The organism is Enterococcus sp. LJL98, assembly GCF_054871745.1.
This window is the reverse complement of record NZ_JBTXLU010000006.1, coordinates 57,672-114,928: the sequence shown is the minus strand read 5'-3', so window position 1 is coordinate 114,928 and position 57,257 is coordinate 57,672. Positions and strand designations below refer to the sequence as shown.

Sequence of the window (57,257 nt, the reverse complement as noted above, 5' to 3'; positions counted from 1 at the left end):
AAAATCTTTACTGGGACGTTGCCGAGAAACACAGTGGAACATTTGATGACAATCAAATAAAAAATATTCTATCAGATTATATAGAGTTGTATCAAAGTAAACCAGTTAGCACGAGACCCTTTGATTTATTTTCATCAAATATTGCTGATATATTCTTCCCTAGTAATGAAGATACGTATATAAGAATGAATGAAGCTGTAGAAGACGGAAATAAAATTACAATTGATCAGGTTGATATACCTTCAATAAAAGAAATTGGTTTCTCAGAATTTAAACAGCCTCTTAAAATAGGTAATTATGTTCCTTGGAGTGATTTATATAAAGTCTCTAGTTATATTTTTCTTCTGTCTATAATTATTAGTATTTTAATTTGCTCTTTGATTTTTTCAAGTGAAACTTCAAGAAACATTAACCAATTGTTAATTTCTACTCAATTTGGACGTACTAAGTTAACAGTTTCTAAAATATTATCTGCTACAATAACTGGCTTATTAATATTCATTTTTCTTCAAGGAATAACTTTAGGTGTATTTTCAATTTATAATCATGGATTTTCAGGTTGGGATGCAAGTATTCAAACAAATTTTTCATTACATTTATTTGATTTTTCTATAGAAATGAATAATTTGAATATTTGGTTTGCAATGCTTCTATTTTATGTATTTGGGTTATTGTCTGTTATTGGAATCACACTTTTAATTTCTTCTTTAACTACGACTCCTTTTAGTTCATTAATTGTTTCACTAAGTCTATTTATGTTACCTTTAGCCTTAACCTATATTTTTAAAGAAGGGATAATTAATAAGTTACTTTATTTATTTCCTATTAATAATTTTAATACGGAAAGTTTATTAACTCTACTGAGTTCAGGTACACAATTTTTCCTTTCTTCTTTCTGGCAAAATTTTATACTAGTAGCAATGATTTTACTACTAGTAACTATAGCTTCGTTTATGATTATCTACTGGAATTTAAAAAATAAAAAAAATGTCATTTAATCTTTTCAGCTTGATTTATTAAATTAAAGTTTGTTATTATTAAGTTGATTTCTATAGTAACAGTATTAGTAACAATCTATACTAAAATTAGCTACTTAAACAAATTCATCTGAGTTATAGATACTTTTAAACCAGTGAATACAATCTAAATCAACTTATCAATTTATAGAGCGGGAATAAGAGAAAAGAGCTGAAGACCCTTTGTTTACAAGGGCCTCGGCTCTTTTTTTAATTTTAAACTAATTTCGTTGCTTCCTATCTATTTCACCCAATGAAAGACACTTCATCCATTGATTCAGCGAGAGCTCCTCTCCCCATCATTTTTTACTCACTTTTTATGGCAAGTTTGATACTGTAGAGATCAACTGTTAGCAATACAAAAACAGAAAATACGAGTGATGTTTTCCCCCCTCATCTTGTTTATCTGGAAAAAAACATGCTTACAGGGAAATGGTGGAAGCATGACCTTTATCCAGGCCTAAATTTGACGTCATGAGAATCACTCTTTCAAAAAGGAAGACGGAGGAACCTACCGTATTTTCCCCATCTGTTCAAACAAGAAAAAACTCAAGAATATTAATTACTTAACATTCTTAAGCTCCTCCTTTACCGATACACATCAAATAATTTTTCATTATACTCATCGCCCTCATCGATATTACTACTTCGAAAAACGGGCGCCTCTATTCCCCGATCTATTTCCAGTTGAACAAAGGCACTAACGAGTAATTGAACAAGAAAGACACTCAAGATTGTCGAAGTGGGGCCGGTCTTGATTTCTTTTGTATGGGAAATACTCGCATCTCCATATGGTGAGCGATTGTCTAACACGATGTCTGCGAGTTCGAATAAACGTCGTCCACTCTTATGACGGCTGCGACTGTTTTTTGAAGCTTCGAGGGCAGTCAGTGCGATGATGTGAACGCCGCGTTCTTTTAAACGTAGCGCCATTTCAATGAGCAGTGGATTTCTGCCTGAATTTGAAGACATGACGATGACATCCTCTGTTTGAAAAGGATAAAGTTCCATTAGAACATCGGCATATTCCACGGTTCGCTCGATGAAAGTACTCTTAATGGCGTGGTTCATCCCTAATTCATTTTCCAAGATTGGGATAAAACCAGCATAACCGCCTGCTCGGGCAAAGACTTCTTGTCCAATGATATAGGAATGACCCGTGCCAAAAAAATAAATTTTATGTTCTTTTTGGATACAGGTACTCATCATTTGTGCTGCTTTTTCAATAGCTACCTGTTCTTCCTTAACGATGTATTCCATGTTTGTACAAAGTATGGCTTGATATTCTTGCATGCGATTCATAAATTCCTTGCTCCTTTCACTTTTAAAACGACCAGTAAAAACCCCTGACATTTTGTGATTCGATGCTGCCACAACCCTTCCTGGCATTTGACTTTCTCTCTTTATTATACAGGTTTTGACTTTTCTCTCCCACTATTCAAAGGAAAAAACTTCCCGTCATATACGGTCATTTTTTTAAGTATAGAAAAAAAACAAGCAATATATTTTCGCATTCTGATATAATGAAAGGGATTGCACGAAAAAGATAAAACAAAGGAGACGAATGGATGAAAAATTATACCACCATCATTTACGATATTGATGGAACGATTTTAAACACATTGGACATGAATATGTATCCACTAATCAGGATTATTGAGGAAGAAACAGGAGAACAATGGACTTTTGATCAAGTCCTTCGATTTGCAGCATACCCTGGTCGCAAAGTAATCGAAGAACTTAAGATTCAAAATGTGGACGCTGTTTACCAAAGATGGGTCTCTTATGTGAATGCGTATGAAGACGGAGCTCGTCTTTATGAGGGCTTCCCTTTTCTCTTCGATCGTTTTCAAGCGCATGGCATCCAACAAGCGGTCGTTTCTTCCAAAACCAAAAAACAATATGCACTTGATTTTGTCGCAAAAGGACTTGACTCTTATATGAGTGTTGCAATTTTAGCGGAAGATACCAAAAACCACAAGCCGCACCCTGATCCCTTGCTAGCATGCTTGAAGGCGCTGAATCTGAAGCCCGAAGAAACAATCTATATTGGAGATGCCCAATCCGATTATGAAGCAGCCATGCATGCGGGAATCGATTTTGGTTATGCCAAATGGGGCAGCGTCTCCGATCATGGCATTCTTTTCCCTACTTTTACGTTCGAACAACCGCATGATTTGCTCGAATTATTGTCTGATTCGATTCATTCTACTCAAGAGGACTGTATGCGATGAAAAAACAGAGGGGAATTGCCTTGGTTGGTCTAAACGGCGCCGGAAAATCCACGCTCGGAAAGTATATAGCTCAACAACTTGATTTTCATTTTTTTGAAGTGGAAGATTTTTGGTTCGCCAAAAAACACGACTATCAAAATCCGCGAAGTGCTTCTGAAGCCAGTCAACTATTATTGGCCGCCATTCAAAAGACAGAGAGACACTTTATTATTGGTGGGAATCTTACTTCCTTGTCACCGGAACTCTTACAATCACTGGCGCTGATTGTTTTTGTCGATGTTGAGAAGTCCATTAGAGTAGCACGTGTCCTTCAAAGAGAACGGACAATTTTCGGCGAGTTACCTTTGACTGACCCTCGATATCCAGAACGACAAGCTTTTTTAGAATTTGTGAAAAATAGAACGGCCGATACATTGAATAAATGGATAAAAAATACTACCTTACCAGTTCTTATAATTGATGGAACACAACCCTTCAAAGCGAATTTAGAAGCAATTCAAACAACTTTCACGCGTCTTTTATCCCCTTAAAGGCTTTTTCCTTCTTTGATGGACGGGGAAACCATCAATTTCTACTCTTTTATTTGTGAATTTCCCATCATTTTTAAATTTATTCAAATATAAGGCACTTTTCTTGACAATTTGAGGTATACTAAGGCGGTTGAATGAAATAATTTAATTAATAAAGGAGAGAATTTTTATGGAACACGCTTCAGCGAAAAGTGTGAAACTAAAAAATAGATGGCTGATTGCCCTTTCAGGGATTTGCATTCATCTATCGATTGGTTCAGCGTATGCTTGGAGTATTTTCACCAACCCGATTCAAAAACAAATCCCCCATTGGTCAGCTAGTCAAATTTCATTTGCCTTTAGCTTGGCTATTTTCGGCTTAGGATTTTCCGCAGCCTTTATGGGACACTTAACTGACAAGCACGGACCACGATTAACGGGAACGATTTCGTCTATTTTCTTTGGTTTGGGGATTGCCTTAACTGGGTTCGCACTAAGTATCGAATCGTTGCCGATGCTCTATCTTAGTTATGGTGTCATTGGCGGTATCGGACTGGGAACGGGTTATGTGACACCTGTCTCAACCATGATGGCATGGTTTCCAGATCGACCAGGTCTTGCAACTGGAATGGCGATTATGGGCTTTGGTTTTGCCACGCTCATTACGACCCCGATTGCAAAAGCTCTAATGCTGACTGTTGGATTGAGTCAAACTTTTTACCTTTTAGGTGCAGCCTACTTTGTAATCATTTTTTGCGCTTCACAATATATGGAAAAGCCGCCTGTTGGTTGGTTACCTGACGGTTATACACCAAAAAAAGAAGAAAAAGCAACGAAAGCATTTGCCGGTTCCCAGCTTACAGCCAACGAAGCCTTAAAAACGAAACGATTTTGGATGCTTTGGTTCATGTTATTTATTAACATCACATGTGGAATCGCTTTAATTTCTGCTGCTGCACCTTTAGCGGAGATTTCAACGGGGATGTCTGCCACTGCAGCAGCTACCATGGTTGCCATTATGGGGATCTTTAATGGGGGTGGCCGTTTCTTTTGGGCAACGATTTCTGATTATATCGGTCGTCCAAATGCCTTTACCGCCTTCTTTGTACTAGATGTCATTGCACTCGTCATCTTATACTTTACGAGTTCGCCCATCGCATTTGTGGTTTTAATTTGTTTGTTGATGACATGTTATGGTGGTGGTTTCTCAACGATGCCAATTTACATTGCCGATATCTTTGGAGATAAAGTCGTTGCATCCATTCATGGTTACGTGCTAACTGCCTGGGCGTTAGCAGGATTAGCCGGTCCGGTTTTACTGTCAACGATTACGAAAATTTCAGGAAACTATGCGACAGCTATGCTTGTTTTCGCTGGAATATCAACACTTGCTTTGTTTCTTTCTTTTGCTATCCGGCGAGAGATTGCAAAACAAGCAGCCTAACAAATTTTGAAGCTTCAAAAAAGCATGCCTACTTTTCTTTTAAAAGAAAAGCGGACATGCTTTTTATTTTTAATAGCTTAAAATCATAATGTACTGGTTATCTTCTTGGGGCCCAATGGTAATTTGGAGTGTCATGCCACCGTCGTAGGTCCCAATGAGTGACCATGATTCTTCTGAGTCGTTGCCGATTTCGGTTATTCCTTCCACTGCTAACGCTTTGACTAATTCTTGGTAATAACTTTTTGCCTCTTCATACGTCGCGTCCGTCACAAAGCCAATCGTAAATTCATTGCTCTCTGCGCCACCAGTTGTTTGTTCCGTAAGATCCCAAACATTGTCTAACAAAAACTGCTCTTGGTCAATGGCTGATTGTTTTTTTTCTAAAGCGGGCATTTCTTCTGATTCTTCGGGTTCACTAACCATCGCTTCACTGATTTGCGTTGATGCCTGGCTTTGCTCAACCGGTGCTTCGGATGGATTCTTAGTACAGGCACCTAATAAAATCAGTGATAATGCCAACATGCCTACAAACGATTTCTTTTTCAAGTCATAACCTCCCAAAATAAGTAATGGCAAATAATAGGCTTTTATTTTACCATATGTTTGAATTTGCATGATTGATTTTGACTTGAAAAGACTAAGGCTAAATGGCCTGATATTCGATAGTTAATGCACGTTGGACTGCAGGTCTTGCAGCAATCCGTTTCGCCCAAGCAATGACATTAGGATAAGATGCCACCTCTAAAAAAGTGGCCGCATCGCCATACAACTCTCCTTGGACTAAGCGACCATACCACGGCCAAATCACCATATCCGCAATCGTATAATCATCACCTAAAATATAGGTCTGATCCGCCAAGTGTCGATTGAGTAAATCGAGTTGACGCTTTGTTTCCATTGTGTAACGATCAATTGGATATTCTTGTGCAAAAGGAGCATAGTGATAAAAATGTCCAAAACCACCACCCACAAAAGGTGCTGCACCCGTTTGCCAAAAAAGCCAATTCATCATTTCTGTCTTTTCTGCCAAGTTCGTAGGAAGAAAACGTTGATATTTTTCAGCCAAATAGAGTAAGATCGACGCGGATTCAAACACACGGACAGGGGGTGCTACGGAGTAATCGACAAGGGCAGGAATTTTGGAATTTGGATTGATCTTAACGAAATCGCTACCAAATTGATCCCCTTTAGAAATATCAATTTTATATAAATCAAAGGCCGCTCCTGCGATTCCTTCCTCCTCTAGTTCCTCTAGTAAAATGGCTACTTTGATCCCATTCGGCGTACCTAATGAATACACTTGCAAGGGGTTCTTTCCTACAGGTAATGTTTGTTCAAAACGACTCCCAGCTATTGGTTGATTGCCAAACGCACTATTTTCCGTCGGCTCCCATTGCCAAACGTTAGGGATTTTGTAATCTGACATAAAATCGCCTCCTTCCCTTTAGTATATGGAATTTTCTTAGCTAAAACAAGAATTTCGATTGCGAAAAAACAAGAACCAACTATGAAATTTGTGTCACGTGTTCCTGTAAATAAAGTGACTGGCTTCCTAGTTGCTCATAAATCGACTGGAAATCCTCCTTGGGTACGGGTCGGTTTGTTTCACCATAGGGATCATTGACGTAGATAAACGCTTCGTCCATTCCTGTAATCACTGCGGCATGACACAAAGGAGTTACTTCGATAAACCCGTTTTGCGTTTGCCAAACCATAAAATCATCCATCGTTGGGACTTGAAAATCAACGGTCACAACTGTCCAAATCGGAATGCCCTGTTCAATGAGTGATTCAAGGTCTGAAAAGGTCTGCTCTTGACTGATGACTTGATATTGGTCCGCAACAACCGCTTCAGCGACTCGTGCAATTGGTTCCACCGCGACACCCATGGCATCAAGTCCACCTGTAATATCGCCGACAAAACCATCGTGCGGATCACCATGCGTTTTTGAATCAATAAAAACAGGCACATAGTCTAACATCTCTGCCAATTGATTCTTATTGGTTTCATAGCCATAATACCTTAATAACATGGACAGTGCTGTGACCTCACAGCCATTCCCTAAAGCGATTCCTTCATTTTGATTTTCGAGAGGCACATCAAGTAAGGCGGAGTGAATTGCCTCATCTGAGCGGATTTCGGGCTCTTTATTCAATAAAACGAGGAGAAGAATACTGAAACCTATCAAAAAAACACTTAGCCATTTTTGCCATTTTTTCATTCAACCAGACTCCAATTTCCACTTATTTTCTACTCATTTCATGATAATTCTCTTTGAAAAAAATATCAAATGATACAATTGTTTAAGGAGTAAAGCAGCAAAAAAAGGACGAAGAAATGGCATCGTCCTTTTCGAGGAAAATCATTGATTACTAACAAATGATTCTCAGCTAGATTTCATTGGTCGTTTCATAACTCGCTCTTGGTCCTCCGACATACTTTGGTCTTGAGCGTAAGGCGGTCACATGAGCAGAACCGAGCGTTTTGTTGCTTGGTCGTACCGGCACCTGTACGTGTTTGACGTGCATGCCAATGGCTGTATCACCAATATCAATACCTGCTTGGGCAACAAGATGTTCCACTTCCACGGGATCTTCAAAATACTTAAAAGCCGCCACGGAACAAGCTCCTCCTGCCGTTAAACTCGGGCGGACTTCTACAATTTCCCAATTGTTTTGACGAGCCACGGTTCTTTCAACAACTAAAGCACGGTTCAAATGCTCACAGCCTTGAACAGCTAGATGAATGCCTTTTGGATCAAGAATGCCTTTGATTGTTTGAATGACCCACTCGCCAATTTCTTGACTTGGATTCTTTCCGATTTTCCCACCACTAATTTCACTGGTGCTACAACCTAAAACAAAGGTATCTCCTTGATGCAGTTGCGCTTCTGCTAAAACCTCTTCCACCATTTGTGATAAATCAGCGATAAATTGTTCTTTTTCCATTAGCGATGTCCTTCTTTCATTATAGGTAGATTGATTTTACGAATCGACGCCATTAATAAAACCGTCAAAGCGACGCCAAAAATATTTTGTACCACATTGCCAAAAATGGAAGCAACCCCTGCTGGCCACGTATACATCAATCCTGTCGCAAGACCGTAGCCTGCAACCATTAGTAAACTACCTAGGACAAGCCCTAGACCATGGAGCACTCTCGATTTCTTTTGGAAAAAATAACCGGTAATGAAACCTTGAGCCCCATGAATAATTACCGAAGCCAAAATCCACTGAGGGTAACCAGAGAATAAGTCAATCAGCCCACCACTCAAAGCTCCGACCCAAAAACCACCAATCGGTCCTAACAAGTAAGCGGCGGAGTAAATGCCCGCTTCCGCCAACGTGACGAAACCATTTGTTCCAGGCACAGGAAAAAGAAACATGAGTGAGACAGCTACCGTTAGAGCAGTTAACATCGCGATACGTACAAGTTGTTTTTGTAATTTCATTGAATCAAACTCCCTTCTTTTTTGGGTCGCCAAACGTTACCCGAATCTCCAACGGCTACGCCATTTTCAATGGCTGCATACACATATTTTTTACTACGTTCAATACTTTCCATCATCGAAAACCCATGGGCTAAGTGTGCACAAATCGCCGATGAAAAAGAACAACCCGCTCCATGATCGGTGGTGGATTGAGACAAGGGACCTGTAAATTGATAGGTCCCTTCTCCTTTTCGATAGGTATCGACGCCACTTTTTGAACCGCCAGTAATCACCACACCGACGTCTGAATCTTTGGCAATGATTTTCGTTGCTTGATTGAGCTCTTCCGTCGTTTCAATTTCCTCCATGCCAGACAGTAATTGAGCTTCTCGTCGGTTAGGGGTAATTAAATCGACGTAGGGAAAGAACACTTTGATTTTTTGTATATAGGTTTGTTGCAGTTCTTCTTTTGTTTCTTTAAAAGCCATGACAGGGTCTAAAATAATTGGAAACTTGCCATGGTTTCTTTGACAAAAACCTAAAACGAGATCAATGATTGCAAGATCAGATAATAATCCTATTTTCACGCCATTGAGTTCAAAATTATTTTCAATCGTTTGAAGTTGTTCGGCTACTAAGTCTACGGGTAAGCTGCGAATCACAAAACTATCCCCTTCTTCTACCGCCAAACAGGTTAAAACGGTTAGTCCAAAAACATCTAAGTTTTCAAAGGTTCGAAGGTCTGTTTGAATGCCTCCACCACCCCAAGTATCGGAACCACCGATGGTTAATGTTTGAAGTACCATGCGTTCACATCCTTTTTTACACATTATACGCAGACAAAAGGAAAATGAGAACAGCCAATTGGCTAGTTTTTGACCCATCCACTTTTGAAAAAGAAGCGATTGAAGCGACAAAACTTAGAAAAATGCGCAACAAGGGAGCGGTGACAGGTGACACCGCTCCCTTTGTATTTTACGCATGTTTGATGGATAAAGAGAAAGAAAGGTCAATTCTTTCGAAAATTTCGCGAAATTCGAGCAATTAAAAAAGGCAGTTGTTCGAATTTCCTTCCAGTTTCTCAGAGTGAACCGACTTCTGTTACGCCTACTTTGTTTCGTGAGCGAATCAAAATTCTTGCTTATCAATCCGCCCTTCTTCAATCACTAGCGCTTGGTTAAAGTTTTTTTGTAAGAAGTAACGGTCATGAGAAACTGCAAGAAGGGTTCCCGTAAATTGCGCGAGCAGTTCTTCGATTTCTTCTCGAACATAAATATCCAAATGATTGGTTGGTTCATCTAAAATAAGAAAATTCATTTCTTTTTGTAAGAGTTTCATCAAATACAGACGGACCTGTTCGCCGCCAGATAAATCTTTGATACGCTTGGCTACATCTGCGCTATAAAATCCCGCTTGAGCTAAAGCTTGACGGGCTTTTTGTTCATCCGGAACAAAGCTTTTGGTATAAGCAAGAATTCGTGCATCCGGTGAGTCAAAGGTTAATTTTTGTGGTAGATAGCCAATCTTTGTGCTTGCTCCAAGCGTTAATGTCCCTTCGTCTAAGTCCGTTTCACCTAAGATAAGTTTCAATAAAGTCGTTTTCCCTGAACCGTTGTCCCCTAGAATCACCACCCGTTCTTCTCGATAGATGGCAAAAGAACTCTCGGAATACAAGATTTTATCTCCCACAATTTTGCCAATTTCTTTCGCTAAAAGGATTTCTTTTCCAGCTCGAGTTCCTTGATTGATTTTTTTCAATCGTTTTTTTGGTTCAATGGGCGGTTTCACTAAGGTAATTTTTTCTAAACGACGCTCAATTTCCTTGGCTTTTTTAAAGAACGCATCGTTGTCCCCTTCATGAGCCCATTGGCGATAACGCCGAATCATTAATTGGAGTCGCTTGATTTCCCTTTGTTGCAATTCATAATTCTTACGTAAAGACTCTTGCTGTTCTTTTTTTAAGGTCACGTAACGGCTGTAATTTCCTGGGTACTCATGGACTTGGCCGTCTTCTAACTCAACCGTTCTTTTTGTGACTTCGTCTAGAAAAGCACGATCATGGGAAATCACGACAAAGGCTTTTTTTGTCATTTTCAAATAATTTTCTAGCCACTGAATACCGGCTAAATCAAGGTGATTGGTCGGTTCATCGAGTAATAACAGATCACTGTCTTGGACTAAGACTTTGGCTAACTCGACTCGGACACGTTCGCCACCACTCAGTTGATTCAGAGATGATTGGTATTTTTCGCCAATCCCTAGTCCTTTTAAGGTACTCATGACACGGTCCTCGAGTGCATAGCCCCCTTGGTCTTCAAAGGTTTGCTGTAAGTTGCCATAAAGGGTCATGATTCGTTCCAAATCACTCTCTGGTAGAGTCATTTGTTCTTCATATTTTCTTAGTTGTTCTTTTATCTTTTGAATGTCGATAAAACTTTGACAAATATAATCAAAAACCAAAGTTTCATCATTGGATAATTTTTGAGGAACCCAACCAATCTTCAGTCCTTTTTTCTTACTGACCGTTCCGTCATCGACCCCTTCCATTCCTAATAGAATCCGAAGTAACGTCGTTTTTCCTGTCCCGTTTTGACCAATCAGGCCAATTTTATCTTGAGGATGAATGGCAAAGCTTAATTCTTCAAAAAGTGGTATCCCACCAAAATTTTTCTTTATTTTATTGATTTGAATCTGCATGATATTTCTCCTTTAATTTGGACCACGCAAAAAGGCCATGGAAAAATCCATGACCTTGTTATTTTATCTTTTTGTAAAAGTACTACAAATAAGGTTAAATGAATGGAATGGTCATTGATTTTTTTACAATTCGACTATTTTTGGACATACTTCTCCCTTGAGTAGCCATTGTAAAACCAATCGCGTGACTAAAGCTGATATGATAACGTTGGTAATCTTCAGTTGTTGTTATTTTAGTCAGGCACACCATTGAATCATTCCCCCCTTTTTCCTCTACTTGTACTTCCTTTTTAGTATAGCAAATCATTTTCCTTAACACAATAACGTTTGCACGAACTGCCTGCCTTCATTTTTCATCGTTCGCTTTTTTGCAAGGAGTAAATACTTTTCCCTTGACTCGCATAGTATGAGAAGGCATTGACGATAAAAAAGAAAGGCAAATACTGAAAGCCGAAAACTTCACAGCCAATCATAATGGGAGCGATAAAGGTACTTGTTGCACTACCAAAAACACTCGCATAACCTAAGGCCGCGACAAACGCTACTGGCAAGCCGAAAAGCGGCGCGCATACTACACCTAAAGAAGCACCGATCGCAAACAAAGGCGTGACTTCTCCCCCTAAAAAACCAACACTAATCGTTAGGATAGTCAGAAACATTTTGAGTAACCAGTCATAGGCATACATCTTGTCACCTGAAAAAGCTGAGTCAATCAAATTCGTTCCTAACCCTGCGTATCGACCTTGATAAAAGAGGGTCAAAAGAGCAACGAGTACGATCCCTCCCAAAAAAATCCGCAAAACAGGAGCACTTATTTTCTCCTTTAACCACGTTTTACTTGTTTCTAATACGTGCGCAAAGAAACCCCCGCACCAACCAAAAATCAAACCTAGAAGAACGAGTTTGATAAATAAGAGGCCATTCAAATCGATGGAAGTTGCCAATGGGAACGAAAATTTTTCTAACCCAAGAAAACTAGAAGTTTGGCTCGCAATAAACGCAGCGAGTAAGGCTGGAACGAGTGCTTCATACTTGAGTTTACCAACAACCAAAACTTCTAAGGCAAAGAAAGTAGCCGCAATCGGTGTTTGAAAAAGACCGGCGAATCCCGCAGCCATTCCGATTACAACGAACGTATTTCCCATTTCTTGTAATCGTAATAGACGTCCCATTCTATGAGCGACCGTCCCACCTAATTGCACCGCCACGCCTTCTCGTCCGGCACTCCCACCAAATAAGTGCGTCAGCCACGTGCCTATCACCACAAATGGAATCATTCGTAAAGGAATCGTCTGTTCCTCTTCTTCGCCTACTAAAAAAAACAGACCCATCCCCCCTTGGCTATTCTTTCCATATTTATCTAAAAAGTAAGTGAAAAGGGCACCGATCACTGGGAGAAACCAAATCAGCGACAAAAAGTGACTTTCTCGAAAATGACTGAACGCAAGTAACACCCTACCAAAAATCGTATCTAAACTACCAACAACACCACCAACAATCACACTTAAAAAAAGTAGTTTCCCATTCTTTCCATTCATTTTTTTCATTCCTTTCGCAATTTTCATAAAAAAATAATGACTCCTACACACGTCAATCGTGGTAGAAGTCATTAGCAATTTGCGGTTTCAGTTCAAAACTGTGGGAGACATTCATTCCCGTATCTTCTTTTTTATTATGTTCCATCTTCTTTTTCCTGTCAAGGAGCATTGCGTCGAAACAAATTTTTTTTCTATCAGGCTTAAATAAACCGAGGCTTAGATGGTAAATAGATACGCGATTGAAATAATGGTAATAACATGCATCACAGGAGCGATTTCTTTTGTACGTTTGGCAAAAATCATGCAAATTTCATAAGATAAAAATCCGAGAACTAAACCTAAGGCAATAGAACCTGTTAATGGCATCATGACAATGGTTAGGAAAGCTGGAATGATTTCTTCGAATCCCCCATCCCAATCGATTTTCGTAATGTTTTGCATCATGAAAATCCCAATAACAATCATTGCCGGTGTTGTTACTGCGGCAGTCACTAAAGATAATAATGGGTAAAAGAAAGCAGACAACAAGAATAACACCGCAACAATGACACTCATTAGGCCGGTTCGCGCACCTGCAATAATTCCTGAAACAGACTCAATATACGTAGATAAACTAGATGTACCAAAAATCGAACCAAAGAATGTACCAATCGCGTCCGCGCTATAAATCCGGGTGTTATCTTCAAATTTTTCACTCTTAATATCTGAAACTTGAGTGGCTGCTGCCGCAAGAGTTGTTGCAGTACCAAAGAAATCTAAGAATAAAAAGGTTAAAATAATGACAATCGAATCAAGTGAAAGCATTTGAGGTAAATTTTGAAAGGCAACCAAAAAGGTTTGGTCCAGCATCGCCTTCATTGGAACCGTTGGAAAGACAATTGGCGAACCTGCTGGCAGTTGAGGCAAGGAAGCGACCACGCTCTCGCTTAATGTGAACCATTCCATTGAAACGCCTAGACGAATGAACAAGCCACAAAGTGCCGCACCAATCATGCCTAAGAAAACAGCATATTGATTTTTACGTACTAAGAAAAAGGCTGCTGTCAATAATCCAAAGAATGCAATGATTACATTCGGATTATCAAAACCGCCGAAAGTAATAAACATCCCTTCATCTGGCACAATGATTCCTGAATTTTTAAAACTTACAAAAGCAATAAAAATCCCTAAACCAACTGTTCCTGCTTGTTTCACAGAAATCGGAATCGCTTGGATAATTTTTGAGCGTACACCTGAAAAAGCTAAAATTAAAAATAAAATAGACGCCACTAAAACAGCGGCTAAGGCTTCTTGCCAAGTTTTTCCCATTTGTAAAACAACAGAATAAGCAAAAAAGGCATTCATTGACATACATGGCGCTAAGCCAAGTGGAAATCTCGCCCATAGCCCCATGATTAACATCGAAATTGCCGATGATAGAATGGTTGACATAAAGACCGCATCTTGCGGCATGCCTGCTTGGCCTAAAATAATTGGATTGACGAAAATGACATAAGACATTGCGAGGAATGCCGTTAATCCTCCCGTGAATTCGCGTTTGTAGGTCGATCCTGATTTCGTAATACCAAAATACTGATCAATTTTTTCTTTCATTTCTATTTTTCCTCCTTTTGTGAGAAAAAAGCCACACAATGACAGGGGAACCAAAGTTGTCCTTGCCATAGTAAGTTACTTTATTGGGTAACTTGTAGAAACTTCTGGACCTTATTACCAGAATTATATGGTTTTCTTCCTCCGATATCATAACAGGATTTAACAAAAGAATCAATGCGAAACACGAACGAAATTGGTTACATTTTGATTAAAAGTTAATTTATTAATGGTTTTTTTCATAATATCAGGCTAAATAAGTAAATTCCCTGCTCTTCCCACCTATCAAAAAGTAACGAAGAGAAAAAATCGGATCCCTCTTTTTCCTCTTTCATGTTAAACTAGAAAGAGGATTTTTTTGATAGAAAGGATTCAAGACGCAATGAAAATGATTATTTCTCCGACAAAACAAATGAAAACCGAACTGGATCATTTTCTGCCAGAGAGTCAGCCGGTTTTTCTAACTGAAACGAAACAAATTTTAAAAGAATTAAGAAAACTACCTTTGGATGAGGCACAAAAGCTATGGAATTGTAGTGACAAACTCGCTTTAGAAAACTATGAACGCTTGCAGTCGATTGACTTTAACAAAGGGACGACTCCGAGCATCGCTAGCTACAAAGGCCTACAGTATCAGTACATGGCACCAGACCTATTTACAGAAGAAGCATTAAATTATATTCAAAAGCATTTACGAATTTTATCTGGTTTTTATGGTGTCTTACGCCCCTTTGATGGCATCGTACCTTACCGTTTAGAAATGCAAGCCCCTCTTTCTGTTGCGGATGAAAAAAACCTCTATGATTTTTGGGGACAAAAAATTTATAATGCCTTGGACTTCGATCAAGGACCGATTATCAATTTAGCTTCTAAGGAGTACACTAAAACCCTCACGCCCTATTTAAAACCAACAGACGAATTCATCGAGATTGCTTTTGTCAGTCTCGTGAATGGAAAACCAAAAGTCAAAGCGACCTTGGCTAAGATGGCCCGGGGGGAAATGGTACGTTTTATGGCAGAAAACCAAATCCAAACAATCGATGGCATTAAAGGCTTTGACCATCCGGATTATCTTTTTTCAAAAGAATTATCGACCAAGAGCAAGCTAACCTTTTTGAATATCAAAGATGGGACTTCCTAGTTTTTCTGGGAAGTTTTTTATTTCCATCACGAAACCTTAATTTACTCCATTGTTTTCCTTTCCAATGGACTCTATACTGTAAGTGATTTCAATATTAATGAAAAAAAGGGTGACGAATTTGAAATATGCATTATTAACGGACTGGCATGTCCATACAGAAGGTTTTTTAAGTAAAATTCCACAAGATCAATGTTTATACGTGTGGGACGCGATCGAAGAAAGAGGAAAAAAAGCAGCAGAAAAATATGGCGCCCCTTATGAAGCCGACTTAGAGAAAGTCTTAGCAGACCCTGCAGTCGAAGCGGTGGTCATTGAAGCACCAACGACCATGCATAAAGAATTGATTTTGGCTGCGATTGCTCACGGCAAACATATTTTTGTCGATAAACCGCTCACAACAAATGAAAAAGATGCCTTAGAAATCAAAGCAGCCCTAGATGCAAGTGATTGTCGCTTCGTCCTTTCTCTGGAATCATTGATTTCTGGTAGTTACCGTTTTGCCAAAGAACAAATTGATGCCGGTACCATTGGCGAAGTGGTTTCTGTCTATTTCCGTCGTGCGCATAGTGGGGTCTTAAATGACTGGTTACCTGCTTATTGGTATGACCAAACCCAATCTGGTGGTGGGGCAACCCTTGACTTAGGTTGTCATGGTTTAGCCATGTTACCTTACTTATGCGGCAAACCAAAGAGTGTCAAAGCTACAATGACTCAGTTCGGCGATAAAGGTATTGAAGACAACTCCACGACGGTGATTGAATTTGAAAACAAAGCCATCGGAACGGCGTATACTTCCTTCATGACGAATGTCGGAGAAAACTTTTTAGAAGTGATTGGGCAACAAGGATCGATTATCGTCTTTGGTTCGCCTGATTCGGGTGAAACAATTTGGATTCAATCCAACCTTGATGAAAAGTACAAAGAAAAAACCATTATTGATGGGAAAACATTGGCACAACACCCTTATCCAATTGAAGTGTTCTCTGACCTAGTGAAAGACCCTTCTTTACCTGCAGTCAAAGAGTATGACATCAATACAGCTGTTGAACTCAGTTGGATTATTGAGCAAGCCTACTTAAGTGGAAAGGCCTAACCAAAAACCGTCTAGCCCTTGATTTTTCAACGAGCTAGACGGTTTTTTTTACCCTTGGCGAATCCCTTCCATCACCGCAAGAATTTTTCTTGTATCCTTTAAAGAATGAGTCGCACAAGTACTTTCCTTTGCTTTGAAGTGGTCAATAAAATGCTGAATTTCCAAGGTCATTTCATCCCCAACAACGGGATAATTTTTTTGAATTTTTGCTTGTCCTAATAATTGCAGTTCGTAAGTTTCCATCCGATAAAAAAAGGGAATCGTGATTTCGCCCTTTTCTCCAATAATACGAGCCACGCGTTCTTTTTCTCGGTCAATGGCCCCTTCGACAAAAGTCTCTAGACCATTTCCAAAAGTCAGGTTGGCAGAAAAGTAACCATCCACGTCAAAAAGATATTCCTTATCTGCCTTGATTTGAATGATGGGTGCATCAATTAAAGCTAGGACAAAGCCGATCGAGTAAGTACCGACATCATTTAAAGCACCGCCTTGATCCTTTTGGACTAAATAAGAGTTCGCATCCCGAGCCTCCACATCATCAAAACAGAAACTAGCACTTATCTTTTTAAGTGCGCCTAACTGCTGAATGTCTTCTTTTAAAGCCATAAAACCGTCATTAAACTTTGTTTTAAAAGCTTCCATAAAGAGGGTCTCGTTTTTTTGAGCAGACAGAATAATTTCATCCATATCCAGTGTCGTTAATACAGCCGGCTTCTCACACAGGACCGGAATTTTTAAATCCAGAGCTTTCAAGGCCCATTCTTTATGATCCTTATGAGGCAAAGCGATATAGACGCCATCAATGTCGCCCTCTGTTAAGAGCGTCTCGTAAGATTCATACACCTGGATGTGAGGATAGGCCGATTGAAATTCCTTATTCTTGAAAAGGGATTTCGAAGCGATTGCGGTCACCTTTCCCTCATCTGTATGCTGAATACTTTGAAAGAAACGCTTTGCAATATTCCCGTAACCAATGATGCCAATCTTCATTTCATTGTCCCCCTTGATTGTTTTATCTTTAAAATATAGCATGTTTCACCTAAAAACTGTGCTTTTTCGTCAAAAAATAGTAAGCTAGACTTTCATTCATCATGAATCGGAGGTTTTATTATGCAAAAACAAACAGAAGTCTTAGACAGAGGACCTTTCTTTCACGGTACAAAAGCCCAGTTGGCCCTCGGTGATTTACTGACAACAAAACAACCATCCAATTATGAAGCTGCGCGTATTTCAAATTTTATCTATTTTACCGCTACCTTAGATGCTGCCAAATGGGGCGCAGAATTGGCACAAGGTGAAGGAAAAGAACGAATTTATTTAGTTGAACCCCTCGGCTCCTTTGAAAATGACCCAAATGTCACGGATAAACGCTTCCCGGGAAATCCTACACGTTCCTATCGTTCCCCTGAAGCGATAAAAATCGTTGGCGAACTAGCCACTTGGGAACGACATCCAGACGAGGTCATTCAACAAATGTTGGATCATTTAGCAAAAATACAGGAAGAAGGGAAAGCAGAGATTATTGATTAAGCTTTGTAAGCGAGTAATCACAAGGTATCTATCAAATGTTCAAATCTCCCCCTATACTTAAGTTCATAAAGTATACAAGGAGGTTTGATCAATGGACAATAAAATTGAGTTTGTCTCGTTACCAATTCAATCGAAAGAGGAACAACAAAAAATCAACAAAAAACGTCCTATCCTAAGAGTTAAAAATAGAGAAGTTGAAATGGAGATTTATCAAGGAATCGAACGTTAAATGTTTTTTCACCTTAATGAAGGAGTGGATTTTAGATGATCATTGATTATACAGAAATCCCACAGACCTATCTTGTTTGCGGAAAGACAGACCTTAGAAGAGGAATTGACGGCCTAGCTAGTGTTCCATCCACTTAGAAATAAAATTTGTGACATACTCTTATCAAAAAAGGATTGGATGATGAGGATGCCACGATATAAAGTCACTTTAACAGACGAAGAACAGAAAGAATTGAAAAAGCCAATCTAAAAAGGTAGCAAAGACTATCGTATTCGACATGCTCATATTTTGCTATAATTAGATAGACGAGATTCAAATAATTGGACCTATAAAGAGATTAAACAAGCTTATGGCGCCTCATCCTCCACAATCGCTAGTGTTGCAAAACGCTATATAACAGAAGGTTTAGAAGCAGCACTGGGTCGTAAAGAACAAGCTAATCGTCATCGAAAAGTTACCGGTGAAGTCGAAGCACAGCTTTGTAGAATTGTTTGTTCGGAAGTACCAGAAGCTCGTGACCATTGGACCATGCAGATGAGTTGGTTCGTTTGGAAATTGTTGAGTATATCACTGACTCCACGGTGTGCGAGGTCATGAAAAAAACGAAATTAAACCGTGGCTCGTAAGAGAATGGTGCCTTCCGAAATCAGGTGCTGAGTTTGTTGCAAAAATGGAAGACGTGCTGGACGTTTATCAGCGCCCTTACGATCCTTTGCTTCCAATAGTTTGTATCGATGAAACAAGCAAACAATTGATCAAAGAAACACGTATTCCTGTAACGGACCGCCATCTAGAACTTCTTAATTATGAATATGAACGCAACGGAACGGCTAATATCTTTATGATTTTCGAAGCATTGGCTGGTAAACGAGAAACGATTGTAACCAAGCAACGGACAGCGCTTGATTTTGCTCAAGTCCTTCGACACACATCCGATATTTTATATCCGTATGCTGAAAAAATTATACTGGTTACTGATAATTTGAATACGCACACGATTACCTCCTTGTACAAATTTTTTTCCCCAGCGGAAGCGCAACGCGACATGAAAAAAAGTAAACTGGCAATTCACAACACTAGACGGCAGAATCAAATTGAAAAAAACTATATCCCAAAATAATTTGAAACCAAGGTGGATACAACACTACTATTGTTACGAAAAAGGTAATAAATAGTGCTTGTAATAATTGATCTTTCATCATCCCATTTACTGATACCGAATGAACGATTGGTTTCTTTTTCAATTTGAACTCCTCCTTCCTAAAATAATGCCGCTCCTTCATCAAATCGACGAACAATCAAGTTCGAACCTATTACAAAAAGACAACCGACAACAGACTGATACAAGCCTGCCGCTGAAGACATTCCAATATCGCCACTATTCATTAATCCATTATAAATATATGTATCCAAGACACTTGTCACATCATATAATGTTCCTGAATTCCTAGGAACTTGATAAAACAAACCAAAATCAGCTCTGAAAATGTTTCCCACTGCTAAAATTGTTAAAGCCGACATTAAAGGAATTAATTGAGGAAGCGTAACATTTTTAATCTGTTGCCATTTTGAAGCACCCTCAACCATCGCTGCTTCATAATAGGTGGGGTCAATTCCCATAACAGAGGCAAAATAAATAATGCTATTATAACCAATTTGCTTCCAAACGCCCATAAATATTAAAATAAATGGCCAATATTTGGGTTCATTGTACCAGTTGATTCCTTCGCCACCCATGCCTGTAATAATGACATTAAAAAGTCCTTTATCTGGGCTTAGGAAAGCGTATACAAAATAACTGATAATAACCCATGATAAAAAATGTGGTAGCAACATCGCTGTTTGATATGTTTGGACCACTTTTTTCACACGTAATTCACTCATAATAATCGCAAAAACCACTGCGATAATTAAATTTAAGACAATAAATGATGCATTATACAGCAAGGTATTCCTTGTAATGATATGGGCATTTGATGATGAAAATAAAAATTTGAAGTTCTCAAACCCAACCCAGGGACTATCGATTAAACTTTGAATAAAACCTGTACCTGTATTCCGAAAATCTTTAAAGGCAACGACGTTTCCTAATACAGGTATATAAAAGAAGGTAACCAGCCAAATTGCCCCCGGTAATGCAAACAAAAGTAATGCTTTTTGTTTCCAAATTTGTTTTAACTTTTTCATACTCTCCCCCCTCATCTATGATTCTTCCTACAATCCCACTATAACAACTATCCAAAAAAATAAGAAGATACAAATTATATACTTTACAACACAGACTATAGGTAGCATCAATGTGGACAAACTTTATCGAACCTTTTCTGATTTTTACGATATACTAGAAGAAAAAAAGAAAAAGGAGGTAAGTCTCTTGAAATTTATCCATCGCGTGCTTCGATCGCTACAGCATATGCTTTTTTCTCTGGCTTTAGTTGCCTTTTCCTTGTTTATTCTCAGGAGGGTCATTGTGCTTTTTATTTATCGTATTTCTGATGAAGCGGTCTTACTTGAAATGTTACAAATTGATTTTAAAGAACTTTTTTTGTTGGGACTGTTTCTAATTGTGCTCTTTTTTGGATTGTTTTTACTAGCTGCGTTCATCTTATGGCTTATCGGTAATGTATTTAACTTAGATAAAGCACTCACACGTAAGCGAATCCTCTTTTGTGAAAAACTTTTTGTTGCCTTATTTCCAACTTTTCTACTTGCTGGTTCGCTCAATACCGATTCTTTCGTAACCGTGACGAGCATTATTTCTTTCTTTGCGATTTTTTCATTTGTTTTTAAATCAAGTATTTGGGAAAAGGGATCCAAAGAAGATGAAACATAAAAGAGGTGTGACAAAAGTCGTTTTACTCTGAGAAACCGGAAGGGAATTTGAATAATTGTTCAAGTTCCATGAAGTCTTCGAAAGAGCAGACTTTTGTTTCCCATTTATCAATCAAACGTTCGTAAACATCAAGGGGCTGCGATATCTGTCACAGCCCCTTGATGTTTATTTCCGCTTTTCAAAATCTAACAAACGATTCAGTCCTTCGGAGGTCAGATACATCAATAACCCATAACCAATAATAAAGAAGGGTAAAACTTGCATTCCAAGTTTAGGCACTAAGAAACCAAACATTGGTGGCAAGACGACGGAACCTGTATAGGCCATCGCCATTTGTACGCCCATAATTTGTTGGGCGATTTGTTGGCCAAAACGTTGCGGGGTTTCGTGTAGCATCGATGGAAAGATTGGCGCACAACCAAAACCAATTAAACAAATGCCTAGTAATAAAACACCGTAACTTGTACCTTGCCATAGAAATAAACCACCTAATACAATTAAGACTTGTCCGAAACGAATCAATTGACGATTGGTCAACATCATTGATAAAAAGCCTGATAGTAAACGACCAAACATAATAAAACCAAAAAATCCAGAAACAGCCATCGCTGCTTTTGAAGGTTCGATGCCTTTTGTTTGAATCAAATAACTACTCGACCATAAGCCCATAGTTGCTTCTACCCCAATATATAAGAAGAAGGCATAGAGGGCGTAACGGACTTTTTTCAACCCTAAGAGCTTCATAAATTTCGTCTCTTCCGCCACTACCTCAACTTCGGCTTTCAGCACCCGGGATTCCCTTGTCCGCCACATCGGTAAAGTTAAAAATAAAACCAATACTAAAGCAAATTGCACACAGGAAACGATGAAATAACCATAACGCCAAGAAGCATTTTGTGCTAAAACTTGACCCATAATTAATGGACTCGTTAAGGCACCGATTCCCCAGAAGCTATGCAGCCAGTTCATATGATGCGCTTCATAATGACGGGCCACGTAATCATTGAGCCCGGCGTCCACTGCTCCAGCACCTAACCCTAAGGGAATTGACGCTCCAAGAATCCAAATGAAACTTGGTGCAAAATAAAATCCTAATAGTGCCAAAGCCGTTCCAAGCACGCTCACTGCCGTTAATTTTCCTGTACCGTAGCGGCGGATCAATTTCCCACTAAAGAAACTGGATGCAATCGTTCCACAAGAAATCGTCATCGAGACAAATCCGGCATAACTTTGTGGTACGCCAAATTCCCCATACATCTCCGGCCAACCCACACCGAGCAATGAATCGGGTAATCCTAAACTAATAAATGTAATATAAATAATACTTAAGAATAACGTTGCCATTTCTATCCTACCCTCTGATTTTTTAATGAAAACAATTTCTTCTCATTATACGCGAACCTCGTTTAAAAAACTGGCTTTATGGTGAATTATTCCAGAATTTCTTAAATTTACCACTTCTCTATAAGTCCTTCCAGTCTTTCCCCTTTTAAATCGACTCCTTCATTGCATCTTTTGTGAAACACCGCTAAGATGAAGGGGTGAGAATCTATTTGTAAAGGAGAATTCGATGTTAGATCCAAAACAGATTGTATCAGACTTGAGAAAACTAGGTGTGAAAGAAGATGACCTGATTATTGTTCATTCTTCTTATAATGGTTTACGAGGTACCGATCAAATTGAGGGGGGGCCAGAAGCCGTCATTGAAGCCTTGAAAGAAACCGTTAAAGAAGGGACTTTAGTCATCCCGACTTTTAGCTACAAAAATGTGGATATTGATCACCGTTTTTTTGATGTGGAAGAAACACCGGTTTGTATCGGTATCTTACCCGAGACAATGCGCTTATCAAAAGATGTCTATCGAAGTGTCCATCCAACCCATAGTCTTGCTGCTTGGGGGAAAGACGCGGAAGAAATTACCCGTAACCATCACTTTGACCATACACCCGTTGGCGTCAATTCACCATTAAGTGAAGTTTATCGCCGCAATGGAAAAATCGTTTTATTAGGCTGTCCTTTTGAACGGAATACGAGCCTTCATGGCGTCGAAGAAATGATTTTACCTGACTATTTATTTACAACGAATTATGATTATGAAATTACCTTAGCCAATCAAGAAAAAATAACCATGAACGTTTTACGTCATGATTTTGAAAAACATGCCCAGCGTTATGATCGTGTCATTGGCTTGTTATCGGAAGCGGATTACAAGATTGGCGATGTCCTTAACGGTCCAACCTGCGTAATGAAGGCTCGACCAACTTGGGATAAAGCTTTACTAAAATATCGCGAAGACATCATGTACTTTGTCGATGACAAAGTCCTCGAATAAACAAGAGTCCCTTACTCGCATCACTGAGTAAGGGATTTTTTGTCGTTTTTACAAATGTCAGAAATTTGTCAGAAAAAAGAAAGTGTTTTGCAGGTTTTTCAATAGATTGTGCGAAAACTTCCTTTGTTTTTCCTTGCTAAACTAAGATTAAGTTAAATAAATGCGTAAAGGATGAAGTAAAAATGAAACAAGTAGCAATTATTTTTGGAGGAATCTCTTCTGAATATGAAATTTCTTTAGCATCAACAGCCAGTGTACTGGAAACACTAGAAACAATGGACTTTGATATTCAAAAAATCGGAATCGCCCCGACAGGTGAATGGTACTTAGTCAATTGCGTGATTCAAGAAATCCGTGAAGATTCATGGCAAAATACAACCCATATTCAAGCCCTTACTCCTCATTTCAATGGTGCTGGATTTTGGTTAGAAGAGGAACAAAGGTATTTAAAGCCAGCTATTTTATTTCCTGTTTTACATGGTGGCGATGGAGAAGATGGTTCCATTCAAGGACTGTTTGAAATGATGCAGCTCCCCTATGTCGGTTGTGGGATCGTAGCTTCTGCCCTTTGTATGAATAAATGGTTGCTTCATCAGTTGGCAGAAGGAATCGGAATTAAAAGTACACCAACTTTTTGTTTATCTAGAACAGACAAGAAAGAAGAGGCCTTAAAGCAATTCATTACTACACACACCTTTCCCTTTTTTGTGAAACCCAATGAAGCCGGATCCTCTAAAGGGATTACAAAAATTGAGACTTACGATGACCTGGCTCCCGCCTTAATTGAAGCATTTCAATATGGACCGGAAGTGATTATTCAAGAAGGAGTCAAAGGGATCGAAATCGGGTGTGGGATTTTAGGAAATACGGAGGAACTGATAATCGGAGAATGTGATGAAATTTCTCTTGAAGAAGGCTTTTTTGATTACACCGAAAAATATCAAATGGTTACTGCTAAAATTCAAGTTCCAGCAAACATTCCAGTAACCATTAGTGATGAAATCAAGCGTCAAGGAGAAGTACTGTATCGCATACTTGGTTGTCGAGGACTCTCTCGTATGGATTTTTTTTTAACAGATACAGGAGAAATTTTGCTAAATGAAGTCAATACTTTGCCTGGATTTACTTCTCACTCGCGCTACCCTGGCATGCTAGCTGCGGTTGGAGTTACTTATCCCGAATTACTCGAAAAACTAATTCTTTTAGGGGAGGAAGCCTATCATGGATAATCAATTCTTACATTTAGTCAATCGTCAATTTCCAATTAGAAAAGAGCAAGAACCTCATCATTTAGTACTTTCTCCTTATAGTGAAAAAGATATTTATTTACATCCTGAATTAGCCAAGCAATTTAAACGACTCATGCAAACCTTAAAACTAGAAGATAAAATCGTCGTCCTTGATGGCTACCGAACGCAAACAGAACAAGAAGCCTTATGGGACTTCTCTTTAGAAGAAAATGGCTTACACTATACAGAAGAATTTGTCGCATATCCTGGCTGTAGTGAACATCAAACGGGATTAGCCTTAGACATTGGAATAAAAGGTGAGGGCCATGATTTAATTGCTCCAAACTTCTTAAAAGGAGAAGTTGTTGACTTATTTTTAAAAGAGATGATCCATTTTGGCTTTATTTTACGCTATCCAAAAAATAAAAAAGAAATCACCGGAATTGGCTATGAACCTTGGCACTTTCGCTACGTTGGTTTACCTCATAGCCAAATTATTACCCAACAAAAATGGACGTTAGAGGAATACCACATTTTCCTTGCTCAAATGCAGCAGGCAATCTCATGAAGAAAAAAAATCAAGGCATCCAACAATTTCGAATGATTGCAGCAGCAATGGTCATAGCAATCCATACTTTTCCCTTTCAAAATCTGGCACCCTTTCTTGATACCTTCATTACCTTGACCTTGTTTCGAGTGGCGGTTCCTTTCTTTTTTATGATTAGTGGTTTTTATGTTTTAGGACCTTTAGCAAAACAACAAAGTTATAGTAGTCGATTGAAAGTTCACCGCTTCCTCAAAAAACAGAGCAAACTTTATGCTTGGATTATCCTAGCCTACCTCCCACTCTCTTTTTATAGTGGAATACTCTCTTTAAATATGAGTTTCATCCAATGGTTTAAACTGATTTTTTTTGAAGGCACCCTTTATCATCTCTGGTATTTTCCTGCGGTGATTCTAGGGGTCATTCTCGTAGGTTTGTTATTAAATTACTGGTCGATTCAACGTGTCCTTTTTTTGACTTTCGGACTTTACTTGATTGGACTTGGCGGGGACAGTTGGTCAGGTGTGGTGACCAACCTACCAATTTTGAAAGATTTTTATCAGTTCCTATTTGAAAGTTTCGGCGGCACCCGTAACGGTTTGTTTTTCGCTCCCTTATATCTAACCTTAGGGGCTTGGCTTGCTACAAGAAAACAGATTTCCCCAAGATATAAATTGAGTTTATTATTCGCTTTCATCGCCTTACTCTTTGAAAGTTATGCTCTTCATCAATTAACAGAGCCAAAACATGATAGTATGTATTTCTTCTTACCGCTTGTGATGGTCCTACTCTTTCAAAAGATTGTTCAATGGCAACCCAAATCGCCCTTAAAAAACACCTCCATCATCGCATTAGGGATTTATATCATTCACCCTTATGTTATTGCACTGACTCATTTTGTGGGGAAAGTTATCCCAGTCCTACAAAATAACTTGATTGATTTTCTGGTTGTCTTCTTTCTTTCTTGGGGACTGGTTCACTTCACCTCACAATGGAAGCAAAAATGTCAAAAAAAGAAACAAACACCTGTCTCACGAAGTACACGAGTGATTTCAAAACAAGCGATTCAACAGAATTTACAAGCTGTTCAAGCACATTTGTCTCCAGAAACAAAAGTCATGGCCGTCGTCAAAGCAAATGCTTATGGTTGTGATGCGAACCTTTTTTCAAAGACTCTAGAAAAAAGAGGCGTAGATTTCTTTGCCGTTGCAACGATCGATGAAGGGATTAACTTACGTAAAAATGGCATCTCCGGTTCAATTTTAGTCCTAGGTTATACTTCTCCCAGTCGTATAAAAGAATTACAGTATTATTCCTTGATTCAATCAATAGTAAGTGAAGATCACGGAAAGGCACTTAATCAACAAAAGGTGCCCATTGCTTGTCATTTGGCAGTTGATACAGGCATGCATCGTCTTGGTGTCACAGCAAATGCGCAAACCATTAAAGGACTTTATCAACTCTCTTACTTGAAAATCGAAGGGATTTACTCCCATCTTGGTTCAGCAGATTCTTTAGATCCATTAGCAATCGAACGCACAGAAAATCAAATCACAACGTATAACCAAATCATTCAACAATTAAAAGCACGAAATATTCCAGTTGGCCTGACTCATTTACAAAGCAGCTATGGTATTTTAAATTATAAAGAATTAGCCTATGATTACGTCCGACCGGGCATGCTCCTGTATGGGATGTTAAGCAGCGAACAGACAGCAACAAAAACAACACTCGATTTAAAACCCGTCCTCTCCTTACAAGCTCAATTAATTTCAAAAAAACGCGTTGCTGCTGGTGAAGCGATTGGCTATGGGACAGATACAACTTTCGATACGACCTGTGAAATTGGAGTTGTCAGTATTGGTTATGGCGATGGTTTACCGCGCAACCTTTCCCAACAAGCTTTTCACCTCACCTATCAAGATTTAGAAATCCCATTAATTGGTCGTGTCTGTATGGACATGCTACTCGTTGATTTGAGTCACTGTCCGGAAATACCCATTGAAGCAGAGTTGACTCTATTTCATAATTTGCCCAAAGTCGCAGATTCGAATCAGACAATTACCAATGAGTTACTCAGCCAATTAAGTACACGAACCATGCTACAAGTCCGATAATGCGTATTGTTTTGAAGTACGTTATAATAAATGAAAAGACTTTTTGGGAGGATTCAAATGCCAAATACAATTTTAGTTGTCGATGATGAAATTGAAATTGCCAACCTACTCACGACCTTTTTAGAAAATGAAGGGTTTCAAGTAAAAACTTTTTATGATGGTACTGAGGCACTCGCTTATATTGAGAAAGAAGCGGTGGCCTTAGCCGTCCTAGATGTGATGATGCCTAGATTAGACGGCTTTCAATTATTACAAGAAATTCGAAAAAACTATTTTTTTCCTGTTTTAATGTTAACGGCGAAAGGGGAAGATATGGATAAAATTACCGGTCTTACTTTAGGCGCAGATGATTATATTACAAAACCTTTCAATCCACTGGAAGTTGTCGCCAGAGTTAAAACACAAATCCGACGAACGCAACGTTACAATCAGGCAAATATTCAAAAAATAGAAGAAGAGGAGTTTGCCAAAGACGGATTACAAATTATTCCAGCAAGTCATAAAGTTTTTTTATATGACAAGGAAGTCCTCATTACTCCAATTGAATTCAAAATTCTACTTCATCTTTTTGAAAACCAAGGCAATGTCGTCTCATCCGAAATGTTATTCGAAGAGGTTTGGCAAGAAAAATACCTCGACAATAACAATACCGTGATGGCGCATATTGCTCGCTTGCGCGAAAAATTAGGTGAGCAACCACGTAAACCAAAATTTATCAAAACAATTTGGGGAGTTGGCTATATCATTGAAAAACAATAAATCGTGGAATCCCTTAATACGTAATTTACTGATTCAATACTTCTTAGCAATTGTCTTGTTATCTGGTTTACTAACCATAAGTGCTCTCATTCTCAGTTATTCTTTACAACAGCGAATTTGGTATGGCTCAGAATTCTGGTATCCCTTATTAGCGATTTTGAATCGCTTTTTCGTCCCTTTACTTGTTTTATGTTTTTTGATGATTTGGGTAGGTGCAACGATCTTTCTCATCAAAAAAATTACCAGTTATTTAAATGAAGTTATTCAAGGAACGAGTCAATTACTTGAGAAACCTGAAGAACGTGTCCAACTACCCGCTGCTCTTTTTGAAGTGCAAGAAGAAATGAATTTACTCAGAGAAGCGAATAATTTTAACCAACGAGCGGCAAAAGAAGCCGAACAACGTAAGAATGACTTAATCGTTTATCTCGCTCATGATTTACGAACACCTTTAACGAGCGTTATTGGTTACTTGATGTTGCTTCAAGAAGAACCTGATATTTCTCCTGAGACTCGAGCACGTTATACAGGAATCGCCCTTGATAAAGCCTATCGTTTAGAACAACTCATCGGAGAATTCTTTGAGATTACACGCTTTAACTTAACTACCCTGATTTTTGAAAAAGAATGCATTGATATCAGTATGATGTTGGAACAGATTAGTTATGAATTTTTACCTATTTTAGAAGAAAAAAATCTTCAATGGCAACTAGAAATCGAACGAGATTGCCAAGTCCTCGTCGATCCAGAAAAAATTGAACGTGTTTTCGATAATTTAATTCGTAATGCAATTAATTATAGTTATCCTGATTCTGCTATTCAGTTACGTTTAAAACAAATAGAAGATTGGATTCAAATTCAATTTATTAATCATGGAAACACCATTCATCCCGAAAAAATCCAACGTATTTTTGAACCTTTCTATCGAATGGATAGCGCTAGGGGAACAAGTACCGGGGGGACTGGACTGGGCCTTCCAATTGCCAAGGAGATTGTGGAAGCTTTCGATGGTAAAATAACGGCAGAAAGTACGGATAATCAAATTCTCTTTACACTTTTATTACCAAGCATCAAAACAAACCCGCAAGATTCTCTCTAGAATCCTGTGGGTTTGTTTTGTTGACTCTTAAAATCGAATCGTAAAGCTCGTCACTTCAGGCGGTGCCAAAAAACGTGCATGAATTTGCGTCGTTCCTAAGCCACTATTGACATAAAGCGCTGTTTCGTCATCTAATTGATACAAGCCCTTTTGATATTTCTTCGCATAAGGTGGCATGGGACCTTTAACTAACGGTAAATTAATTTGTCCACCATGACTGTGACCTGCTAAGACTAATTGCGTATCCGTCTGTAGAAATTCATCTGCAACATCCGGTTCATGAGACAAAACAATCGAATAATCCGGTGCTTGACGGTACATCAACACTTCTTCCGATGACGGATTTCCTAATAATGAATCATCCATTCCACCAATGAATAACTCGCCTCCAGTTGCCATGGTTAAGGTCACCCCCTCATTCCGTAAAATGGTAAAGCCACCTTGGTTCATTGTCGCTTCATAAATCTGTGAAGCGCCACCACCATAATCATGATTCCCCCAAACGCCGTATTTTCCAATCGTTGCCTCCATTTGTGAGAGGGCCTGACTCAGTTCCTCTGTTGGCCCGTATTTTGCATAGTTATCCAGTAAATCACCCGTAAAAACAAGAATATCTGCCTGTTCTGCATTTACTTTTTCAATAATCTTAGGTAATTTGTCCGTTGCATAAGCTTCCGATAATTGGATATCCGAAATTTGAACGACTTTTACCGTGTTTTCTTGGGTCCCTTTTTCAAAAGACAGCTGATTCACTTTCACAAAAGTCGGTTCAATTTTAAAAGCGTAATATGGGATAAAAATGACACACGCAACAAGCAGTAACGCAATCACTAATAGCATCTTTTTCATAGATCCCTCCATTTTTTTCATTTCAATCTGTTTCCTTATCATAACGAGAAGTCTTTCCTTGTGCTAGTTTAAAAAAGTTCGTTTAGAAAAAAATTAGGATTCTTTATAAAAAAACAAGTTTTTCCAATAAAGAATTGCGAAAAAGAAAAAGATTTTTTAAATCACATATTAAATACAAAAAACGAGCCTAATTCCAAGCAATCCATTAAACTAAGAAAAACAGCGAAGTTTTTTATTTTTTGCAACAAAGTGACTAAAAAATGCAACAAAGCAAATTCTTCGAGTCTTTTGGAGAATCCCTTGTTATTCTAGAGTCAGTAAAGGAGGACACAATGAAAATTACTTATCTATGGGAGACGAAACACTCCCTGAATGAAATGACCATCTTAGCTAACCCAGATAATACTTTTGATTTTTTAAAACGAATCGAACAGGATATTTTGTCTCTAAATAAAAGTGACAAAATTTTTATTTTGCTTGGTGCGAACGATTTAGCAATACATAAGCAAATTCCACTAAACCAATTTTCAATCAATCTCCAAGAGATCATTACAAAATGAACCTTTCATTATTCATTGGAAAATATTTATTTTATCTCGCCTTCACCAGTTGATGAAACCAAACAGAAATATCGAAAGAATTTCCTTGTGGCACAGTATTCACAGGAAATAAAGCGAATATGTGACGCAAATGATTGTGGTTTTATTAATCGATACCAGGCTTTCATTGAACATTCAACGCTTTCAATACCTGAACTCACAGACGGATTACAAAAAGATGGCATTCATTTCGGCTTAGCAGGTTATCAGATTCTCGCTCAACTCATTTTAAATGCACTTAACTAATCCCATTCGAGTCCGACCCCTTGCTCTTTTGCTGCTTCAAAAATGGCTTTTGCGGTCATCACATCTTGGGCTGCGATGCCGACAGATTTAAAGAAGATGATTTCCTCGTCATTTTCACGCCCGACGAGTGCTCCATTTATCACTTGACCTAAGTCTCCCATAAAATGTTTGTCAGTGAGCGTCTGATCCTCTAAAGGAATAATGAAATCTCCTGCTTCTGAGAGCACCGCTGCTTGTGAGTCAAAATAAATTTTCTCGCTACGCTGGAGTAAAGAAGCCGGGATTTCTTGCATTTGTGGTTGGTAAGAGCCCACACCACAAACAGTGGCTCCTGCTTTAATTCGTTCGCCATCAAATACTGGTTGAGTAGCAGTCGTTGCTGCGATAACGAGGTCAGCCCCGTCAACCGCCTCATTGGCTTCACGAACTGGAATTATCTTAGTACCATAATGGTTGAGTTTTTGATTCATTTCTGCCACAAATGCTTGGGTTCGCTCAAAATCAAGTCCAACCACTTGGACTTCTTCAAGTGTTCGGGCAAGTAACATGGCTTCTAACTGCGTTTCCGCCTGTGCCCCCGTTCCGATTAACGCCCCTTTTCGACAATCTTTTTTTGCTAACTGTTCAAAAGCAACTCCTGAAGCCGCCCCTGTACGTAATTGCGTCAAATAAATACCATCTAGCAGGCAATCAATGACTCCTGTCTGAGTATTTAATAGTAACACTTGTCCGTTAATCGTTGGCAAGCCTTTTTCGGCATTTCCTGGAAACATTCCTAAGATTTTAATGCTCGATGCTTCTTCCGCTTCACAATAGGCTGGCATATAGATAAAGGTGCCTTCATTCTTTTGCGCATGCATTTGGGTCCGTAAAGGCACTTCCACCTGATTTTTTGAAAACAAGGCGAATGCTTTTTCCACCGCCTTCATCGTATCTTTCAGCGTATAAAATTCTTGAATCATTGATTTTGAAAGTAATAACATATTCTTCTCCTTTTCGATACATTATTTCTATTATAACATTGGAATTCTTTTCGCCTAGCGTTCATTTACCGCCACGCTCCAACTCATTCATTGAACACAAGAATTCATTCAGAGTGATTGCTTTCTTAATTTCTCTTCGATACTATGGTTATATATGAATAAATACAACGGTGTGAAGGGAACTTCCCTTTTCTTAAAGGAGCAGAAAATGAAAAAAATTTGTTTGGTTGGACTACTTTTTGTCAGTTTAGGTTTCACTGCCTGTAAAAAAAATGAAGTGCCTACTGCTCTCAAGCAAAACGAGCAGACACAATCCTCTTTTGAGCGAGAAGAAAAAACAAAACCTTCTTCCATTCACGAAGAGGCCTCATTAGAACAAATAGACTCAGATGCGCTCATCGCTATGTTCACAGATTACCTCAGCCTCTTTACCTTTCAAGACAACATGATTGGTAATATTAGCTATAATTTTACGGAAGACATGATTGAACAAGAGTTTACTTCACTCAAAGGACTCATCGAAGACTATTTTATTCCTGAAAGAAAAAAATTACTCACCCTTTATGAGACTTCTAGCCTTGAACTTGAACGCCTTGAGTGGGATGAAAACGCGCTGCAAGACTTGATGACAAACCTAGACGCAGTCGTACAACAACAAAATGGCTGGGCGGAACAAATTCATCAAGCAACAGAGAAAAATGCCATCGCCATCCGAAAAAGCATCGACAACGAAACCGAAGCTTATATTATGGATAGCATGACCATCGGGATGAATCTATCCAACTTACTTTTAACTTCTGGATTTTCAGAAACTGAAACATCGACGATTGCCCAAACCGCACTTTATGAAGCCACTAAACGTTATGGTGACCCAACGGATCTAGAAGCATTCGATGAACCCGGTGAAGCATACGACGAAGAAGCATTAGATGAAATTCTCCAACAGCTCGAAGAAATGATGAACGAACTTGCAGAGGAAGATGAGAAGATTTAAAAAAGACTACGACTTGTTAGTCTTTTTTCTCTATCTACAGATGAATCGGATGGAAAAAGTCAAGCGTTGCCAAGAAAGGAACTTTTTGAAATGAGATACAACCATAAAAATTACGATTATTTAATTGTTGGTGCTGGCCCATATGGTGCCATTTTTGCCTATGAAGCTGCCCAACGAGGAAAAAAATGTTTAGTCATTGAAAAGCGTGACCATATTGGAGGAAATCTGTACACTTATAAAGAACACGGGGTGAACGTCCATCAATATGGCGCACATATTTTCCATACGAATAGTCAGGAAATCTGGCAATATATCACCCAATTTTCTGAATTTAACAACTACATCAATCAAGTGGTCGCAAACTATAAAGGAGAACTTTACAACCTACCCTTTAACATGAACACTTTCTATCAAATGTGGGGAGTGAAGACGCCAGCTGAAGCAAAAACCAAAATTGAAGAACAAAAAGCCGCTGCAGGTCTCACAAATAAGCCCCAAAACTTAGAAGAACAAGCAATTCAATTAATTGGCACAGATATTTATGAAAAACTCATTAAGGGCTACACCCAAAAACAATGGGGCAAAGAGCCTAAGGAATTACCTAGCTTTATCATCCGACGCTTGCCTACTCGTTTTACTTTTGATAATAATTATTTTAACCATCCTTACCAAGGGATTCCTGTTGATGGCTATACACCAATCTTCGACAAATTGTTAGCCAGTGAAAACATTGATGTCTTATTAAATCATGACTTTCTAGCAGATAAGGAAACTTATTTACAAGAGTTTCCAAAAATTGTCTATACTGGGATGATCGATGCCTTTTTCGATTATGAATATGGGCAACTCGACTACCGTTCTCTAAGCTTTGAATCGGAAGTGCTAGAAACCGATAATGCTCAGGGCAATGCGGTGATTAACTACACAGACAGTGAAACACCTTATACCCGGAGTATGGAATGGCGTCATTTTGATGGTCAAGGCGATGCAAATAAGACGATTATTACGAAGGAGTTCCCTCAAAAATGGGATCCTACCAAAGAAGCCTACTACCCACTAAATGATGAAAAAAATACGACACTGTTCAAAAAATACCGTAAAAAAGCACGAGAACAATCGAAAGTTCTCTTCGGTGGACGTCTCGGAAATTATCAATATTACGACATGGATCAAGTGATCAGTGCGGCACTCCATGCCGTTCAAACAGAATTTGGTGATACATAAAAAACAGACGCAATCCTTCTCGATTTTAGAGAGGGATTGCGCCTGTTTATTTTTAAAGTGACCAATCTAAAATCGGTCCTAAAGGTACGATTCCATTAGGATTAATCGTCGGATGGCTGCGATAGTAATGCTGTTTGATATGATAAAAATCGACCGTCTCTTTGATTCCTTGATAATGATACAGTTCTCGAGTATAGCGCCATAGATTCGGATATTCTCGCAAATCTCGTAAATTACATTTAAAATGTCCCACGTAAGCGGAGTCAAAACGAACCAGAGTCACAAACAAGCGCCAATCGGCTTCTGTTAGTACGTCTCCAACTAAGTAACGACGGGTGCTCAAACGTTCTTCGATTTCATCTAAGGCTGAAAATAAACTTTGAACCTCTTCTTCATAAACCGATTGTTCCGTCGCAAAACCTGTTTTATACACGCCGTTATTGATCTTATGATAAACAAACTCGTTGATGTCATCAATCTGATTTCGTAATGCTTCTGGATAATAGTCTCCAGGAATCGCGCCAATCGTATCAAACGCATCATTGAACATTCGCATAATGTCAGAAGACTCATTATTGACAATTTTACCTGTTTGTTTATCAAATAAAACAGGAACCGTTACACGACCACTGTAAGTGGGTTCTGAGTGGGTGTAAATTTGATAAAGATAATCCGCGTGAATCACCGGATCAGAAATGACTCCCTGGTCTGGCATAAAGGTCCAACCACTTTCTGCCATATAAGGATTTACCACGGAAAGAGAAATCATTTCTTCTAATCCTTTTAACTTCCGCATCAGCAAGGTACGACTCGCCCAAGGACAAGCGAAAGAAATATAGAGGTGATAACGACCCGCCTCCGCCTTAAATCCACCTTCTCCACTCGGTCCAGCACTGCCATCTGCGGTGATCCAATTGCGAAACTGCGATCCTTTACGAACAAAATGACCACCGGTGCTTTTTGTATCATACCACTCGTCGTGCCAGGTACCCTCAACTAATAACCCCATAATTAATGCCCCTTTCGAAAAACTTTGATACTTCCATTATAAGGGAGATAATTTTTTTAAGCGAGAGAGAAGCTATCGGGAAGTCTGACCATTCAGCAGTTTTACTTATTTTTCGTGAAATAAATAATCGCCATATTTTCTTGAATCCAATCCATTTCCCCCGTTTTTTCATATCCTAACTTCAAATAAAAATGAAGCAGCTTTTCCTCTTGATAGATTGTCGATAAATCCCATTTTTGAACAGTAGAAAAATGCTTCTCTACTAGAAGCATCGCTTGTGTCCCATAACCAAAGCCATCATATTGTGGATGAATCCCAATCGGTGAAACTCTTGCTTCCGTCTGCTTACTGTTCGTAACGACTCTCAGGTAACCAACAGTCTGACTTGTCTCCTTTATTTTAAAGTAATAATTGTTAGGTCGAGCATGCTTTTCTTTTAATGAGGTAAAAGACTCATTAAAAGGAGATTTGATATCTTTGTATTTTTGATAGAGCTTTTCAAAAGCTTTCTTTTTGATTTGATGTATCTCCTTGAGGTCTGCTTTATATACTTGTTCTAAATAAATCATCGATTCTGTCCTCCTATTAGCTTTTGATTATTCTATCATTTTTGAATCCCTTTTCCAGTATTTCATTTAATTTAAAGAATAAAAAACTCCGATACCAAACGATTTCCTCAGTCTACTATCGGAGCACCTTAATTTAAATCTCAATCCATTTCTTAGATAAGCAGCGACTTAAATCCCAAGAATCCCAACCATACCATGCAGGATCATTGATTGTATCAATATTTAGTTTATAGGTCCAAAACATATGACCTTCTCCTAAATTCCAAGTTTCAATCGATTTTTTCCAAAGTGTTTGATAAACTTTTGCCAATTCCTCTTTTGATAGTTGACTACTTGATTCAAAAGTTTGTTGGGTGGGATTAATGCCACCTTGGGTATCTGCTCCAACAGTATACGAATTAAAGAGTGACCATTCCCCTACAAAAACGCGTACGTACTGAGATACTTCTTGAATCTCTTTACCTAAATGATCGAGATAATCAAGATAGGCTTGTACATTTTGTTCGGTGCCTGCTAGTTCAGCAAACATCAAGTATTGATGAGTATCTAGCATAACGTTTTCAAACGCATACTTCGCAAAGAACTCTTTCCATACGTGGAGTTCAAATGCATCATGAAAGGCGATAGTTGTTTCCGGTCGTAAAATCTCTCGCAATTTCCCGTAAGCTTCAACATAAAAATCTTGTAAGAAAGTCATTGTTAACGGGCCACTTCCTTGAGCCATTTCAGGATTTCTTGCTTCATATCTTTCTAGTGGTTTCATCGTGCTCCACATTTTTTCAGTGATTGGTTCATTGACTAATTGAATCCCCCACAGTGCTTCATGATCATGGTAGCGCTTAGCTAAACGCGTAAGTACTGATAAAACAAATTCGACTTCTTGACGATTTTGTCCCCACTTACAAACTCCTGAAATCCCGCCGTTATCAAATCCATTCTGACTTTCTGGAACAGTATGTAAGTCAATCAAAATATCGATATCGTATGCTTTTGCCCAGTTAAATGCCTTATCCAAATGAGACAAACATCCGACAAAAGGTTCCCGATCACCAAAGACAAAGTAAGGGACTGGAATTCGAACGAGATTTAATCCTGACTCAGCAATCCGAATAAAGTCAGCCTCTGTAATAAACTCTGATCGATGGGTTAAAATTCGAGCTTCATAAGCTTCTTTTGATAGATCATGAGCTAAATAATATTCATCTTCTGCTTGAACTCCTTCAAATAATTCTGGCGTCATCCATTTTTCTAAAACAAGCCAACCACCTAGATTGACTCCTTTAATTTTCTTTGACATCTGTCGACACTCCTTTATTTTTATGCTTGGTTTTCTTCTCGTTTTCTTAAATCATAAATAATACCTTCAAACTCATTATCCAAGCGATAGAAATATAAAATAACTAAAATCAAGACGTTAATTAGAATCGGTAGGACCCAAAAGACGATGTTAATACTTGTCATGGCTTGTACGCTTTGAGTCGTCGCTGTCCCTACATAACCGCCTATAGCTAAAATTCCACCAAGAATCGCTGAACCTAAACCGTTACCGACTTTGTAACCAAAACTACTCGCACTATTTGTTAAACCTTCCATTCGTAACCCTGTTTTCCACTCGCCATAATCAACGGTATCTGAAACCATTGCCCACATAACTGCTCCAAAGAAAGCGCCGCCAATTCCGCGGATAATACTTGAAGCATAGATACCAAACATCGATGCACCCATCATTACCAACAATAGTGTCCCTAGAGTTTGAATAATTAAACCGAGCCCCATCGAATTTCGTTTACCTAAACGTTTTACAAAGGGAGCAATAATAAACATGAAAGTAATTTGAGCAATATTCATCATTGAGTTAATCGTTTGTGCTAATTGGTTATTTCCTAGAATCGTTTTCGCATAATAAACCGTCGAGCCAGTAGTTAGGGCCATATTAATGAAAAGTAACATTAATATTCCTGTCACCATCATCCAGTATTTATTTTGGAATAGAGCCCCCATTCCCTCTTTGAATGAAATATGCAAAGACTCTTCACTGACAGCTTTCACTCTTTCTTTTGTTCCAAAAAAACTGATTAAAAAAGCAAGTAAAGCTAAGAGACCAAAAACACTAAATGTTTTTGTCCATGCTTCAGTATTATCACCAAAGTATTCCACTAAGGTCAATGTATAAGAGTTAATAATCAACGTTCCAAACGTTGCTAGCAAGTTACGAAAAATACTTAAAACACTACGTTCATAAGCATCTTGAGTCATCAAAGCATTGAGCGAGGAATACGGCACATTGATTGCCGTATACAACACACTTGATACTAAGTTATAAGTCAAAAAAACATAGACAAGTTTAGAGGCGCTATTCCACCCCGTCGGTACTGAAAAAAGTAACACTCCAGAAATAGCAAAAGGGATGGCCATACGTAAAATCCATGGCCGCGCTTTTCCATACTTTGTTTTCGTCCGATCAACAATCATTCCCATACCAATATCAGTCAAACCATCCAGCACTCGAGATACAAGCATAATGACTCCCACAGCTGCTGCATTAACTCCTGCATAATCTGTATAGTAAAACAGTAAGTAAGTTGTCATCGCCGTATAAATAATATTACAACCAAAATCTCCAAAACCATAAGCTATACGTTCAAATAATTTGATTTCCTTTACCTGGGAAACTGCCATCTTATTTTCCATTCTTCTTTCCTCCATCTTTTTATTCCACATGTAACTTCTACGAGTTCTTCACATAATAGTAAGCAAAATCAGCATACGACTTTCTTTGATGGGCATCAACGGCCCCAATAAAATTAAAGAGTCCTGTAAAACCACCAATCTCTCCTGGTTCACCATTGACACCCTCGTCAGATAAGTAAGAAACATCTAAGTCATCTAACAACAAAATCCATTCCTCTGCAGCTTGATAATACATCGCAACGACACCGTGATGATAGACTATTTTTAAAGCGACCACTCCTGTTACGATTGGAATTCGATGATTATGAAACTCGATTCGTTTTCCATGTTTGGCTTGTAAAATACCTAATGTTGGAATACCTTTTTCTTCAATATCATTTAAATTTAAGTACAACCAATTATTCGAATCGTAATACAGTCCGACACCGGCAGTTTCTGAATAGTGCTTCGGTCTAAATTCAATCTTTGTCTCGACCTCGTATTCAAAAGAAGTCGCTCGAGTTGCCATGATTGCTGGATTGATTTGAGAAAAGAAAGAATCCGTTCCGTGAATTCGTAAATAGCTAGGACGTTCTGTTGTATTCACCCAACTAGTAGCTTGATTACGATAAGGTGTCATAAATTTCGGGTGAATTCCTTCACTAAAATCGGTAATAACATCGTGGTTAGCAGACTTTTGTATGGTCATTCCCTGAATCCCTTCGACGGTCATTTTAGCTAAATTACTTCCGTCCTTCATTTCCAACCAACCATCTTGAGTCCAGTGCATTTTCTGAATTGAAGTTTCACGACCTAAAGGATTCAGCAAAGTCCCTTCTAAAGGACGAGACATCAAATGAGGAATATACCATTCGCCTGTCGTTGTCTCAACAAGGGAGCCATGCCCTGCTTTTTGCATCAACGAGTCTGGATTATACATGTCAAAACGTCCCGCATCGGGATCTCCTAGCGAAAACAAGTGTCTTGGTGATGATGTAATAATCGGTTCTCCCGAGGGATGGGGTTCATAAGGCCCAAATACATTTTTCGAACGACCAATCTCGACTCCATGTCCATAACCTGTTCCACCAGCTGCGATTAATAAGTAATAATAATCTTTGCGTTTATAAATTTGAGGAGCTTCTGCACAACCACGTGTCGTAAACCCATGATTGATACGATGCCACTTACTTATAATCCCTCCTTTTTCCAAATCAATTTCTGCAATAACAATGTGACCGGGTGCTTGATAACCTTCTCTTGTTTCCCACTCTAAAATGGCTATATATTTTTTACCATCGTCATCATGGAAGATTGCTGGATCAAAGCCAATTGATGTTAAGTAAATCGGGTCTGACCATGGACCATGGATACTATCTGCTGACATGGCGTATGAATCAGAGTTAAATTCTCTTCCTGCCATATTCACCATATGCGAATACGCCAGCCAATATTTTTTTGTTTGTTCATCATAAGATAAATGCGGTGCCCAAATACCTGCCGGAGTATTTGTTCCTCGCAAGTCAACTTCTCCATTTTTTAAAGCATAATCAATTAATTCCCAGTTCGCTAAATCTGTCGACTGATAAAATTGCACAGCCGGATTCCAATGAAACGTTGAAGTTGCTAAATAATAAACCTCATCTACACGAATAATTGATGGATCCGGAGCCATTCCCGGAATAATTGGATTTTGAATCATCATATGATCCTTCCTTTCCTCTTTTACAAAATACTGAATACGGATACAGTTCAGTGATATCTAAGAAACTTCACTTCCTACTGACAACTTCATCATAGGAGAAAACCCTTACAAATCATATATCAAAAAACGCTTACTTTTTACCATTTTCCGTATTAACAAAAAAAGACCCACAAATCAACTGTGCGTCCTCTTCACTATTTTAAAATCATTCTTTTTTATTTTGACGATACTCTTTAGGAGATTGTCCGTTCCACCTTTTAAATTGACGAGAAAAATGTGAGGCATTTTGATAACCGATGACTTCTGAGATTTCACCGATTGATAGGGAAGGTTGGTGAAGTAAATAGCGGGATTCATTATAACGCAATTGATCCAAATAGTATTTTGGACTCACGGCGTAGACTTTTTTGAAAACTTTTAGCATCCTACTCTCACTAATATTAAAACTTTCTGCAATTCTATGCAAAGACAATAAGTCTAAATTTTCTTCTTTAGGGTCTTTCATAAATTGGCGTAAGTTTGCTTGCAGAGCTTCTGCAATTTCAGTTGCTAAAATCAGAGTCAGATTATCCGAACTCTTGACTTCCACCTGTTCATAATCTGCGTACTCAAGAAGTTGGATCACTAGCTCAATGACTAATTGCTGAACTCTTAACCTATCTTTGATTTCAAATTTTTTCATAGCAAGAATCATCAGGTAGTCTTGAATAATTTTTTCTAAATTGGCATAAGATGGGTTTTCTTTACGTAATAATAGGGGACAATACATCAATAATTTCTGCTGAACCACAGGATCATCAATATCAAAATGAATACAAAAGTAGGTTAACTCTTCTTTAGAAATACATTGATTTTCATGAGGAATTCCTGGTGCAATTAAAATCATGTCATTCGTGTTAAATTCATAAGTCATGCCACTTAATTCCGTTTGCTGAACACCGGATAAAATAAACATTAATTCAAAAGCGAGATGCGTTTCCCTAGCTGCTTTCCACCCCTGAGAGACTGTTTGTTTATGTCCACCAAAAATTTTAATACTTGTTTGCATATCAGGGATACGAATGATTTTTTTTAACCATTCGGGTGTATGATTCATTTTTATCTCCCCTCTCTTGTTCTCTCAATTATTCTACCCTCTTTCAAAGTTTTCTTCAATTTTTACTCCAACCATTGACCCCTTAGGTAAAAGGAAGCTACACTGAAAGAAAAGCATTTTGTTTATCTTCCGTTGAGAATGATAGGCTAAACTGACAGAAAATAATGGAGGAGGACTAGACAATGTTTCAAATCTTAGTGGTTGACGACGAAAAAAACACACGAAAACTCATGTGTGCCGTCCTAAAAAATAATGGCTTTACAGCTTTTAGCGCCGAGAATGGTTACGAAGCGTTAGCTATCATCGAAAAACACAAAATTGATTTGATTTTGCTCGATATTATGATGCCCGATATGGATGGTTACGAGTTAACCCAATCCTTGCGTCAAGTTGGCATGAACGTCCCAATTTTAATGGTCAGTGCCAAGCATGAAGTTCAAGATCGGCGAAAAGGCTTCCGATTAGGGATTGATGATTACATGACAAAACCAGTTGATGAAGAAGAAATGATTTTACGTATCCGAGCCCTACTACGCCGCGCGCAAATTTCACTTGATCGACGTATCTACATCGGTGACAGTCTTTTAGATTACGACGCTTATACCTTAACAACGGGTGAGCAAGTGCTGATGTTGCCGCAAAAAGAATTCCAGCTTCTTTTCAAACTACTCAGCTACCCTGGTGTCATTTTTACACGCATCCAACTCATGGATGACATCTGGGGCCTCGATTCGGAGACGGATGACCATACGGTGAGCGTACATATTAATCGTTTGCGCGACAAATTAAAAGAAAACCAAGATTTTCAAATTGTGACCGTTCGTGGTGTCGGTTACAAGGCGGAGAAATGCCGATGAAAAAAATGATTAAAAAGCGCGTGACGCTCCGAACCATCCCGATCCTTTTTGTTTTTATGATTATGCTCTGCTCTTATTTGTTACTTGGACTGATTGTGAAGGTCCTACGTACAACGGGTCTCTATGATTCCTTGATTCATCCGATTCCAGGCCTTGCTTTTTTTGGTACCTTGTTGACCAGTACCTTAATTGGAACAGGCTTAGCCGCCTTATTTAGTCGAAAACTCATCGCCCCTTTAAGTCAGATTTCTGAAGCAACTAAAAAAGTCGCTGATGGGGATTTTGATGTTCGCCTAGCGATTACAAGTATTAAAGAAGTCGAAGATCTGGCAGAAAACTTCAATACGATGGTTCAAGAAATTTCAACCATTGAAACATTGCGCAGTGATTTTACAAGTAACTTTTCACACGAATTCAAGACACCGATTGTCTCCATTCGAGGCTTCGCTAAGCTCTTGCAAGACAAAAATTTACCCGATGTCGAACGTGAGGAATACACGCAAATTATCATTGAAGAATCGCAACGTTTAAGTCAGTTGGCGACGAATATTTTAGACCTCACAAAATTAGAAAATACCGCTATTTTAACAGAACGACACGTCTTTTCCCTAGATGAACAAATTCGACGAGTCGCAGCTTTGCTCGAACCACATTGGCACGAAAAACAATTAGACGTTACATTAAAACTCACTTCACTTAATCTATGCAACGATGAAGATTTGCTGCAACAAGTTTGGTTAAATCTTTTTGATAATGGCATCAAATTTAGTGAACCGCATGGAAAAATACTCATTGAATTGGTCGAAGTAAACGGAATGGCACAATTCACGATTAGCGATCACGGTATTGGAATGTCTCCTGAAACGATCCAACATCTTTTCGACAAATTTTATCAAGGCGATGCTTCGCGTGCCGAAAAAGGCAATGGTTTGGGGCTTTCTTTGGTCAAGCGAATTCTTGTTTTATGCGAAGGGACCATTGAAGTGAAAAGTAAAGAGGGGTTTGGCAGCCAATTTATTGTGACTTTGCCGCTAAAATAAACGAATAGTTGAAGTTGAGTTGAAAAAGGCCAATTATAATCATTTCACAAGTAAATGAAACAAGAAAGGATTTTCAAGTAGATGTTAGAATTAAAAGCGATTAAAAAATATTATACCGTTGGTGAAACGGTCACAAAAGCGCTCGATGGTGTTTCGGTGGCGTTTCGGAAAACAGAATTTGTTTCGATCCTTGGAACGAGTGGCTCAGGTAAAACAACCCTGTTAAATATTATCGGTGGCTTAGATAATTACAATTCAGGAGACATGATCATTAACGGTACCTCGACAAAGTCCTTCAAAGACAGTGACTGGGATGCTTATCGAAACAATTCGATTGGTTTTGTTTTTCAAAACTACAATTTGATTAGTCACTTAGGGATTATTGATAACGTCGAATTAGGAATGACTTTAAGTGGCGTTGCAAAAGAAGAACGCCATCAAAAAGCCAAAGAAGCCTTAATTCGAGTTGGTTTAGAAGCTCATATGCATAAGAAACCCAATCAATTGTCTGGCGGGCAGATGCAGCGTGTCGCAATCGCTCGCGCCTTAGCCAATGACCCAGACATCTTGCTTTGTGACGAACCAACGGGTGCTTTAGACTCGGAAACGAGTGTCCAAATCATGGAACTCATTAAAGAGCTGTCCAATGAAAAACTCGTAATTATGGTGACGCATAATCCAGAATTAGCAACTGAATACGCCAATCGGATCATCGAAGTCTCTGATGGAAAAATTATTTCAGACTCGAACCCGCATATCGAAGGAAAAAAAGGCAATGATTTTCTTTTTAAGCGCACAAAAATGAAATTTTCGACTGCTTTAAACCTTTCTTTCAACAATATTTGGACCAAAAAAGGACGCACTTTTTTAACTGCCTTTGCTTCAAGTATTGGTATTATCAGCATTGCGGTCGTTTTATCCTTGTCGACCGGTTTTCAAACACAAATTGACGAAACGCAGTCGAAAACACTCGCCCAATTTCCCGTGACGATTTCACAAGTGACGGCGGAATTAACCGAAATGCAACATCCTCAAAAGACGGAATCGGAATTCCCTGAAGAAAAAAGCTTCACCGTTTTCAAGTCGCAAGAAGATGCCTTACAGCACGTGAATAAGATTGATCAAGATTTTATTGATTATCTGAATCGCTTGGATCCAGCATTAAGTAACAACATTGGTTACACACACAGTACCCAAATGAATTTAATTCGTGAGATTGATGGCAACTATGACAGTGTCCGTTTTTCTAATACAGCGCCCGATTCACAGAGCATGATGGGGATGGGAATGGCTTCAGGAATGAATGTTTCAACTTTCCCTCATAATCTTGACTTAGAAGAAGAAACATTCATTGAAAAAAACTATGCGGTACTTGAAGGTAGCTATCCGAAAGCTCCGACAGATGTTGTCTTAGTTGTCGATAAAAATAATCGAACAAATATCAATGCGTTAACCAATCTAGGCTTTGACATGGAAGAAGGACAATCCGTTCCGTTTTCTGAGATTGTTGGTACGACCGTGACACTCGTACATAACGATGAATTCTATACCAAATTACCAACAGGCAACTTTATACCAAATGAAGTCAATCAAGCATTGTTTGAAAATGAGAAAAATCAAACCTTAACGATTACGGGTATCGTTCGGGTCAAATCCGATTCAACCATGGATTTACTTGCACCTGGAATTGCCTATAGTGATGCTTTAGCCGATGAAGTGATTGCTGTCAATCAACACTCTGCCATTGTGACTGCTCAAAAAGAGCGTGATGTCAATGTCATGAGCAACGAAACCCTAGATGAAAAACAAAAAGAACAGTTCCTAAGTTATTTAGGTAGCGAAAGCTTCCCAACCAACATTTACATTTATCCAAATAATTTTGATTCTAAAGAACAAATTTTAACTTATTTGGATGAATATAATGAAGGGAAAGAGAAAGCAGAGACGATTGTTTATAGCGACTTAGCTGGAACAATGACTAGTCTAACGGGTGGAATCATGGATGCGATCACTTATGTCTTAATTGCTTTTGCTGGTATTTCCTTAGTCACAAGTATGATTATGATTAGTATTATTACGTATACTTCTGTCCTTGAACGAACAAAAGAAATCGGCGTGCTCAAAGCTTTAGGGGCACGTAAAAAAGATATCACACGCGTCTTTGATGCGGAAACCTTTATTTTAGGTGTTGCTTCTGGAACGTTAGGAATTATCATTGCATGGCTGCTGACTTTCCCGATTAATCTCGTTTTATACAATATGACGGATCTAAAAAATGTTGCCACACTCAACCCTATCCATGGGGTCATCTTAATTATCGTTAGCACGATTTTAACCATGTTGGGGGGACACATCCCTGCCAAAATGGCTGCAAAAAAAGATGCAGCGATTGCGCTACGTTCAGAATAAGCAAAAAAGGGTTGCGACTAAAAAATGTCGTAACCCTTTTTTATTTATTCAATATTCTCAACCCATTTATTACTTTTGAAACGGCGATAGAAAATCGTCCCTCGAATCCCCCATTCAATCGTCATCACAACAAAAATCCCAACTAAACCATAACCTAATTTAATCCCTACGAGGTATCCAGCTCCAATTCGAAACAGCCACATGCTGAACAATGAAACGGTGGTCGTAAATTTCCCATCTCCGACCGCTCGTAAAGCCGATGGGAGTAAGAAACTGTAACACCATGCGATTCCATGCATCACAAAGGCAATCAGATACATTTGAAAAATAACTGGAATCATTTCAGTTGGTGGATTGAATAATTTCATCGCGAACGGAAACAAAGGCAATAATAGTAAATCCACGGTAATAATGGCCACAGTTCCAAGTAAAATAAAAGACTTGGTTAATTTTCGAATATCGGATAAATTTTTCCTTCCAACCGACTGACCCACAATTGGCACTAAAGCGTTAGCCAGGGCTGCGGGAATGATTTCTGCTAATTGCATCCAGGATCCTGCAATGGCAAAGGCCGCAATATGTGCCGTTCCTAGTCCTACAATCATCATTTGCATAATAATTTTCCCTCCATTGAAGAAGAGGGATTCCGCTGCAAAAGGGGCAGAAATCATGATGATATAGCGAATCATTGAAAAATCAAGGTGCATCAGGTGCTGCCGTTTTAATTTAAAGGACACGCGATGTTTATAGAAAGTATAACCAGCAAAAGCAACAGCTAAAAATCGTGAAATCAACAAGGAATAAATTAAACCAATAATGCCTAACTGAAAATAAATAACAAAAATGAAATTACCAATAATAGAAATGAAATTCATAAACAAGGAGTTTTTAAGGGAGTTTTGTGTAAAACCTAATCCTCTTAAGTTGCCATTCATTCCTTCAATGACTGCATGGGCGGGATAACTCAATAAAATACCGACAAAATAGCGCTTGGCATTTCCCAGGACTTCCTGATCGGCATTGCCAAAAAGTAGCGTTAAAACGCCTTGATGCAGAAATAAGAAGCTCAGCATGAGTAAGACGCCTACTACAAAAGTCGCATGAAGCACACTGGCACTTAATTTACCTAGGCTTCGATGGTCTCCCTTTCCATAAGAACGAGACACGAGGACCGTTCCTCCCAAACCGATTGCCACAAAAAATTGAACTAAAAAAATATTAACACTGCCCACCATGTTCACTGCACTAATCGCGGCGGCTCCCGATGAACTAATCATTGCTGTATTGACAAAGTTAAAACCTACTAAAAAGAACTGGTCAATAATGACTGGGAATAAAATCCCAATGATTTCGCTTTGGGAAATCTCTTCTCCAGTTAGTAACTCTCCGACTTTCCCTCTGACTTTTTTCCATCCCATCGACTTCTTCTCACATTTCCATTTATTTTAAATCTACATCCCTCTCCTATGTTCTATTATAGCAGTCTCTTTGAAATAAAGAGCGTTTTCACAAAAAAAGAATGCAATAAGTTTTTAACTTATCACACTCTGACATCACTTTTATTCTTTCCCACCAATCGCCTCAACGAGTATCGCAATAATTCCAAAAAAGACACCGGCAACTGGGAAAATAATCCAACTTTGCCCCCAATTATTGGTTAAGAAACTATACCCTAAAAATCCCGTTACCACGAGCAACCAGTAAGCGCCAAAGACCGCATCTACCCAACCTTTACGACGTTTTTTTTGGCGTGTGTACTCGCCTTCTTGCAATAATTTCAAATAACTTCCCCAACGTATTCCTGAACGAATTAATAAGTAGACACCATTGGAAACAATCAGTAATAAACACGCAACGGCGACATACATGGCGTAGTCTGCTTCAGTAAACATTAAAACAATAAAGAGTGGTATGGCTGATAAAATACAGATAATGACCCCACTAATCAGCATTTTCGTATAACTTCCTTGATAATTATTTTTACGATCTTTCACCATCTGGGTTACACCATATTGTGTTTCAAAAACTTCTTCTTCTAAATATTCATATTTTTGAATTTTTAGGCCATTAGAAATAAAAAGCCCTACTGCCACTGCGACAAACAATAATAACACGACCACACCAATCCCTGTCGCCAAGGACTCATGAATCACCTTGGAAGCAGGCCAACTTTCAGCCGCTAGTAAAAGCATTAAAGTCACTGGAGACAAAATACATAGGACAACACCCATAGAAATTCCTTTGGCTGCTTCTTCTGTGGCTTGTAAATACCCATTGGCTTCTTCGAGTGAGACTTGCCGAATATTTCCATAATCAAAGTCATCTTCCAGGTATTCTGGTTCATCCATTTCATCTTTTAATAAGTAATCAATGCTCACGCCAAAAATCTGACTCATTTGAATCATTTTATCTACATCTGGGATCGACTGATTGCCCTCCCATTTTGATACCGATTGACGCGAGACATTTAATTGATTCGCAAATTCTTCTTGCGTCCAACCCGCTTTCTTCCTTAGTGTAACAATTTTATCCGCTAACATTTTAAAGCACCCCTTTTCATTTTCAAAGCCTTTTTTAATCTCCCTTTTCACTGACTATTATACTGTTTTTTACCTATTCCAGACAAGAAAGTACGATGTACAATGTGTCAACTAGTAGATGCATTCATGTAAAGTAGACATAGAAACCTTGATTCCATCGCGTTTTAATTTTCTCATTCATTTTCAATTAAAAAAAAACAGAATAGAAAGAGAGGGTCAGGTACACAAATACGTTGTGATACTGAGAACGAATCTCCTTAAGAATTTCGACTCTTTTTCTCAGTAACCTAGAAAAAAAAAGGGAAAAGTGCTACTATAAGAGGCGAATGACTGAAGTTGTTTCAGCAATTTAATGTAAAATTTTCATTTAATTCGAGGAGGATATTTTCATGACAAAGCAAGCACCTGTTGCGCTAATTATTTTAGACGGTTTTGGATTACGAGATGAGACAGTTGGAAATGCTGTGGCTCTTGCCCATAAACCAAACTTCGATCGCTACTACAATGCCTACCCACATACTCAATTAAAAGCTTCTGGTCTCGATGTTGGACTACCTGAAGGTCAAATGGGGAACTCAGAAGTTGGACATACAAATATTGGTGCGGGTCGTACCGTTTATCAAAGTCTAACACGTATCGACAAAGCAATCTTAGACAAAGAATTCGAAGAAAATCCAGCAATCAACGAAGCCATCGACTATGTAAAAGAAAATGATTCAAATCTACATATCTTTGGTTTACTATCAGACGGCGGCGTTCACAGCCACTTAAGCCACATTATTGAGTCTGTTCGTGTAGCAAAAATCAAAGGGCTAAAAAATGTCTACTTACATATGTTTATGGACGGTCGTGACGTGTCACCGACTTCAGGTAAAGGTTACGTAGAACAATTAAACAAAGCATTGGCTGATTTAGAATTTGGCGAAATTGCGACCATCTCTGGACGTTTCTACGCAATGGACCGTGACACACGTTGGGAACGTGTCGAGCAAGCATACAATGCGATTGCTCACGGACAAGCGCCAACTTTTGATTCTGCTGAAGCAATTATGGATGCGAGCTACGCAAAAGAAGTGTTCGACGAATTCATCGAACCGGCTGTCATCGTAAAAGATGGCAAACCTGTTGCAACGGTTAATGATAAAGATGCGATCATCTTTGCGAACTTCCGTCCTGACCGTGCCATTCAATTATCACAAGCTTTCACCTTCCCAGAATGGGAACACTTTGACCGTGGGACGAAAAAAGACATTAAATTAGTAACATTTACATTATATTCACCAACAATTGTGGCTTCTGTCGCTTTTGAACCTGTTGAAATGAAAAATGTTTTAGGTGAAGTCTTATCTGATGCCGGTCTAAAACAATTACGTATTGCTGAAACTGAAAAATATCCACATGTCACTTTCTTTATGAACGGTGGCCGAAATGAGGAGTTCCCTGGGGAAGATCGAATTTTAATTCCTTCACCTAAAGTGGCAACTTATGACCTAAAACCTGAAATGAGTGCTTATGAAGTGACAGATGCCTTAGTTGCTGATATTGAAGCAGGCAATCACGAAGCCATCATCTTAAACTATGCCAACCCAGATATGGTTGGTCACTCTGGAATGGTTGATCCAACTGTAAAAGCAATTGAAGCGGTAGATGAGGGCTTAGGTCGGGTCGTTGATGCGATTTTAGCTCGTGGTGGGTACGCGATTATTACAGCAGACCACGGAAACTCAGAAACATTATTTGACGAAAATGGGAACCCGCATACGGCCCATACAACAGTCCCAGTTCCTGTCATTGTCACAAAACACGACATTACATTACGTGCAGGCGGTGCCTTGTCAGACTTAGCACCAACAATGTTAGATTTACTAAATGTCGACAAACCAGCCGATATGACGGGTGCAACACTCATTAATAAATAAGAAAAAATCCTGTTAAACAAGAGCTCGGCTCTTTGATCTAACAGGATTTCTTTTTATTGGATCACGAGTGCTTTGGCACGGTCCAATTCTTCTTGAATCAATTGATGCCCGTATGCATGGTGCAAGACTTCCACCGCAATTCCTGCATCACTAAAGGCTTGCTTTAAAGTACGAAATTGCGCTTCTGAAATATAAGGGTCATTGGCACCACTCGTGAGGAGTACTTGTAAGTCTTTTTGCGCTTTCAATGGAATCGTGGGGCGAACCGGCGACGGATGAAATAAGAACGCACGATGAAAGGGAGCCTGTTCAAATTCTTTTAACACATTCAAAGCCAAATTGGCCCCGTTAGAGTAGCCAATCACCGTAATTTCATGATTTTCTAGCTGATATTGTTTGATGACTTTCTTTAGAGTATCTTGGAAATCATAGGTTGCACTGGCTAAACTTCGTAAGTCAAAAGTGCCGTCGTGGTATCGAGCAAAGTAACGTGCCATCCCTTGCTCCTCTACCTCTCCTTGAAAGCCAATCATCGTCGCTTCTGGATCGATAAACTGTCCGACTTCAAACAAACTAGAGGCACTACCACCTGTTCCGTGTAATAAGATGAGAACATGCTTATTTTTTCCTGGTATCTGAATATGTTTCATTTCTCTACTCCTTTACTTTATCTTAGTTACTTGCTGACGCAAAAGCTGCAACTCGTTTTCTTCTGCTTGGGTCAGCGCCCGCTCTTTTTGTCTGGCTTTTAATTGCTTGATCTGATGCTTGATTTCCTTTTTCTTTTCTAAAATCTCATATTCATAACGATTTCGATAACCGTATTCCCCCATCTTCTCGATTGGACGAACCTGTAACGGCATTAAATCTGCCAGAATCGCTGGCGTCTTTGCAGCATAGTGAGGGGGAATTAAGAGTGTTTCTCCCAGTGTTTCTAATGGCTCGTCGACTAATACGCCCGGTCCTTCGGTTGATAGTTCAATTAATATGCCACCTTTTTCTCTAAAATACAGCGCTTTAAAGTATTTACGATTTTTGATTTCAGTTGGTAAGTGACCTGCTTGAATCAGCTTGTGCCGCCAAGCTTCGATTTCCGTTTCTTTTACTTTAAAAGCGATATGATGGACGGCACCAATGCCCATCCTCCCAGGTCGGCGATGTTTTTTATTGAGTTCAATGGCACCACCCAAACCTTCGTGCACGACTAAGCGAATCATTTCCTCATCTTCAGCAACTTTCTCATAGCCCAAAACTTCCACGAACATTTGCAAGGTTTTTTCTGGTTCCCGCGAATACAGCGTAGCACTTTGAATTCCGATAAAAGCATCTTCTTTTTCGATGCCGTTAAATGCCCAAGATTGTTCATGAGAATCGTCGCCTTCAATGAGCTCTAACTCCAACCCATCAGGATCTTTAAACCCCATTCTCTTTTTACCAAAACGTGTATATTCAAAATGTGGAATTTCAAATTTTTCGAAACGTTCCTTCCAAAAAGGAAAACTTGCGGTCGGCACTGCACAACTTGCCACGCCAACTTGACCATCGCCTACTCTACCTTCAATTGCATCTGTCCAAGGGAAAGTTGTGATGAGTCCCGTACTCCCATCCGTGTTGCCATAATATAAATGATAGCTTTCTTTGTCATCAAAGTTTAAGGTTTTTTTGACTAAACGTGTCCCCAAAATCCCCGCGTAAAAATCCAGGTTGCGTTGTGCATGGCCGACAATCGATGAAATATGATGGATGCCTGTTGTTTTTAACATTTCTTTCCCTCCCATTCGTTCTAGTTGTATATTATTACGAATTCGAGATATATTCAAATCATTTGCTTTCAATGAGAAAAGAAAAAAACTGCTCCTCAAAAATCAGGAGCAGAGAAAAAGAAAAAAGACTTATTTCCAATAATTATTGGCCGCCGCAACGGTTTGAAAGTTAATGGCAATGACTTGGGAAGCAAAAGTTAAGCTATCTGCATTATTCGCATATTCCTCACGCAACTTTTCTTTGACCACTGGATCGGATTGCACATACCCTACACCTTTACGTGACAGCGTAATAGCCAAATCAAAACCTTCTTGTGGCGTCTCAGTAATTAATGAATGTAACCAAATATCCATTGTTTTCCCTCCTCTTTCAATCTACTTCTATTCTACCATCATTCGTTTTTTATTTCAGGTGAGAACTTTCTCCATCAAGTAATTCGTAAACATCACTGCTCTTAAAGTCACTTGATTTTCACGGACTACTTGATAGCCCTGACTTTCAAAAAAGGGACGGGCCGTGATCGAAGCGGCGACTGAATACCGTGTTGTTGCGATGGCTGCTTCTATTTTTTTCAGCAGGGCTTGTCCCACACCACGTCTTTGATAATCCGCGTGAATGTAAAAGCGATCGATATAACCGTTAGGAGTCAGATCTGCAAAACCAATAATTTGCGCTTGTTCCATCACTACGAAGGCCAACGAATGGGTGAGTGAATTCGCCCATTGATTCTCATCGATCGCAGACCAAACGGCAACCTGATGCGCCGTGTAGTCATGAATATTTATCGTACGGATGGTTTGCTGAATCAGTTCGAGCACTGCGGCTTGATCAGCAGCTTGATACCTACGAAATTGCATGTCATTTCTCCTTTTCTCTTCAATCGTCATCAATCCATTTTAACATAAAAATAAAAGCTCCCACACAAAGAATCGTGAAGCGTATGTGTCAAGTTATTTGAGGTCGAAAAAAGATTTGAATTTTTGACAAGCAGCTATTAATATTTTTTCATTAAAAATACCTCAACTATGTCCGATTAATCTCGTTACCTATGATGAGACCTGTTTCCATCATAGGTAACGAGGAGTAGTGGATAATTGATGTAAAGGGCAGTAGTAAGATGTAGGAAAAGGGGGTGCAGACATTATCTTCGATTAACAAGTCAGAAGAATAATATATTTACACCCGAATAAAAAATAAAAGCCATTAAACTTTTACCAAAGTATGAAGGATTTTACACTGATGTTATCTTAGATCTAGACTACCTGTCGCGTAGTAGTTTAATTAATTGGCACAAAGAATTTTTGGAGACTGGGTATTTAAGCTCTCAACGACAAAGAAAACAGGCTTTTTCACAGGTAGATAAAGAACGAGCACTCGACATTATTTAGAACCCGGTCGTAATTGAAGAACTGGATAAATAGCTCACTAGAACATTTTATTAACCAACTAGATAAGTATTTTGAGTGGAATAATAAAGAAAGAATAAAAATATCGTTAGGTGGAAAGAGCCAATGGTATACAGACATTATATTGGGACCAGCGTTTGAATGGTCCAAGATAATGTTCTCACCCCAAAACCTAAATTTTTAACCCGCTCTTGACACTATTTGACTTTGAGAGTTTTTTTAGATAGATTCAATAAAACCCTATCTAGCTGCTTCTTGGAGACGATTTTTAAAAGCATCCAAACATAAAACAAAAAAATATTATTATATATTAATATTTTTTGTTTTTTTATATTTCATTTACTATTCTAACTCTCCCATTATCTATCTTCATTATTTTATTAAATTTTTCAATACTGTCGGTATTATGAGTAATGAATAGTACAATTTTATCTATTCCATAATTATTTACTATAGACTCTATGATCTGGTCAGTAATTTTATTATCTAAACTTGAAGTAGGCTCATCTAAAACTATGACATCCGGATTTCTTAAAAATATTCTAGATAGAGCTATTCTTTGTTTTTGACCTTGTGATAAATTCACTCCATCTTTTCCGTATACTGTTTGATATCCTCTATCCAATTCTTTTATAAATTGATGAGCACCTGCTCGCTTTGCCGCTGAGTAAACTTCCTCTTCAGATACTATTTCAGCCGAACCGAGCAGAATATTATCAAGCAGACTCATCTCAAATAAGTAATTTTCTTGAGAAAGATAGCCAACTTTTTCTCTAAAGCTTATTAGATCAACTTCTTGTATATCATTATCATTAATAGATATACGTCCTTTTGTTGACGGGTAAAACCCAAATAATAGTTTTAAAAAGGTAGATTTTCCTGACCCACTATCACCAACTACACAAATAAAGTCTCCTTTTTTTAAACAAATTTCTGTATTTTTAAATATATTTTTTTTAGAATTTGGATAAGCAAAAGATACATTTTCAAAATAGATTTCTTCAATCTCATCTACTTTTATTTTTTTGTTCAAGTTTTCTTTTAAAGGTTTCTCTAAAATATCATTTAGCCTGTTTTTTGATACTAGAAAACTTTGATACTCCGAGTAGATTTCTGAGATTCTTGCTACAGGCCACTCAATTCGGTCAATATAATTTATGAGTACCAATAACACACCTATTGTTAATTGTCCATTTAGAACCTGATAACCACCTATCCATAAAACCATCAACATAACCAACCAATAAATGATTATTGTCGCACTAGCTAATTTTTGTATAACTACGTATTTTACTCTTGTATTAATAAGATCATTTGAAATGTTTTCTACATTTTCGAGAAAATACTTTTGTTTATTAAAAATTCTTATTTGCATAATACCACTCAATATTTCTTGAATTAGAGAGTTCATATTTGTAATTTTATTCTGAACTTCTTTATTTAAAATAACTAATTTACTTTTAAATATTGCAGGCAGTAATAGATAGAGCGGAATAACAGAAATTGATATGAGTCCAATTCTCCAATCGATATACAATAAAATACCGATAGTAATAGTCAAACTCAAAATTTGAGTAATGATATCTTTAATACCAAAAATCAAAAAATCTGAAATTCGATTAACATCATTATCCAACAGAGTAAGAATATTACCTCTATCGGAAATTGGATAATCATTAACCTCATTTTCTTGTATTTTCTTAACTAAATCTATTCTTAGTTTCATACTTATTAATTCTTTTGATTTAATCATTAATTTTGGTAAAACGATATGTAAATACACGCTTATTAGTGCAAACAATACATAGCTCATACTAATTTTCCAAATAAGATCTAAGTTCCTATTTAGCAATACATCATCAATAATTATTTGATTCAGCCATGGTATACTAAATGATATAATTATTTGTAAGATAATGTTAAATATTATTTTAGTTTTATATTTTATAGTTCTTATTAATTGGTTTGTTGTCATATTTCAACCTCATCAAGTAAATTCGTTAACTTATCATAAACTGTACTCAAGTGTCCCCCCTCCCCCGAGGGATACTTTAATATGTAAACTGGTACATTAGAAATACGATGTGTTTATAGGAAGACTAATTACATAGGCTATAAAGTATTTTTGGAACGAAAGACCAAAGTAAGCAGAAACTGTCCTTGTTCCATCCATCCCGTACACAGCTACCTTTGCATCTGTGAGGGCATATGGTGGCAGTGAAGAGAAATACGCACTCCAAGAATCGGTTACTGAATAGTTCCGTGAACTACTAGAAGGGTATATAACGCCACCATTACCACCTCCACTTCCGGGATTACGCCAATAAAAATCTCTATTAGTAACATAAAATATCCCTTGATTTACAGTTGTTCCAATTTGTTAAAGCGCTTACTTAATAAACTAAAAAATAATTTCTAGATTCTCATATCATATATCGTTAACCTCAATTAAATTATATCATAAATATATTTATGTATAACCTGAAAGCACTAATTTAGTTGTTCTTATAAAAATAAAAATGCCCATATGATTATTTTTTTCGATAAACCATAGAAGATATGTAGTCGAACCAATTTCATAATTATTTATGCCTTCAATCCATTGATACACCAACTCTTTCAAAAGATGCAAAAAAGGAATCTCTCCAAATGATACAATGAGGCTGTCTAGCCAGACAAATACTCACAAGAGGGATTCCCTATGTCTATTGTACAACAACCGACCTTAAAGGAACATTAGCTGTGTCTACCAAAAACCAATACATTCTTTATATGGATATGGATATCGCATCGCCCTTCGCTTCAGATATCAGTTTGGCAATTCCAACGATTCATAAGACGGTACCTTTGTTGTCTACGAAAGAGGAACAAACCTACCTTTCTTTTGATAAAGGATACGATACCTAATAAATTTATCGAGAAGTCCATGATTTAGGATTCGAACTCAATCTGAAATGCCCCCCAAAAAGTTAAACCAAAAATCTAACTTTTTGGGGTTGGCTTCACAGCACCAACATTGTTCAAATCACCGATAAGAAAAAGGTTGCCCACAGCCGATTGCCCCGAGAAACTTAAGGGATACGTGAACCATTGGTTTTTTCGATTGCTTGCATTTCATAAAGTTTCCGAAAGAGCAGGCTTTTGTTGCCCGTTTAACCGTCAAATATTCGTAAAATAAGAAGGGCTGTGACAAATGCCACAGCCCCCTTTTCTCTAAATTTTTACAAAATCAAAAATGAAGCGTCTACTCTGGATTGAGTTCCTTAAAAACTTGCCACAATTGGTCACATTCTTCTCTTGGACCAATCGCCTCCATGTCAAAGGCTGCTGGGTCGCTGCCATCGAGATAGTGGCGTAAATGCATGTCGGAGAAGCCATTTTCAGCTGCATCTTCACGTGTACTGCTATAATAAACTTTTTTAATATTGGCCCACATCATCACCCCAACACACATAGGGCAAGGTTCACAAGTCGCGTACACCTCACAATCAGACAAATCCATGGTACCTAGTTTTTTACAAGCTTCTCGAACGGCGACCATTTCCGCATGGGCGGATGGATCGGTATCACGCATCATGGTGTTTCCTACGGCGGCAACAACCTCGCCATTTCGAACGATGGTCGCACCAAAAGGCCCTCCATCTTTGCGTTTCATTCCCTCAACAGTTGCTTTCGCAGCAAAATGAAAATACTCATTCATAGAATGACACATGTTTAAAACACTCCTTTTATTTTATTTTTTTTCATGACGAATGGTTAAAATGGTGTACAAAACAAACGAACTAATTAAACCTGAAAAGAAGGCGAAATTGTTTAAAATTTTTAAAAAGGCCACTTGTGGGAAAAAGGCCCCTACCATCGATAAACTAAAGCTGATAATCAAAACGGTTACTGCTCTTGGATTGTAGTCGCGGTATTGATCCGTTGCTGCTGGCGCATAGATTTCTCTTAAATTCAGTTGGCCTTTTTTATTAATGAAGAAATCAGAAATCATAATCCCCGCGATTGGACCA

Annotated in this window: 57 protein-coding genes, 1 pseudogene and 2 riboswitches (2 of these 60 cut by a window edge); of the genes and pseudogenes, 26 read left to right on the top strand and 32 right to left on the bottom strand. The window is 38.4% G+C overall.

Going from position 1 to position 57,257, the window contains the following annotated elements:
- Positions 1-998, top strand: the 3' portion of a protein-coding gene (locus tag ACYSNO_RS06630; protein ID WP_461730278.1) for an ABC transporter permease subunit. The gene continues 163 nt to the left of window position 1, outside the view; 998 of the gene's 1,161 nt are visible here — the last part of the coding sequence; its start codon lies off the left edge, out of view; the stop codon is at positions 996-998.
- Between the two features lie 606 nt (positions 999-1,604).
- Here the strand turns inward: ACYSNO_RS06630 and ACYSNO_RS06625 are convergent.
- Positions 1,605-2,318: an SIS domain-containing protein gene (locus ACYSNO_RS06625; protein WP_461730277.1), complete on the bottom strand. Its 714-nt coding sequence runs from the start codon at positions 2,316-2,318 to the stop codon at positions 1,605-1,607.
- Positions 2,319-2,584: 266 nt separating this feature from the next.
- Here ACYSNO_RS06625 and ACYSNO_RS06620 point away from each other — a divergent pair, with 266 nt between their 5' ends.
- The 3 genes from ACYSNO_RS06620 to ACYSNO_RS06610 all read left to right on the top strand — a co-directional run bounded on the left by ACYSNO_RS06620 (position 2,585) and on the right by ACYSNO_RS06610 (position 5,203).
- Positions 2,585-3,250 (top strand): HAD family hydrolase, encoded by a 666-nt coding sequence (locus ACYSNO_RS06620; protein WP_461730276.1) that lies wholly within the window; start codon positions 2,585-2,587, stop codon positions 3,248-3,250.
- The gene (locus ACYSNO_RS06615; RefSeq protein ID WP_461730275.1) at positions 3,247-3,780 is read left to right on the top strand and encodes a shikimate kinase; all 534 of its coding nucleotides are present in this window, start codon (positions 3,247-3,249) and stop codon (positions 3,778-3,780) included. Before ACYSNO_RS06620 ends, ACYSNO_RS06615 begins: the two co-directional genes overlap by 4 nt.
- Before the next feature lie 169 nt (positions 3,781-3,949).
- Positions 3,950-5,203 carry an L-lactate MFS transporter gene (locus ACYSNO_RS06610; RefSeq protein ID WP_461730274.1) on the top strand — a complete coding sequence of 418 codons (1,254 nt, stop codon included), beginning with the start codon at positions 3,950-3,952 and terminating at the stop codon, positions 5,201-5,203.
- Between the two features lie 69 nt (positions 5,204-5,272).
- On the opposite strand, the gene ACYSNO_RS06605 is transcribed toward ACYSNO_RS06610, so the two are convergent.
- The 10 genes from ACYSNO_RS06605 to ACYSNO_RS06560 all read right to left on the bottom strand — a co-directional run bounded on the left by ACYSNO_RS06605 (position 5,273) and on the right by ACYSNO_RS06560 (position 14,462).
- On the bottom strand, positions 5,273-5,749 hold the full coding sequence (locus ACYSNO_RS06605; RefSeq protein ID WP_461730273.1) for a hypothetical protein: 477 nt from the start codon (positions 5,747-5,749) through the stop codon (positions 5,273-5,275).
- Positions 5,750-5,846: 97 nt separating this feature from the next.
- Positions 5,847-6,629 (bottom strand): glutathione-dependent disulfide-bond oxidoreductase, encoded by a 783-nt coding sequence (gene yghU, locus ACYSNO_RS06600; protein ID WP_461730272.1) that lies wholly within the window; start codon positions 6,627-6,629, stop codon positions 5,847-5,849.
- Positions 6,630-6,708: 79 nt separating this feature from the next.
- A complete protein-coding gene (locus ACYSNO_RS06595) occupies positions 6,709-7,425 on the bottom strand; it encodes a C39 family peptidase (protein WP_461730271.1) in 717 nt (238 codons plus the stop codon).
- Between the two features lie 169 nt (positions 7,426-7,594).
- Complete coding sequence (locus ACYSNO_RS06590; RefSeq protein ID WP_461730270.1) at positions 7,595-8,152, bottom strand: TIGR01440 family protein; 558 nt, start codon at positions 8,150-8,152, stop codon at positions 7,595-7,597.
- Complete coding sequence (locus ACYSNO_RS06585) at positions 8,152-8,655, bottom strand: ECF transporter S component (protein WP_461730269.1); 504 nt, start codon at positions 8,653-8,655, stop codon at positions 8,152-8,154. Before ACYSNO_RS06585 ends, ACYSNO_RS06590 begins: the two co-directional genes overlap by 1 nt.
- Positions 8,652-9,440: a hydroxymethylpyrimidine/phosphomethylpyrimidine kinase gene (locus tag ACYSNO_RS06580; protein ID WP_461730268.1), complete on the bottom strand. Its 789-nt coding sequence runs from the start codon at positions 9,438-9,440 to the stop codon at positions 8,652-8,654. The genes ACYSNO_RS06585 and ACYSNO_RS06580 overlap by 4 nt, the downstream gene beginning before the upstream one ends.
- A 322-nt stretch (positions 9,441-9,762) precedes the next feature.
- The gene (gene abc-f, locus ACYSNO_RS06575) at positions 9,763-11,331 is read right to left on the bottom strand and encodes a ribosomal protection-like ABC-F family protein (RefSeq protein WP_461730267.1); all 1,569 of its coding nucleotides are present in this window, start codon (positions 11,329-11,331) and stop codon (positions 9,763-9,765) included.
- Between the two features lie 94 nt (positions 11,332-11,425).
- On the bottom strand, positions 11,426-11,581 hold the full coding sequence (locus ACYSNO_RS06570) for a hypothetical protein (RefSeq protein ID WP_461730266.1): 156 nt from the start codon (positions 11,579-11,581) through the stop codon (positions 11,426-11,428).
- Between the two features lie 103 nt (positions 11,582-11,684).
- Positions 11,685-12,896, bottom strand: coding sequence for a chloride channel protein (locus ACYSNO_RS06565; RefSeq protein WP_461730265.1), 1,212 nt, complete (start codon positions 12,894-12,896; stop codon positions 11,685-11,687).
- A gap of 28 nt (positions 12,897-12,924) precedes the next feature.
- Positions 12,925-12,997, bottom strand: a riboswitch (Fluoride riboswitch).
- Between the two features lie 88 nt (positions 12,998-13,085).
- Positions 13,086-14,462 carry an NCS2 family permease gene (locus tag ACYSNO_RS06560; protein WP_461730264.1) on the bottom strand — a complete coding sequence of 459 codons (1,377 nt, stop codon included), beginning with the start codon at positions 14,460-14,462 and terminating at the stop codon, positions 13,086-13,088.
- A gap of 48 nt (positions 14,463-14,510) precedes the next feature.
- Positions 14,511-14,613: riboswitch (purine riboswitch) on the bottom strand.
- Between the two features lie 228 nt (positions 14,614-14,841).
- Here ACYSNO_RS06560 and yaaA point away from each other — a divergent pair.
- Both yaaA and ACYSNO_RS06550 read left to right on the top strand, forming a co-directional pair.
- Positions 14,842-15,600 (top strand): peroxide stress protein YaaA, encoded by a 759-nt coding sequence (yaaA, locus tag ACYSNO_RS06555; protein WP_461730263.1) that lies wholly within the window; start codon positions 14,842-14,844, stop codon positions 15,598-15,600.
- Positions 15,601-15,718: 118 nt separating this feature from the next.
- Complete coding sequence (locus ACYSNO_RS06550) at positions 15,719-16,693, top strand: Gfo/Idh/MocA family protein (RefSeq protein ID WP_461730262.1); 975 nt, start codon at positions 15,719-15,721, stop codon at positions 16,691-16,693.
- 48 nt (positions 16,694-16,741) lie between these two features.
- Here the strand turns inward: ACYSNO_RS06550 and ACYSNO_RS06545 are convergent, their stop codons facing one another.
- Positions 16,742-17,683, bottom strand: a complete 942-nt coding sequence (locus ACYSNO_RS06545) for a Gfo/Idh/MocA family protein (protein WP_461730261.1) — start codon at positions 17,681-17,683, stop codon at positions 16,742-16,744.
- A gap of 120 nt (positions 17,684-17,803) precedes the next feature.
- Here ACYSNO_RS06545 and arr point away from each other — a divergent pair, with 120 nt between their 5' ends.
- From arr to ACYSNO_RS06525, 4 genes and pseudogenes are all read left to right on the top strand, one after another.
- Positions 17,804-18,223 carry an NAD(+)--rifampin ADP-ribosyltransferase gene (gene arr / locus ACYSNO_RS06540; protein WP_461730260.1) on the top strand — a complete coding sequence of 140 codons (420 nt, stop codon included), beginning with the start codon at positions 17,804-17,806 and terminating at the stop codon, positions 18,221-18,223.
- A gap of 91 nt (positions 18,224-18,314) precedes the next feature.
- Positions 18,315-18,452: a hypothetical protein gene (locus ACYSNO_RS06535; RefSeq protein WP_461730259.1), complete on the top strand. Its 138-nt coding sequence runs from the start codon at positions 18,315-18,317 to the stop codon at positions 18,450-18,452.
- A gap of 333 nt (positions 18,453-18,785) precedes the next feature.
- A pseudogene (locus tag ACYSNO_RS06530) lies at positions 18,786-19,049 on the top strand (hypothetical protein); the annotation flags it as partial.
- A gap of 73 nt (positions 19,050-19,122) precedes the next feature.
- Entirely contained in the window at positions 19,123-19,572 is a 450-nt protein-coding gene (locus tag ACYSNO_RS06525; RefSeq protein ID WP_461730258.1) for a transposase, read from the top strand.
- On the opposite strand, the gene ACYSNO_RS06520 is transcribed toward ACYSNO_RS06525, so the two are convergent.
- Together ACYSNO_RS06520 and ACYSNO_RS06515 are read right to left on the bottom strand one after the other, a co-directional pair.
- Positions 19,529-19,696 (bottom strand): hypothetical protein, encoded by a 168-nt coding sequence (locus ACYSNO_RS06520; RefSeq protein ID WP_461730257.1) that lies wholly within the window; start codon positions 19,694-19,696, stop codon positions 19,529-19,531. The two genes, ACYSNO_RS06525 and ACYSNO_RS06520, sit on opposite strands and share 44 nt — an antisense overlap.
- 16 nt (positions 19,697-19,712) lie before the next feature.
- Positions 19,713-20,639: an ABC transporter permease gene (locus ACYSNO_RS06515; protein WP_461730256.1), complete on the bottom strand. Its 927-nt coding sequence runs from the start codon at positions 20,637-20,639 to the stop codon at positions 19,713-19,715.
- 283 nt (positions 20,640-20,922) lie between these two features.
- Between ACYSNO_RS06515 and ACYSNO_RS06510 the strand changes: the two genes are divergently transcribed.
- Positions 20,923-21,285: a hypothetical protein gene (locus tag ACYSNO_RS06510; RefSeq protein WP_461730255.1), complete on the top strand. Its 363-nt coding sequence runs from the start codon at positions 20,923-20,925 to the stop codon at positions 21,283-21,285.
- Between the two features lie 165 nt (positions 21,286-21,450).
- On the opposite strand, the gene ACYSNO_RS06505 is transcribed toward ACYSNO_RS06510, so the two are convergent.
- On the bottom strand, positions 21,451-22,629 hold the full coding sequence (locus tag ACYSNO_RS06505; protein ID WP_461730254.1) for an MFS transporter: 1,179 nt from the start codon (positions 22,627-22,629) through the stop codon (positions 21,451-21,453).
- A 226-nt stretch (positions 22,630-22,855) separates the two neighbouring features.
- On the opposite strand from ACYSNO_RS06505, the gene ACYSNO_RS06500 reads away from it, so the two are divergent.
- The 6 genes from ACYSNO_RS06500 to vanS all read left to right on the top strand — a co-directional run bounded on the left by ACYSNO_RS06500 (position 22,856) and on the right by vanS (position 29,365).
- Positions 22,856-23,617, top strand: a complete 762-nt coding sequence (locus tag ACYSNO_RS06500; RefSeq protein WP_461730253.1) for an AAC(3) family N-acetyltransferase — start codon at positions 22,856-22,858, stop codon at positions 23,615-23,617.
- A gap of 182 nt (positions 23,618-23,799) precedes the next feature.
- The gene (gene vanC / locus ACYSNO_RS06495; RefSeq protein ID WP_461730252.1) at positions 23,800-24,846 is read left to right on the top strand and encodes a D-alanine--D-serine ligase; all 1,047 of its coding nucleotides are present in this window, start codon (positions 23,800-23,802) and stop codon (positions 24,844-24,846) included.
- Positions 24,839-25,414 (top strand): D,D-carboxypeptidase/D,D-dipeptidase VanXY, encoded by a 576-nt coding sequence (vanXY, locus tag ACYSNO_RS06490; protein WP_461730251.1) that lies wholly within the window; start codon positions 24,839-24,841, stop codon positions 25,412-25,414. Before vanC ends, vanXY begins: the two co-directional genes overlap by 8 nt.
- Complete coding sequence (vanT, locus tag ACYSNO_RS06485; RefSeq protein WP_461730250.1) at positions 25,411-27,507, top strand: membrane-bound serine racemase VanT; 2,097 nt, start codon at positions 25,411-25,413, stop codon at positions 27,505-27,507. Before vanXY ends, vanT begins: the two co-directional genes overlap by 4 nt.
- Positions 27,508-27,564: 57 nt before the next feature.
- Complete coding sequence (gene vanR, locus ACYSNO_RS06480; RefSeq protein WP_461730249.1) at positions 27,565-28,266, top strand: VanR-ABDEGLN family response regulator transcription factor; 702 nt, start codon at positions 27,565-27,567, stop codon at positions 28,264-28,266.
- Complete coding sequence (gene vanS / locus ACYSNO_RS06475; protein ID WP_461730248.1) at positions 28,253-29,365, top strand: vancomycin resistance histidine kinase VanS; 1,113 nt, start codon at positions 28,253-28,255, stop codon at positions 29,363-29,365. Before vanR ends, vanS begins: the two co-directional genes overlap by 14 nt.
- A 27-nt stretch (positions 29,366-29,392) precedes the next feature.
- Here the strand turns inward: vanS and ACYSNO_RS06470 are convergent, their stop codons facing one another.
- Positions 29,393-30,214 carry a metallophosphoesterase gene (locus ACYSNO_RS06470; protein WP_461730247.1) on the bottom strand — a complete coding sequence of 274 codons (822 nt, stop codon included), beginning with the start codon at positions 30,212-30,214 and terminating at the stop codon, positions 29,393-29,395.
- A gap of 332 nt (positions 30,215-30,546) precedes the next feature.
- Between ACYSNO_RS06470 and ACYSNO_RS06465 the strand changes: the two genes are divergently transcribed.
- Positions 30,547-30,774: a hypothetical protein gene (locus ACYSNO_RS06465; RefSeq protein WP_461730246.1), complete on the top strand. Its 228-nt coding sequence runs from the start codon at positions 30,547-30,549 to the stop codon at positions 30,772-30,774.
- A gap of 87 nt (positions 30,775-30,861) precedes the next feature.
- Complete coding sequence (locus ACYSNO_RS06460; RefSeq protein ID WP_461730245.1) at positions 30,862-31,059, top strand: SGNH/GDSL hydrolase family protein; 198 nt, start codon at positions 30,862-30,864, stop codon at positions 31,057-31,059.
- On the opposite strand, the gene ACYSNO_RS06455 is transcribed toward ACYSNO_RS06460, so the two are convergent.
- The gene (locus ACYSNO_RS06455; RefSeq protein ID WP_461730244.1) at positions 31,056-32,042 is read right to left on the bottom strand and encodes an ornithine cyclodeaminase family protein; all 987 of its coding nucleotides are present in this window, start codon (positions 32,040-32,042) and stop codon (positions 31,056-31,058) included. The two genes, ACYSNO_RS06460 and ACYSNO_RS06455, sit on opposite strands and share 4 nt — an antisense overlap.
- A gap of 208 nt (positions 32,043-32,250) precedes the next feature.
- Between ACYSNO_RS06455 and ACYSNO_RS06450 the strand changes: the two genes are divergently transcribed.
- Entirely contained in the window at positions 32,251-33,036 is a 786-nt protein-coding gene (locus ACYSNO_RS06450; RefSeq protein WP_461730243.1) for a hypothetical protein, read from the top strand.
- Positions 33,037-33,126: 90 nt separating this feature from the next.
- The gene (gene glf, locus ACYSNO_RS06445) at positions 33,127-34,260 is read left to right on the top strand and encodes a UDP-galactopyranose mutase (RefSeq protein WP_461730242.1); all 1,134 of its coding nucleotides are present in this window, start codon (positions 33,127-33,129) and stop codon (positions 34,258-34,260) included.
- A gap of 52 nt (positions 34,261-34,312) precedes the next feature.
- Here glf and ACYSNO_RS06440 read toward each other — a convergent pair whose 3' ends face one another.
- From ACYSNO_RS06440 to ACYSNO_RS06415, 6 genes are all read right to left on the bottom strand, one after another.
- Positions 34,313-35,269, bottom strand: coding sequence for a glutathione S-transferase family protein (locus ACYSNO_RS06440; protein WP_461730241.1), 957 nt, complete (start codon positions 35,267-35,269; stop codon positions 34,313-34,315).
- 101 nt (positions 35,270-35,370) lie between these two features.
- Positions 35,371-35,838, bottom strand: a complete 468-nt coding sequence (locus tag ACYSNO_RS06435) for a GNAT family N-acetyltransferase (RefSeq protein WP_461730240.1) — start codon at positions 35,836-35,838, stop codon at positions 35,371-35,373.
- Positions 35,839-35,971: 133 nt separating this feature from the next.
- The gene (locus ACYSNO_RS06430) at positions 35,972-37,135 is read right to left on the bottom strand and encodes a glycoside hydrolase family 5 protein (protein WP_461730239.1); all 1,164 of its coding nucleotides are present in this window, start codon (positions 37,133-37,135) and stop codon (positions 35,972-35,974) included.
- 20 nt (positions 37,136-37,155) lie between these two features.
- Positions 37,156-38,529 carry an MFS transporter gene (locus ACYSNO_RS06425; protein ID WP_461730238.1) on the bottom strand — a complete coding sequence of 458 codons (1,374 nt, stop codon included), beginning with the start codon at positions 38,527-38,529 and terminating at the stop codon, positions 37,156-37,158.
- 37 nt (positions 38,530-38,566) lie between these two features.
- Complete coding sequence (locus tag ACYSNO_RS06420) at positions 38,567-40,213, bottom strand: family 43 glycosylhydrolase (RefSeq protein WP_461730237.1); 1,647 nt, start codon at positions 40,211-40,213, stop codon at positions 38,567-38,569.
- 205 nt (positions 40,214-40,418) lie between these two features.
- Entirely contained in the window at positions 40,419-41,309 is an 891-nt protein-coding gene (locus tag ACYSNO_RS06415) for a helix-turn-helix domain-containing protein (RefSeq protein ID WP_461730236.1), read from the bottom strand.
- 182 nt (positions 41,310-41,491) lie between these two features.
- On the opposite strand from ACYSNO_RS06415, the gene ACYSNO_RS06410 reads away from it, so the two are divergent.
- The 3 genes from ACYSNO_RS06410 (at position 41,492) to ACYSNO_RS06400 (ending at position 45,615) form a co-directional block, all read left to right on the top strand.
- Complete coding sequence (locus ACYSNO_RS06410) at positions 41,492-42,166, top strand: response regulator transcription factor (protein WP_461730235.1); 675 nt, start codon at positions 41,492-41,494, stop codon at positions 42,164-42,166.
- Positions 42,163-43,206 carry a HAMP domain-containing sensor histidine kinase gene (locus ACYSNO_RS06405; RefSeq protein ID WP_461730234.1) on the top strand — a complete coding sequence of 348 codons (1,044 nt, stop codon included), beginning with the start codon at positions 42,163-42,165 and terminating at the stop codon, positions 43,204-43,206. Before ACYSNO_RS06410 ends, ACYSNO_RS06405 begins: the two co-directional genes overlap by 4 nt.
- Positions 43,207-43,287: 81 nt before the next feature.
- Positions 43,288-45,615, top strand: coding sequence for an ABC transporter ATP-binding protein/permease (locus ACYSNO_RS06400; protein ID WP_461730233.1), 2,328 nt, complete (start codon positions 43,288-43,290; stop codon positions 45,613-45,615).
- Between the two features lie 44 nt (positions 45,616-45,659).
- Here the strand turns inward: ACYSNO_RS06400 and ACYSNO_RS06395 are convergent, their stop codons facing one another.
- Positions 45,660-47,033, bottom strand: a complete 1,374-nt coding sequence (locus ACYSNO_RS06395; RefSeq protein ID WP_461730232.1) for an MATE family efflux transporter — start codon at positions 47,031-47,033, stop codon at positions 45,660-45,662.
- 141 nt (positions 47,034-47,174) lie between these two features.
- Positions 47,175-48,155 carry a helix-turn-helix domain-containing protein gene (locus ACYSNO_RS06390; protein ID WP_461730231.1) on the bottom strand — a complete coding sequence of 327 codons (981 nt, stop codon included), beginning with the start codon at positions 48,153-48,155 and terminating at the stop codon, positions 47,175-47,177.
- Positions 48,156-48,544: 389 nt separating this feature from the next.
- Here ACYSNO_RS06390 and gpmI point away from each other — a divergent pair, with 389 nt between their 5' ends.
- The gene (gene gpmI, locus ACYSNO_RS06385) at positions 48,545-50,074 is read left to right on the top strand and encodes a 2,3-bisphosphoglycerate-independent phosphoglycerate mutase (RefSeq protein ID WP_461730230.1); all 1,530 of its coding nucleotides are present in this window, start codon (positions 48,545-48,547) and stop codon (positions 50,072-50,074) included.
- 53 nt (positions 50,075-50,127) lie between these two features.
- Here gpmI and ACYSNO_RS06380 read toward each other — a convergent pair whose 3' ends face one another.
- From ACYSNO_RS06380 to ACYSNO_RS06360, 5 genes are all read right to left on the bottom strand, one after another.
- Positions 50,128-50,724, bottom strand: coding sequence for an alpha/beta hydrolase (locus tag ACYSNO_RS06380; protein WP_461730229.1), 597 nt, complete (start codon positions 50,722-50,724; stop codon positions 50,128-50,130).
- A gap of 12 nt (positions 50,725-50,736) precedes the next feature.
- Positions 50,737-51,837 (bottom strand): VOC family protein, encoded by a 1,101-nt coding sequence (locus ACYSNO_RS06375; RefSeq protein WP_461730228.1) that lies wholly within the window; start codon positions 51,835-51,837, stop codon positions 50,737-50,739.
- Positions 51,838-51,966: 129 nt separating this feature from the next.
- Positions 51,967-52,191 (bottom strand): hexameric tyrosine-coordinated heme protein, encoded by a 225-nt coding sequence (locus ACYSNO_RS06370; protein WP_461730227.1) that lies wholly within the window; start codon positions 52,189-52,191, stop codon positions 51,967-51,969.
- Between the two features lie 54 nt (positions 52,192-52,245).
- Positions 52,246-52,695 carry a GNAT family N-acetyltransferase gene (locus ACYSNO_RS06365; protein ID WP_461730226.1) on the bottom strand — a complete coding sequence of 150 codons (450 nt, stop codon included), beginning with the start codon at positions 52,693-52,695 and terminating at the stop codon, positions 52,246-52,248.
- 877 nt (positions 52,696-53,572) lie between these two features.
- On the bottom strand, positions 53,573-55,219 hold the full coding sequence (locus tag ACYSNO_RS06360; protein ID WP_461730225.1) for an ABC transporter ATP-binding protein: 1,647 nt from the start codon (positions 55,217-55,219) through the stop codon (positions 53,573-53,575).
- 767 nt (positions 55,220-55,986) lie between these two features.
- On the opposite strand from ACYSNO_RS06360, the gene ACYSNO_RS06355 reads away from it, so the two are divergent.
- Complete coding sequence (locus tag ACYSNO_RS06355) at positions 55,987-56,151, top strand: hypothetical protein (protein WP_461730224.1); 165 nt, start codon at positions 55,987-55,989, stop codon at positions 56,149-56,151.
- 337 nt (positions 56,152-56,488) lie between these two features.
- On the opposite strand, the gene ACYSNO_RS06350 is transcribed toward ACYSNO_RS06355, so the two are convergent.
- Both ACYSNO_RS06350 and ACYSNO_RS06345 read right to left on the bottom strand, forming a co-directional pair.
- The gene (locus ACYSNO_RS06350; protein WP_461730223.1) at positions 56,489-56,956 is read right to left on the bottom strand and encodes a nucleoside deaminase; all 468 of its coding nucleotides are present in this window, start codon (positions 56,954-56,956) and stop codon (positions 56,489-56,491) included.
- Positions 56,957-56,977: 21 nt separating this feature from the next.
- Positions 56,978-57,257, bottom strand: the final stretch of a protein-coding gene (locus ACYSNO_RS06345; protein ID WP_461730222.1) for a cytosine permease. 1,169 nt of this gene lie beyond the right edge of the window; the window shows 280 of its 1,449 coding nt (coding positions 1,170-1,449); its start codon lies beyond the right edge, outside the window; the stop codon is at positions 56,978-56,980.

Excerpts from the sequence above, each read along its gene's own strand:
- ACYSNO_RS06625 (WP_461730277.1), bottom strand. The coding sequence starts at position 2,318 with ATGAATCGCATGCAAGAATATCAAGCCATACTTTGTACAAACATGGAA.
- ACYSNO_RS06620 (WP_461730276.1), top strand. The coding sequence starts at position 2,585 with ATGAAAAATTATACCACCATCATTTACGATATTGATGGAACGATTTTA.
- ACYSNO_RS06615 (WP_461730275.1), top strand. The coding sequence starts at position 3,247 with ATGAAAAAACAGAGGGGAATTGCCTTGGTTGGTCTAAACGGCGCCGGA.
- ACYSNO_RS06610 (WP_461730274.1), top strand. The coding sequence starts at position 3,950 with ATGGAACACGCTTCAGCGAAAAGTGTGAAACTAAAAAATAGATGGCTG.
- yghU (WP_461730272.1), bottom strand. The coding sequence starts at position 6,629 with ATGTCAGATTACAAAATCCCTAACGTTTGGCAATGGGAGCCGACGGAA.
- ACYSNO_RS06595 (WP_461730271.1), bottom strand. The coding sequence starts at position 7,425 with ATGAAAAAATGGCAAAAATGGCTAAGTGTTTTTTTGATAGGTTTCAGT.
- ACYSNO_RS06590 (WP_461730270.1), bottom strand. The coding sequence starts at position 8,152 with ATGGAAAAAGAACAATTTATCGCTGATTTATCACAAATGGTGGAAGAG.
- ACYSNO_RS06585 (WP_461730269.1), bottom strand. The coding sequence starts at position 8,655 with ATGAAATTACAAAAACAACTTGTACGTATCGCGATGTTAACTGCTCTA.
- ACYSNO_RS06580 (WP_461730268.1), bottom strand. The coding sequence starts at position 9,440 with ATGGTACTTCAAACATTAACCATCGGTGGTTCCGATACTTGGGGTGGT.
- abc-f (WP_461730267.1), bottom strand. The coding sequence starts at position 11,331 with ATGCAGATTCAAATCAATAAAATAAAGAAAAATTTTGGTGGGATACCA.
- ACYSNO_RS06570 (WP_461730266.1), bottom strand. The coding sequence starts at position 11,581 with ATGGTGTGCCTGACTAAAATAACAACAACTGAAGATTACCAACGTTAT.
- ACYSNO_RS06565 (WP_461730265.1), bottom strand. The coding sequence starts at position 12,896 with ATGAAAATTGCGAAAGGAATGAAAAAAATGAATGGAAAGAATGGGAAA.
- ACYSNO_RS06560 (WP_461730264.1), bottom strand. The coding sequence starts at position 14,462 with ATGAAAGAAAAAATTGATCAGTATTTTGGTATTACGAAATCAGGATCG.
- yaaA (WP_461730263.1), top strand. The coding sequence starts at position 14,842 with ATGAAAATGATTATTTCTCCGACAAAACAAATGAAAACCGAACTGGAT.
- ACYSNO_RS06545 (WP_461730261.1), bottom strand. The coding sequence starts at position 17,683 with ATGAAGATTGGCATCATTGGTTACGGGAATATTGCAAAGCGTTTCTTT.
- arr (WP_461730260.1), top strand. The coding sequence starts at position 17,804 with ATGCAAAAACAAACAGAAGTCTTAGACAGAGGACCTTTCTTTCACGGT.
- ACYSNO_RS06535 (WP_461730259.1), top strand. The coding sequence starts at position 18,315 with ATGGACAATAAAATTGAGTTTGTCTCGTTACCAATTCAATCGAAAGAG.
- ACYSNO_RS06525 (WP_461730258.1), top strand. The coding sequence starts at position 19,123 with ATGGAAGACGTGCTGGACGTTTATCAGCGCCCTTACGATCCTTTGCTT.
- ACYSNO_RS06515 (WP_461730256.1), bottom strand. The coding sequence starts at position 20,639 with ATGAAAAAGTTAAAACAAATTTGGAAACAAAAAGCATTACTTTTGTTT.
- ACYSNO_RS06505 (WP_461730254.1), bottom strand. The coding sequence starts at position 22,629 with ATGGCAACGTTATTCTTAAGTATTATTTATATTACATTTATTAGTTTA.
- ACYSNO_RS06500 (WP_461730253.1), top strand. The coding sequence starts at position 22,856 with ATGTTAGATCCAAAACAGATTGTATCAGACTTGAGAAAACTAGGTGTG.
- vanC (WP_461730252.1), top strand. The coding sequence starts at position 23,800 with ATGAAACAAGTAGCAATTATTTTTGGAGGAATCTCTTCTGAATATGAA.
- vanXY (WP_461730251.1), top strand. The coding sequence starts at position 24,839 with ATGGATAATCAATTCTTACATTTAGTCAATCGTCAATTTCCAATTAGA.
- vanT (WP_461730250.1), top strand. The coding sequence starts at position 25,411 with ATGAAGAAAAAAAATCAAGGCATCCAACAATTTCGAATGATTGCAGCA.
- vanR (WP_461730249.1), top strand. The coding sequence starts at position 27,565 with ATGCCAAATACAATTTTAGTTGTCGATGATGAAATTGAAATTGCCAAC.
- ACYSNO_RS06470 (WP_461730247.1), bottom strand. The coding sequence starts at position 30,214 with ATGAAAAAGATGCTATTAGTGATTGCGTTACTGCTTGTTGCGTGTGTC.
- ACYSNO_RS06465 (WP_461730246.1), top strand. The coding sequence starts at position 30,547 with ATGAAAATTACTTATCTATGGGAGACGAAACACTCCCTGAATGAAATG.
- ACYSNO_RS06455 (WP_461730244.1), bottom strand. The coding sequence starts at position 32,042 with ATGTTATTACTTTCAAAATCAATGATTCAAGAATTTTATACGCTGAAA.
- ACYSNO_RS06450 (WP_461730243.1), top strand. The coding sequence starts at position 32,251 with ATGAAAAAAATTTGTTTGGTTGGACTACTTTTTGTCAGTTTAGGTTTC.
- glf (WP_461730242.1), top strand. The coding sequence starts at position 33,127 with ATGAGATACAACCATAAAAATTACGATTATTTAATTGTTGGTGCTGGC.
- ACYSNO_RS06440 (WP_461730241.1), bottom strand. The coding sequence starts at position 35,269 with ATGGGGTTATTAGTTGAGGGTACCTGGCACGACGAGTGGTATGATACA.
- ACYSNO_RS06435 (WP_461730240.1), bottom strand. The coding sequence starts at position 35,838 with ATGATTTATTTAGAACAAGTATATAAAGCAGACCTCAAGGAGATACAT.
- ACYSNO_RS06430 (WP_461730239.1), bottom strand. The coding sequence starts at position 37,135 with ATGTCAAAGAAAATTAAAGGAGTCAATCTAGGTGGTTGGCTTGTTTTA.
- ACYSNO_RS06425 (WP_461730238.1), bottom strand. The coding sequence starts at position 38,529 with ATGGAAAATAAGATGGCAGTTTCCCAGGTAAAGGAAATCAAATTATTT.
- ACYSNO_RS06420 (WP_461730237.1), bottom strand. The coding sequence starts at position 40,213 with ATGATGATTCAAAATCCAATTATTCCGGGAATGGCTCCGGATCCATCA.
- ACYSNO_RS06415 (WP_461730236.1), bottom strand. The coding sequence starts at position 41,309 with ATGAATCATACACCCGAATGGTTAAAAAAAATCATTCGTATCCCTGAT.
- ACYSNO_RS06410 (WP_461730235.1), top strand. The coding sequence starts at position 41,492 with ATGTTTCAAATCTTAGTGGTTGACGACGAAAAAAACACACGAAAACTC.
- ACYSNO_RS06405 (WP_461730234.1), top strand. The coding sequence starts at position 42,163 with ATGAAAAAAATGATTAAAAAGCGCGTGACGCTCCGAACCATCCCGATC.
- ACYSNO_RS06400 (WP_461730233.1), top strand. The coding sequence starts at position 43,288 with ATGTTAGAATTAAAAGCGATTAAAAAATATTATACCGTTGGTGAAACG.
- ACYSNO_RS06395 (WP_461730232.1), bottom strand. The coding sequence starts at position 47,033 with ATGGGATGGAAAAAAGTCAGAGGGAAAGTCGGAGAGTTACTAACTGGA.
- ACYSNO_RS06390 (WP_461730231.1), bottom strand. The coding sequence starts at position 48,155 with ATGTTAGCGGATAAAATTGTTACACTAAGGAAGAAAGCGGGTTGGACG.
- gpmI (WP_461730230.1), top strand. The coding sequence starts at position 48,545 with ATGACAAAGCAAGCACCTGTTGCGCTAATTATTTTAGACGGTTTTGGA.
- ACYSNO_RS06380 (WP_461730229.1), bottom strand. The coding sequence starts at position 50,724 with ATGAAACATATTCAGATACCAGGAAAAAATAAGCATGTTCTCATCTTA.
- ACYSNO_RS06375 (WP_461730228.1), bottom strand. The coding sequence starts at position 51,837 with ATGTTAAAAACAACAGGCATCCATCATATTTCATCGATTGTCGGCCAT.
- ACYSNO_RS06370 (WP_461730227.1), bottom strand. The coding sequence starts at position 52,191 with ATGGATATTTGGTTACATTCATTAATTACTGAGACGCCACAAGAAGGT.
- ACYSNO_RS06365 (WP_461730226.1), bottom strand. The coding sequence starts at position 52,695 with ATGCAATTTCGTAGGTATCAAGCTGCTGATCAAGCCGCAGTGCTCGAA.
- ACYSNO_RS06360 (WP_461730225.1), bottom strand. The coding sequence starts at position 55,219 with ATGACAACAAACCAATTAATAAGAACTATAAAATATAAAACTAAAATA.
- ACYSNO_RS06350 (WP_461730223.1), bottom strand. The coding sequence starts at position 56,956 with ATGTGTCATTCTATGAATGAGTATTTTCATTTTGCTGCGAAAGCAACT.